The following is a 57,671-nucleotide window of genomic DNA, read 5'->3' on the forward strand; positions in this document are numbered from 1 at the left end:
AGTTTAATACATCAAGATCAAGTATCTAGTGGTGGTATTCATCCCTGTTTCGTGACCATAAATGAAAGAAATGAAATCTTAGTCGCCAATTACTCCAGCGGCACAGTAAGTTTGTTGACACTTGAAGAGAATGGATCGCTTTCTGATCTGAAATTTATCGAGCAACATACGGGTAAAGGCACCACCGACCGGCAACAAGGTCCTCACGCACACTCTGCTTACTTTTTACCAGACTCAAAGCAGCAAGTCGTTACAGTAGATCTAGGAACAGATGAGCTCTGGTTTTCAGAGCTTCAAAACGACAAAATGATCATTACAGACACCCTTGCTATGGGTCCCGGCGCTGGACCACGCCATCTTGCCTTTCACGCAACAAAACCAATTATTTACGTACTCAACGAACTGAACAATACGATTTCATTAGTTAAAAAGAACAAAGATACTTATGAACTAGGTCAAAGTTACTCAACCTTGCCAGAAGGCTTCAACGGGTTCAGCAAAGCCGCTGACATCCACCTCTCGCCAGATGGTAAATTTCTCTACGCTTCAAATCGCGGTCGTAATAGCATCGTGATCTATCGTGTTTTAGACAATGGAAGTTTAAAACAAATCGGTTTTGAATCTACTCGAGGTCAGGATCCACGTAATTTTTCATTATCACCAGATGGTAATTTTGTTTTAGTAGCAAATCAGAACAGCAACAATATCGTATGTTTTCAACGTGATTCATCAACTGGAAAACTCAGTTTTTTGAACGATGTCGAAGCACCAGAGCCAGTTTGTATTTTGTTTGAAAATTAAATTTTATTGGATTTTTCTATCGATAACATCTTAAAATAAATCTCTCAAAATCTCAGCAGCAGACTCTGCAGTTATATCACGCTGGGGACTCGCAAACATTTCATAGCCCACCATAAACTTTTTAACGGTAGCACTGCGCAACAGCGGTGGATAAAAACTCATGTGCCAGTGCCAGTGTGAGTGATCCTTCCCATCAGTTGGGGCTTGATGAATACCACTGGAATAGGGAAAAGAACAGTCAAAGAGCTTGTCGTAAGCTTTAGTTAGCCTAGAAATTGCATCGGCAAATAGCGAAGTTTCAGCAGTGGGGATTTCAAGAATATTGGTTTGATGAGTCTTAGGAACTATCATCGCCTCATATGGCCAAACTGCCCAGAAAGGAATCAATACGATAAACGCCTCATTTTCATAAATAATACGATCATTGTACGCCTGTTCTTGCTCTAGGTATTCGCCTAGCATTGATTTTTTATGTTTTTCAAAATAAGAGCGCTGGCTGCGGTCTTTTTTCACCACCTCGTTAGGTAAGGAGGACTGGCTCCATATCTGACCATGAGGGTGTGGATTGCTACATCCCATTACCTCTCCCTTATTCTCAAATATCTGGACGTAGTTAATGTGATCTTGATTACCGAGATCTCTGTATTCTCTTTGCCACATCTTCACGACTTTATCTATCCCGTCTATAGACATGTCTGCAAGACTTTTAGAGTGGTCTGGACTGAAACAAATTACCTTACAAATCCCTGATTCTGTTTCAGCACGCAGGAGTCCATCTTCAAACTTTTGTTCTTCGACCTGGGATTTTAAAGCCGCAAAATCATTTTCAAAAAAAAAGACATCCTCATAGTCTGGATTAACATCGCCACTGGCACGTTCATTTCCAGGACATAAGTAGCAGGCAGGATCATAACTAGGGCGGTCCATCGCAGGTAATGACTCTTGTTTACCCTGCCACGGCCTTTTGGTTCTATGGGGTGAAACGAGAACCCACTCTCTCGTAAGAATATTGAAACGTTTGTGGGACTGATCTGTTAAAAATTTTTCCATGTCTTTATGCTATGACTCTTGTGCCTTCACTCAAGGCTACTTTATAAATGCTGCAATCTTTGTGGTATTTTGTTTTGAACGCTTTCGCGAAAGCGTACTCAAACTCGTCACATTCTGACTTCCTCACGATGTTGATAGTGCACCCTCCGAAACCTCCACCCATCATCCTAGATCCCAAGACGTAAGGCTTTTGTTTAGCGAGATCTACTAAAAAGTCAAGCTCTTCACAACTAACCTCATACAGGTTGCTCAAACCTTCATGGGACTCATACAATAATTCACCTACCCTATCCAAATCGTTGTTCTCCAAGGCAGACTTAAAATTCAGTACGCGCTCGTTTTCTTGAAGGACAAATAAACCCTTCACATAGTCTTGATAAGCTACTTGAGGTTTAATTTGCTCTAAATCTACCAGGGTAGCCTCTCTTAGAGATTCCTTGCCCAGCTTAACGCATATTTCTTGACAGCTCTGAAATCGATCGTTATAAGCGCTTTCTGCAAGATCATGCTTCACATTTGAGTTGACCAAAACAATCTCATAGTCAACCAGAGGTATGGGCACCTCTAATGATTCTAATGTCTTACAATCTAAAAACAAGGCGTGGTCCTTCTTACCAAACATGCTCGCAAACTGATCCATAATGCCGCATTGCACTCCCACGTAGTTGTGTTCTGCCCGTTGAGAGATGCGTATGAGTTGTTCTTTATTGAGGTCAAGATCATAGAGCTCGTTCAGAGCAAATCCCAAACTGTTTTCCAATGCTGCAGATGAGGATAAGCCCGCACCTACGGGAATATTTCCCTTAAAAACGCAGTTAAAGGCTGGTATCGTGTGACCCATTTTAGTAATCTCGGCGACTACGCCTTTGATGTAACTTTTCCAGGACAAGCTTTCGCCTTGAGCGAAATTATCCATATCCATCAACATCTCATCTTCCATATCAAGAGACAGGATTCTGGAATGGGGTTGCTCACTTTTTTCAATAGCTAGAGCGATTCCTTTATCTATTGCAGCAGGGAACACAAACCCGTTATTATAATCAGTATGTTCACCGATCAAATTGATGCGACCAGGCGAAAAGACCATCAAGCCTTTTTGATCAAATTCTTGCAGAAATTTTTCTTGAACAGTTACAATTAACTCAGAGTTTTTCATGCGAAATAAATATAAATTCCTACTACGACTAAGGTTATGGCGATACTAGCCGAATATAAATACCTGTAAGGAGTGATGTCCACTTGTTTAGTATGGGTGATTTCATAAGGGACAGGCTGCGGCTTGAATTTCCCTATAAGCAACATGATTGCTATATTCAATAAGAAGAGGATCGCCATGATATCCAAGAAATGCGGATATGCCTGAGCTTCAATGAGTGCAAGATCTGCAGCTGCAGTAATATTTTGTGCCTGGGCTTGATCTAGAGCGCTTTCTACAAAATAAGGTTGCAAGACAAACTGACTGAAAATATACATGATACAACCGCTGAGTAAGCCAATCTTTGCAGCTATTGCTGGAACTCTCTTAGTAAAGTATCCTACCACTATAATGGAAAGAATAGGAATACTGTAAATACCATTTACCTCTTGCAGGTAATCATAGAGGCTACCAGCGTCTTCAATAAATGGTGCAATAATCATTGCAAAAATGGCCAGTAAAATCCCGAAAAGCTTTCCATACTTCACCACAGATTGATCATCAGCCTTCTTATTAATGTGTTGTTTATAAATATCCATCCCAAATAGGGTTACAGAACTATTCAAAACACTATTGAAGGAACTGAGAATAGCTCCAAATAAGACCGCTGCAAAAAAACCAACCCAAGCACCAGGAAGTACTTTCTTTACCAGTGCTGGATAAGCGTCATCTGCATTTTCCAGACCACCATCAAATACATGAAAGGCTATAAGTCCAGGCAGTACAACGATGATAGGCCCCAAAATCTTAATGAAAGACGCCAGTAACAAACCTTTTTGGCCCTCTTTCAAATCTTTTGCTCCCAGTGCACGCTGAATGATCTGCTGATTAGTTCCCCAATAAAAAAGCTGCACCAGCATCATTCCCGTAAAAATGGTATAGAATGGTACCGGATCAGTCAACTTACCAGCTGATTTGAATTTCTCTGGATGTTCTGTTGTGAGTATATCCAAGCCTTCTAGAATATTTCCATCACCTATCAAAAGCAGTCCGAAAACGGGTATCAACAATCCACCTAGCAATAAACCTACGGCATTTATGGAATCAGAGACTGCCACAGCCTTTAGCCCGCCGAAGATGGCATAAACCGAACCGATCACACCTATTCCCCATATGCACAATTTAAGTGCCGTTGATTTAGATACACCTAGCAGCTCAGGAATATCAAACATACCACTCAGAGCCAGTGATCCAGAATACAAAATAATAGGTAATAGCACCACGGCATAGCCTGTGAGAAAAAGTCCAGAGGTTATAGTCTTAGTAGTGGTGTCAAATCGATCTTTTAAAAATTGTGGTACTGTCGTAATTCCACCTTTGAGATATCTGGGTAATAAATAAATTGCTGTTACAATCATAGCAATGGCTGCTAGAGTTTCCCAAACCATTACCGAGAGACCACTTTCATAAGCCGAGCCATTGAGTCCCACAATTTGTTCTGTGGATAGGTTAGTGAGGAGAAGAGATCCCGCGATGACTCCTGCTGTGAGAGATCGACCTCCTAAAAAGTAACCTTCAAGTGTAGACTCTTTTGACGATCTGGTTTTCAGGTAAGAAATTAATGCGACCAAGCCTGTAAATGCTAAGAATGCTATGATTTGCATAGGAAATAATTTGATTAAAGATTTGATTCAGGCGTTACATCATAAATTCGTAAATCCCACTGTAATGAATAATTGGAACCGGGTTCAATAAATTGTAGACCTATTTTATTATTGAAGCTATTTGATACTCCTGTCATAGGCTCAATAGCAATATGCTTTGAATTTTTAGGTAGATACACCTGCATATAATTCTCGGTTTCACTGGAACGCATATGCAAACTGTACCGACTTGTTTTGAGTTGAACCATTTTAGCATCAACCTTGAACGCATCATCCAGCTCAGCATCCTTGAGATTGATGGCACTATTATTCTTGAAATCTTTAGAGCCTACTACAATACCTTTATAATCAGTTTTATAGGTATTTAATCCATTAATCGTCAAGCTAGATGAATCTGGAGCGGGCAGAGCGAAATAAGGATGCCAGCCTAAGGTAAACGGCATGCTTTGCTTACCTCTATTACTGATTTGCACATGAAGTTTTACGCCATCAGAATCTAAAGAATATACAAGATTAAGGTCAAATGGAAACGGGTATCCTTCCATCCTACCAGCTGAATGATGTGTTATCGTCACTCGCGCCTGTGATTCATCTCTGTACTGTTCTATTAATTTGAAAGTTTTATCTGCAAGTAAGCCATGTATGGCATTTTCGCCTGTTTTTTCATTGCACGACAACTGGTATAAAGTACCATCGTGAGTGTACCTACCTCGCTGTAAACGATTGACAAAGGGAAATAACACAGCACCAGCAAAACTAATTGGATAGACAGGATTTTTAATATCTGAAATGATCTCAACACCCTGAACAATGAGAGACTTTGTTCTACCTCCGTGATTCAGATCAAGAACCAGATAAGTAGCTCTCTCATCATTGTAAAGAACTACTTCATTTAACCCTTTAGTTATGTTGTACTTGATTTTGAACATCTATAATGATTCTCTTAAAAGTATACGGTTAGTATTCTCAATGCTCCCTTTCTCAGAATTAAGGACCATTTTTGCCATACGGTATCCCATTTCTTTAAAATTTGTGGAGATCGTGGTTATGCCTCCCTCCACAACTTCCTTGAGCATGGAATCATTATAGGCGATAATTCCTACGCTCTTACCTATCTCTAGATCTGTAGCTTTAATTTTTTGGATCAATTCAATCAAACTCCGGTCGTCCAAGACAAAGTAGACCTTACCTTCTTGAACGTCCCACTGATCTTTGAAGTTAATTTGTCGACCTCGTATTCTGGATTGCGTGATAAAATCATGAAACCCTTTAAAAATTCCTTCCGGTTGATATGATTTAGGCTTAATGAGAATAAGTTCATTATAAACCGATACATTTTGCAACAACTGACCTAATCCATCAAGTACATTTTTATAAAAATTTTGAAACACCCCAGAGTAGTTACTCAGATCTTGATGGGATTGATCTAGTAAATAGACCTCATCTTGTGGGAGTTTTTTCAATATCTGGTCTATTTCAGGCAGACCTGCTGGCATGATCACGTAGTGGTGATAATTATCTAAGTTATCATTAATGTGTTTGTGGAATACTGTAGTATTAAAATGGTGGAAGAAAATGTCTACCTGAACTTCTTCACCTAGCGATTCAATAAATGCATTATAAAGATCCTCTTTGAAGATATTTAACTCGTCAAACAATAAGAAAATCTTTTTGGTAACAGTAATATCCTCTTTATTTATGTAATAACCCTTTCCCGCTTTTGAAGCAATCACTCCACGCTTTTTCAGTTCGGCAAAAGCTACTAAAACAGTATCTCTGGAAAGGGAGAACTTACCACTTATACTGTTGATAGACGGCAATTTATCTCCCTTCTTCAACTGACCCTGTAGTAGCGCCTGCTCAACAGATTGGATAATTTGTTTGTACTTAGGAACCCCTATATTAGAATCGACATTTATAATTCCCATGCCACAAACATATAAAAAAACTGGTAGGTACTGGTAGGTTTTTTTAAAGTAAATTTTTAGTTTTGACTCATTAACTAGTAATTATGATAACTTCAACGAACTTTACTCGCAAACGATTAAGTAACTTCATACCAATGGATATTATACAAATCTCGCTTTCGCGAAAGCGTAAATACACTACTATGCTCAAATTCATATTTGCAATGACACTACTCGCAGCAAGTTCTTGCTCAGACGAGAATACAACTGTCTCTGAAAACGATGACGATGGAAATGTGGGAAGCGTTCCAGAACCAGTTTCTTTCTATTATGGTGCAGACCTATCCTATGTAAATGAGATGGAAGATTGTGGCGCCATCTATTCTAACCGCGATGGAATTGTTCAAGATCCCTATTCCATTTTTGCAGAGGAGGGTGCAAACATCGTGCGACTGCGATTGTGGCACAACCCTACATGGACTAACTACTCTAACCTGCAAGACGTAAAAAGATCCATACAGCGCGCAAAGGATGAGGGCATGCAGGTGCTGCTCGATTTTCACTATTCAGACACCTGGACTGATCCTGCAAAACAGCAAATCCCTGCTGCCTGGATCGCCTCAATCGATGATACTCCGGCACTCGGCAATTTACTTTACGACTACACTTATGACACCCTCACAGAGCTTGCGAGTGAAAACCTCCTTCCCAATATCGTTCAAGTAGGTAATGAGATCAATCCCATGATTCTGCAAGATGGGGATCTGGTCTGGCCTATTGACTGGACGCGTAATGCCGCTTTGATTAACAAAGGCATACTAGCCGTGCGCAATGTCGCACAAGAACAAAACAAGGAGATTGAGGTCATGCTGCACATTGCCCAGCCTGAAAATGGTTTGTGGTGGTTTGATCAGGCTACAGATGCTGGAGTGACGGACTATGACTGGATAGGTTTGTCATATTATCCTATATGGTCAGAATATGATTTGAACCAAGTTCAAGCACCGCTTACCTCGCTCATTAATGATTACAATAAAAAATTAATGATCGTTGAAACTGCCTATCCGTTTACCATGAATAATGCAGATGCAGCAAACAATATTTTGGGCCAAGATGCACTGACCGGTGGTTTCCCTGCATCGCCTCAAGGGCAACTTGATTATTTGAATCGTTTGCAGGAAGTGATTGAAAATGCTGGTGGTCAAGGACTCATATACTGGGAGCCTGCATGGGTGTCTACGGGATGTTCCACACTCTGGGCTACAGGCTCGCACTGGGATAACGCCACCCTCTTTGATCAAAACAACCGGGCAACGATAGGTATGACTTTTTACAACGCTACCCTTAATGATTAGAATTTCAAAAGCTTTCATTTGCCTGAGTATCATTTTCAGTATTCAGTTCTCAATCAAGGCACAATCTCGAGAAGTCATAACTCTGAAAAAGGACTGGAAATTTATCAAAGGGGAGCATCCACAAGCTTTTCAAGTTGATTTTGATGATTCCAGCTGGCAAGAGGTTAGTGTACCTCATGATTGGGCGATCTACGGTCCTTTTAACAAAGAAGTCGATAAACAGGTGGTCGCCATCACCCAAAATGGTGAAAAAGTCGCCACAGAAAAAACAGGGCGTACCGGCGCACTGCCTTATATAGGAACTGGGTGGTACCGCACGCAGTTCACGATAGACGATTTTGACGCTTCAAAAAAAGTCTTGTTACAGTTTGAAGGTGCGATGAGTGAGCCTGAAATCTTTCTCAATGGGAAAAAAGTGGGAGAATGGAAATATGGCTACGCCTATTTTTATTTTGACGTGACAGACTACATCAATCCCGATTTAGAAAATACACTTGCCATTAAGTTGACTAACGTAGGAAAGTCCTCGCGCTGGTATCCTGGAGCGGGATTGTACCGTAATGTGAACGTTATCGTTAAAAATAAGTCCAGTTTTGATCATTGGTCCACATTTATTACCACGCCTTCCATTTCTGAACAAGAGGCACAGGTAAAAATTACTACTCAGGTGAGTGGAGAACGTTTGAAACTTGAGGCGCGTATCTTGAGTGAAGATGGTGAGGAGTTACGCTTTCGCGAAAGCGAGAACCTCATCAACAACTCTTTTGAATTGAATCTAAAGGTGGATGATCCTGAACTGTGGAGTCCTGAAAATCCCTATTTATATACCGCAGAATTGAATCTTTATGATGGGGATCAACTAGTCGATCAGCAGCGTAAAAGATTTGGGATCAGAAGCCTGAACTACTGTCCTGAAACAGGATTTAGCTTGAATGGGGAAACTCGCAAGTTCAAGGGAGTTTGTTTGCATCATGATTTAGGTCCTTTAGGCGCGGCAGTGAATAAAAGTGCTCTAAGAAGACAACTCAAAATCTTAAAGGATATGGGCGCTGATGCGATAAGAAGTGCACATAATATGCCCTCATTTGAACAGCTTGAATTATGTGATGAAATGGGCATGATGTTTTTAGCCGAAAGCTTTGACGAGTGGAAAAAGCCGAAGGTTGAGAACGGATACAATCGGTTTTTTGATGAATATGCCGAGCAAGATGTTGTGAACCTAGTTCGCGCTACGAGAAACCACCCGAGTATTGTTATGTGGAGTTCAGGAAATGAGGTGCCAGACCAGTGGGGAAGCGAGGGCGTTAAGCGGGCTAAGTGGCTTCAGGATATCTTTCATCGGGAAGATCCTACCCGACCAGTGACCGTTGGGATGGATCAAGTGAAGGCGGTGATGGAATCGGGTTTTGGCGCGATCATGGATGTTCCTGGATTGAATTATCGGGTTCATTTATATGAAGAAGCTTATGAACGCTTTCCACAGGGCTTTTTGCTGGGATCTGAAACCGCATCCACGGTGAGTTCGAGAGGAATTTATAAGTTTCCAGTAGAGAAAGCCAGCATGAAAACCTATGCTGATTTCCAGTCGTCTTCCTACGATCTGGAATACTGCAGCTGGTCTAATTTACCCGATAATGATTTTGTACTTCAAGACGACAAGCCGTGGGTCATAGGCGAGTTTGTGTGGACAGGTTTTGATTATCTAGGGGAACCCACACCTTATGATGAAGCATGGCCATCACGCAGTTCTTATTTTGGGATTAATGATTTAGCTGGATTGCCCAAAGACCGCTATTACCTCTACCGCAGCCGCTGGAATACAGTAGATGAAACGCTACACATTTTACCCCACTGGAATTGGGAAGGTCGTGAAGGAGAAACCACCCCAGTTTTTGTCTACACAAGCTACGACAGCGCAGAATTATTCCTAAACGGAAAAAGTCTAGGCGTACAGACCAAAAATAATAAAACGCCACAGCATCGCTACCGTCTCATGTGGATGGATGTGAAATATGAACCAGGCACGCTTAAAGTCGTAGCACTCGATGAAAACGGTAATCCCGCCGCCGAAAAAGAGATCAAAACTGCTGGGAAACCGCACAAATTGATTCTAGATCCAGACGTGGAGACTTTAAAAGCCGATGGTGAGGATATTGCTTTTGTCACCGTATCTGTTGTAGATAAAAATGGGGTCCCCTGCCCTACGGCAACAAATCAGCTTGATTTTAAAGTTACGGGCGCTGGAGAATATCGCGCGGCTTGCAATGGTGATGCAACCTCACTGGAGCTGTTTCATTTGCCCACTATGAAATTATTCAGCGGCAAGCTGGTAGTTTTGGTCAAGTCTACAGAAAAACCGGGCAACATTAAACTTAAGGTTACTGGTAAAGACTTGAAGTCTGCCGAGATTAGTTTGAAATCTATTTGAATTCCGCCGTTAAAATCAAGCTCCTTAAGTATAAAATTATGAATCTATTCCGCTTTAAAAACCTGAGCAGCATTTGTGTCAATGTGTTATTTATTATTGGTTTTGCGATACTCCTGCAGTCTTGTAAAGAGAAGTCCAAGGTTAATGATTCTTCAGTCACAGCAATTGAGGAGGAGCCTAACTTGAAAGGTTACACTGAGTATTATCAAGTAGAAACTGGTGAGCCTGTAGCGCTCGTATTTGCCAGTTACAAAACCACCATGCTGGCTGATGGTAAGGATCAATCCCTGTTGCGCATAAGCGCCACCGACAGCAGCGGTATGGAAATTAAAAATATCCACAAACCATTTAAGATTAGCGTTAAAGGAGATGCTCGCGTTAGCGCTGAAGACGGTTCAGAACTAAAACAAGTATCACAAAGTGATACCCTTTCTGTATGGCAGTCAAACATTGAAAACGGAGTACAAAAACTTTACCTAATCGCGGGTAAAACCGTCGATCGCATTCAGGTCGAAGTGAGTAGTGAAGGATTACGCAATGCGTCTCATGAAATCCACACCATACCAGACGATGTAGAGTTATTGCAACCTACAGCAGATCAAATTACCCCAAGTTCTAAAATCACTCCAGAAATGCTGGGAGCCGATATCTCATTTCTTCCTCAGCTGGAAGCCCGAGGTATGAAGTTCTATGACAAAGGTGTGGAGAAAGATGCTATTTCGATTCTGAAAGATCACGGCTTGAACTATGTGCGACTGCGCATTTTTGTCAATCCTGAGAATCCACAGGGATATTCTCCAGAAAAAGGGTTTTGTGATCTTGATCACACCCTTGCCATGGCAAAACGCGTCAAAGATGCCGGCATGAACCTCCTACTCGACTTTCATTACAGTGATACCTGGGCAGATCCACAAAAGCAATTCAAGCCTAAGGCTTGGGAAGGACTGGATTTCAATCAACTCAAAACTCAGCTCAATACGTACACAAAATCAGTGCTTAATAAGCTTAAAGCACAAGGCACGCTACCCGATATGGTGCAAGTTGGAAACGAGATCAATCACGGCATGGTGTGGCCAGAAGGTCATATTTCAAATTTGGACAATCTTGCTGGCTTGCTTAAATCAGGAGTGAGTGCGGTGCGAGAAGTAGATCCTGAAATTACGGTCATGATGCACCTCGCTCTGGGCGGACAGAATGAGGAAACGGTATTCTGGTTTGATAATATGATCGCTCGCGGAGTGGAGTTTGATATCATCGGACTTTCCTATTATCCCATTTGGCATTGCACGCTGGACGATTTGAATAGCAATGCTCACGATCTAATTAACCGTTACCAGAAAGATGTGAACGTGGTAGAATACAGCGCCTTCAAGAAAGCCGTTAATGATCTCGCCTTCTCTCTTCCAGATGATCGTAGAAATGGAACTTGCATTTGGGAACCTTTGAATACTTGGAGTAAGATTTTTGATGAAGAAGGGCGGCCTTTGGAGGAGTTGGAATATTATGATCAGTTTGCTCTGGATTATTTGATGAAGAAGGATTAGTTTTAGGAATTTAAAATTGTCCCTTTTCATTGATAACATTAGAGCTTCCATTCAATCAGGAACTTTATTTACAACAAACTAAGATCACTTTTAGATATGTCTATGAGAAGGATTTTTTGAAGATTCGTAGGTCGGTAATTTTTACTACTGTATTTATTTTGATTGGTATTATCCTACTTTTTTTTGGAAATGAATTGAGTACGTTGTTCTTTGCAATTGCGGTCTATGGCCTTATCATGATTCATGTACATCAAGAGAGTTATCAAAGACTGAAAGACGGTCATTTGAGAGAAATTAGAAAATTGCTGTCTTCTCCTGAGCTTAACTTATCAGCTTCATTAATCCTGACTGAAAAAGCGCTAAGAGTTCATTATGAAAATCATTGCTCTTTTACTTATTGCTCTGATTTTGAAGAACTAAAGAGAAAGTAAGAGCATTTAATCCTTATTCCCTATGGGAATAAGGAAAATACGAAGGTTATCTCAAAATCAGAGGTAACTAACATCTCATTTGATGAGCTGTACTCCTTCTTGCGAGAAAAGATTGAGAATTAAGATTATTAATTAAAGTTTGCAGCTCACTCTTAACGCACTCGTAACCTGTTACATTACACTTCATCTCAGCAAAACCTTACCTTTGCAAAATATGAAGATGATGAAAATTTGGACACTCGCTGTCCTGCTTTTAGGTTCCGCTTTCGCGAAAGCGCAAATCGTTATCAACGAGCTCGACGCCGATACAGAAAGTACGGACACCCTTGAATTTATTGAATTAAAAACAGATAACCCTTTTGAATCCCTTGATGGCTACATCATGGTTTTGTTTAATGGGAGTTCAAGTACCACGACTGGACAGGGACGCGCCTATTTTGTAGAGGATCTTGATGGCCTCACTAGTGATGAAAACGGGCTTGTGGTCATAGGCATGCCTCGCGTATCTCCCGTACCAGAGCGTATTTTTTTCAACGACAATTTTCAAAATGGGGCCGATGCGGTAGGAATCTACTTAGGCGAGCCTGCCGATTTTCCAGAGGGAAATTCATTTGCCACGACTACTAATTTGATTGATGCATTAGTTTACGATACCAGCGATCCTGATAATCAGAATCTTCTGAATCTGTTGGGTGAGAGCGTTCAGTATAATGAAAATGAAAACGGAAATAAAGATTTTGAATCCTTGCAACGTAAAAATGATGGAACTTATGAGGCCAAAGTCCCTACCCCATTTTCGCTGAACGATGCTGTAGGACTATCTTACGTAGGTGTAGGTTACGCTACTTCTACAGATGAGATTACAGAAGGTCAATCCTTTGACATCACTTTTACTCTTACTGAGGTCCAGCCACAAGATCTGGTTTTGAATTTTACGCTCGATAACGGCGGGTATGACAGCAGCGACTATACTGGAGCTACGCAAGTAACTATTTTAGCTAATACGCTTTCTACTACGCTTACTTTCAATACGATTGACGATAGTCTGGATGAAGGCGATGAATTTTTACAGATCAATATTCAAAACAATCTACCACAGGGATTCAAAAGATTGAACGATAACGAGCAAGTGCTGGTCATTGATAATGATTTTGTCGTGGCTAGTTACGGTACACCGCTCAACCCAACTTACGGTATAGTTGCGAGCACAGCACCTTCAAATTATTATGACTCGCTTGATGGTCTTTCTGGCCAGGCCTTGGGAGATGAAATTACAGCGATCATTGCAGACCCAAGCAGAGCACGCATTCATACCTACAGCGATGTGACAGATATTTTAAAAGAGGCAGACAAATCTCCTCTTAACAGCAATCAGGTGTGGTTAATGTACACAGAACAACAGCGACCCATACGCGATTTTCAGGATTCAGGCGGCAGTAGTGTAGGTTTGTGGAATCGCGAGCACATTTATCCACGATCAAGAGGAGACTTTTTTGGTATTGAGTATGATGACATTGCCGATGGTATCAATGTTTTCACCGAATCCAGAGCCGACAGTCTCAGACACGGCTATAGCGATGCACACCACTTACGCGCCACAGACGGTCCAGAAAATAGTAGTCGCGGTAATAGCGATTATCCAGAATATAATGGCCCAGCTGGTTCTCAGGGAAGTTGGCATGGTGATGTCGCCCGAGCGCTGTTTTACATGGATTTGAGGTATAATGGATTGGATCTTGTCAACGGAAATCCTAGTGATTCAACCGTGGGTCAGTTAGGCGATCTAGCGACCTTGATTCAATGGCACCGCGATGATCCCGCCGATGATTTTGAAATGAATCGCAATAATGTGATCTTCAATTGGCAAAACAACCGTAATCCATTCATAGACATACCAGAACTGGCAGAATTTATCTACGGAAATCAGTCGGGACAGACTTTTACGCTTTCTAATGCTACGGAGAGCCTAGTTCGTTTTACGCTTTATCCAAACCCGAGTCATCGCAGTTTTAAAATAGACGGCCTCGAGGATCGTGCGGAGCTGGTGATATTTGATCTAGCAGGTAGAAAAGTGTTGAACAAATCTGTTGGGGACAATCAACTTATTCATCACAATCTTCCTGCAGGTAGCTACTTGATCAACATTATTTCAGTTGACAGCAGAGCAACTTTGAAATTGCAGGTGGCTAGGTAAAGTTTTGTTCTCCATTCGAGAACCTGCCTGCCCTAGGTTGCTGAGCGGAGTCGAAGCGCAAGCAATAGGCGAGGTAGATTTTTTGATCTCGCTTTCGCGAAAGCGTTATGACATAAACCACTGAAAACCTAAAAAGAAAATATTCCTGCCCACCAGCAGGAATTTTTTTTGATACCTTGTAACAACATGGAGACTGACTCGTCATGCTAGTATAACCACGATAATGAACCAAAGAGACTTTATCACAATCTTTAAGGACGTACAACAAAAGATGTTCTTTTTGAGCAGAAGACTGTTGCGATCAGAAGATGAGGCTGCAGATGCGGTACAAGAGGTCATGGTAAAATTGTGGGAGAAACGCGAGCAGCTGGAAACAGTTAAAAACAAAGAAGCCTATGCCATGCAAATGGTGAAGAATTATTCGCTGGACCGGCTTAAAAGCAAACAGGCAAGTCATTTGAAGATTGTACATAGCAATTACGATGATGACAGCCTGAATGCACAAGAGGAGCTGGAACGCCACTCTAGAGTGCAAATGGTGCGGAAAATGATCAATCAACTACCAGAGCAGTATAAAACGGTCATACAGCTCAGAGACATACAGCGCTATGACTACGAGGCCATTGAAAATATCATGGAGATGAAGCCCACAGCGGTACGCGTTTCCCTGAGCCGCGCCAGAAAAATGCTGCGCGAACTGATTGAAGAACAATATAAAACAGAAATCGCATGAACGATTTATTAGATAAATACTGGGAAGGCACGCTGAGCCTAGAAGAAGAAAACAAGCTGCGTGACTATTTCAAAAGTGACCAGGTAAGCGCAGAGCATGAACCCTTTAGAGACCTGTTTGACGCCTTTGATGAAGAAGCTGCTCATGAAGGAACTTATGAATTTGACGCTTTCGCGAAAGTAGATATGGAAAAGTCATTGAGCGAAGTTGAAGTACTCAGTGATTATAAAGCCGAAGCAAAAGGTGAATCACAATCATCTCCTGCCATGTGGAAAGGACTCGCCATTGCCGCTGGATTCTCATTTCTCATTGCTCTGGGCGCCGGCTTTTTCCAGACACAGCAAGAAGATCTGGGAACCTATGATGATCCTGAACAAGCATTTGCCGCTACTATGGATGCACTGGAACTGGTCAGCAAAAAATTTAACGACGGTAAGGAAAATCTTGCTCCCGCTGCCGAATTCAATAAAAAAGTCTCTAAAGTTTTCAAACTAGATAATTAATCAGAACAGCAATAACCTCAACTAGTACTCAAAGACAACTCAAATTTTAAACTCAAAAAAAATGAAAAGAATAATTTTTATAGTAGCCTTTTTAGTTACCTCAGTAGGAACGATGGCTCAAAATCTAGATAGCATAGGCAATCTTAAAAACACCTCAGAAACGGTGGTTACTAGCGAGATGTTCAAGTTAATCGCAAACATAGATCTAGGCGATACTGACGATGAAGTCAAAGAAATGAAAAGTATGGTCGACAACCTTTCTGAACTGCGCGTCTACATGACGGACAATAGTGATAGTGCTAAAAAGATGAAACAAATTGTTAATGGTTACATCTCAAAGAACAACCTTGTAAAACTCATGCATGTAAAGGAAGAAGATCAGATGTTTACCTTCCACATGCGCAAGGGAAGTACAGATAAAAAAGTACGCGACTTGATCATGTTTATGGACGGTAACGGTAACGATGGAGAAGATTCGGTATTTTTAATCATCTCTGGAGATATCGATATGGATCAGATCTCAAAGATCACTAAGTCTCTCAACACACCTGGTCAGAAGCAAATTGAAGAGGCCACAAAGAACAAATAACAGTTAAAACCAAAAACTCATGAATAGATTAATCTTAAAACTCATTGCGGTAAGCGCGGTCATCATGACCACGCTTGCTTCATGTGATAGCGACCCTACCGTGCAGTCGTACTATGTAGATAGTGAAGAAAAACCCGGATTTTACAAACAAACCGTTCCTAAAACGATCTTAGGTATAGATGAAAGGAAGCTAGACGAAGAGTCTCTTCAAGCTTATAATAGCCTTGATAAAGTCAGCGTACTCCTTCTACCTGCAAAACCAGGCGAAGAGAATCGGATAAAGGAGGAGGTTGAAGTCTTTGACAAAATTATATCCAATGGTGACTATAAGACTTTGATTACCTATAATTCAGACGGTATGAAAGTTAATCTTGTTTATGAGGGTTCCTCTGAAAAGATTGACGAAATCATTGCTTATGGCAGGTACGAGGATAAAGTCATGGGAGTTGCACGTATTTTAGGTGATGATATGAATCTGGGTAGTATCGCAAAAATGTTTAATGAATTGGACGGTAGCGATATAAATCCCGCAGGAATAAAAAGCATTCTGGGTGGCATGGGAGTCGATCTCGAGAAAGAAATGCAACGAGACAGCATTTACAGCGAGTAAAGTATTCTTCGATATAGAAATTGAAGCCGCATTTGAAAAGATGCGGCTTTTTGTATTCTAGCGGTGAACTCGTGATCGGGAAATCTTATCTTTGCGCGTTCTAAAAATAAGATAGAGTTTGTGCGGGTGTACGCTTTCGCGTCGAGCCGTCGGCAAGCCTTTGGCGACCGATGGAAAGCGGAATAATTGCAGAGATTATCCCACAAATCAAAATAAATACAAGCTATGAAAGCAGGAATCGTAGGATTGCCAAACGTGGGAAAATCCACTTTATTCAACTGTCTGTCCAATGCCAAGGCGCAAAGTGCCAATTTCCCTTTTTGTACCATCGAGCCTAACGTAGGTGTAGTAAACGTTCCAGATCCACGCCTGGAAAAACTGGAAGAGCTGGTTCAGCCTGAGAAAGTGATCCCTGCAACTGTGGAGATAGTTGACATTGCCGGTCTGGTAAAGGGTGCCAGTAAAGGTGAAGGGTTGGGAAATCAGTTTTTGGGTAACATACGTGAAACTGATGCAATCATACATGTTTTAAGGTGCTTCAATAACGACAACATCGTTCACGTAGATGGTAGCGTGGATCCTCTACGTGATAAAGAAACGATCGATATCGAGTTGCAGCTCAAAGACCTTGAAACGGTTGATAAAAAACTGGAAAAGGTAAAACGTGCAGCACGTACTGGAAACAAGGAAGCGATTAAAGAAGAAGAAGCACTACTTAAGGTGAAAAATGCTTTGGAAGGTGGTAGTTCTGTAAGGGCGGTAGAAATGGATCAAGATTCACGCGATGCCTTCATCAAACCTCTTCAGTTCATAACCGACAAACCTGTGCTTTATCTATGCAACGTAGACGACGACGCGGCAGCAAGCGGAAACGAGTATGTGGAGAAAGTGCGCGAGGCCGTAAAAGATGAAAATGCAGAAGTACTTGTTCTAGCGGTAGGCACCGAGGCCGATATTACAGAACTGGACGATTATGAGGAGCGCCAGATGTTTCTGGCAGATATGGGACTGGACGAGCCTGGGAGTGCTAAGTTGATCCGTTCAGCTTATTCTCTACTCAATCAGCAAACCTATTTTACAGCGGGTAAGAAAGAGGTACGTGCCTGGACGGTGAAGATAGGTGCTACCGCTCCTCAAGCTGCTGGTGTGATCCATACAGACTTTGAGAAAGGTTTTATACGAGCTGAGGTGATCAAATACGATACTTACGTAGAGTATGGATCTGAAGCTAAAGTTAAGGAAGCAGGAAAACTGAAGATTGAAGGAAAGGACTACATTGTTCAGGATGGAGATGTGATGCACTTCCTTTTTAACGTGTAATAATTGATTATGAAAAGGATTACAATATCTATTTTACTTTTCGTTGGGCTATTTTCATGTCAAACAGACGAGGACGTGAGTATGAACACTTTTACCTCTTTAGAGGATTTGTCTGTTGAGATTGTTAATCCAGCAGAAACCAGCGAGCAAAATTTTTCTGACAACTCAATTCTTTTTAGAGGTCAAATTATAGGTGATTCAGATACAGACTACTCAGATTTAACAGCACGATGGAGTTCTCAATATGATAATGTAATTCATCAATCAAAACTCAATTCCCAAGGTGAATCTTCATTTACTCATGATGCGCTCAGTTTGAATCTCCATAACATCAAACTTGAAATAATTAATGAGGTGGACTCAGTTATCACAGACTCAATAAATGTTTTCAATGCAATAAGATTAAATCCTATTGAAAAAAACAATAGTAGCCTAAATTTGAGTTGGGAGACGTTTGATGATGAACAATTCATTTCATATGACATATACAGATCTTTCTCAGATAGTAACATGATGCTTGGTGATCCTATTCATACCATTCTCGATATACGTCAAACAACATTCAATGATACGACGGCGATTATTGGAGAAAAATATTACTATCAAATCCGCATGAATAGGAATTCTAATGAAAATCCCTTCTTTGATAGCAATATTCGGGATGTAGTTGCAGGAAAAACGATCAAAACAAATTATCCGATCTTAAAGCTAATTAAGGATGAACAAAGAAATTTTGCTTATGGCATCGTCAATACGGAGAGTATCTGGTCGGATAATAGGACGGGTTATGGCTTCATTTTTATAGATCTAGAAGAGTTCGAAATTGAGAAGAGAATACTCACGAGTGTAAGATTTAGTGACTTAGATATAGATCCCAGCGGTAATTATCTTTATCTCGCCTCAAGAAGCACCACCATCCACAGAATAGATTTAAACACCAAGCAGCTTGAAACTACGTTAACCCTAAACCGAAGTGCCCATAAACTCGAGGTGGGAAGCGGTGGACGTCTATATTATCATAGAACGCCACCCACTAGTGGTGGTACACAGTTTGGGATGTATGATTTGGAAACAAATAGCAATCTACCCTATGTGACCACCATGAATTATGATTTTTTCAGACATGGTGATTTTGAAATAGATGAAAATGATATAATCTACCATGGCGGTAGCAACTCTTCAAATTCAAGACTTTCAAAAATTGGAACCTCAAATGATGCTTTCTCACTTTTGAATCAATGGGACAGTAGAAATTATCAATCGGCAAGAATAGTTATTAACAATAATAAGATTTACTGGAACCATTTTATTCTCGACACAAACCTTAATATCATGGGCACTTTTCAAAATGAAAATGGTGATGTTAATATCAAAGATGTGTCTCCTAATGGAGATTATGCCTTGGGGTGGAGATCAGTATGGGAAACGTCAAATCAAACTAAAGTTAAAGAAATACCAGCCGACTTTGATTTAGGTATTTTCAGTACTGACTCTCAAGTCATCCTAAGTAAAACTGATAGTCCATTGTCTGAAGAATACGAGAGCTTGATCATTCAATATGATTTCAGATAGCGGTATTTTTGATCGATTTCATTCCATTTTGACTTGCAAGCTAAATCTCTTAATTCACTCGATTTCCTACTTTGAGGCGTTCCCAAAGCCATTTGCGATATTCCTTATTGCGTATTGCTTTGGGAATGATTCCTAGTCGGGTTTTGAAGTAAAGCTCTTTCTGGGCAGCTTTAGACTGTTTTTCTCTAAACTTTTCGTCAGTAAGTATTTTGCGCATCTCCTCTAGGTACAGCTGAGTGTCGGCGTTCCTATGATATTCTAGTTTAATCTTGCTTATCTCAGAAACAAAACTGATATAGTTATTCAGGACCTTGCCCAGCGAATGGTTTTCCATCTCTAACTGTGCACCTCGGGATTTCAAAATTAGAACATCATTCATTGTTTTTAAGCTGATCGTTCTACGGTCATGACCGAAGTCGTTAATCTGGCTGGATGCTATCGCTAGAGCTAGTTGGTCATCGAGGTGGGGTAAGTTGATATCGCTTTTGCGAAAGCGTCTATCAATAACCGTAGCTCCACTCAAGTACCGATCGTTAGGAGTTCTTAGAACTTCGTCATGAATCTCAACCGATGCGATGTAATTCTCGTGCACCAGTCGCGGTCGGTGTCTCTCTGTGGGAATATCAGTGATCTTTTTATTGGTGTAATAGCCATTCTTTTGCAGCAATTGATAGGCTTGAGCATTTTGATCTTTGGGTAGTAAGATATCGATATCAGCGAGCATTCTGTAATGCTTTAGCTCTTCTTTGCCTAGCAGCAATCCGGTTCCTTTTAAAAATACAGGATCCAAATCGTGTTTTTGAAACAAGTCCTTGATATCAAGACACTGTTTGATGATTTCATCATTTCGCTCCATGTTCAGCTTAGAAATATACTGCATGTAGGCGACTAGATCTTCAGGGAGGAGAGAAACTAAATCGGCTTTTTTGAGATTAGCGTAGAGCGCCGGTAAAACGTAATGCTGGGTACTGACTTTAACCACCGCCTCCCAATCAACCTTTTCATGATCAATCCAATTTTTAACACATTCTAGGTTATGATCTGAATAGTACAAACTCAGGGATTGCGCGATAAATGAAACGGTTTCAGCGAAATTCATAATTCTAAAAGTTCGTTGACCGCTGAGATCATCTTATTGTGATTACTGTAAACCAGAGAATAACACGGTATTTCAGAAAGCCAATCCATAAAATACGGCACGAATGCTGGATCGTCAGAGATCCATGATTCAGGAATCAGTTCTTCAAACAGTTTCTGTCTTGAAAGAGGCTCCATGTCAAATTCCACGGATTCATTGAATTTAATAAATACTAGAGATTTGCATTTCGTAGTTTTTCTCAAGTCCTCATTAAAGATAGGAATGTAGCGGATTTGTTTTTTGTGTGCGCTGAGATCAATTGGGTTTTGATCTAATAAGTTGGGATAAAGCTTACTCAAAGCTTGAACAGATCCCGGTTTGATCGATATCCCAGCTGGGAATGGATAGATCTTGCCATTTTTATCCATGGGAACAAAATCATCTGCCAGACAATGTATGCCATTTGCATTTAGCAAAGCCACAGAAGTACTCTTCCCACTACCCGACTCGCCCATCATCAAAACGCAAGAATCATCGTTACCCACGGCAGAGGCGTGGAACACCGCTCCCCAATCCTTTTCTCTGTTTTCATGAACACGCTCTAAAATTCTCATATACAAGCGACCTATAAGAAAATGTAGGTTCTCATAATCCCATCGCCCTTCATAGCGATCATCTATTTCTAGATGGTAGAATCGATCTTGATAGGCACACTTTATTTGGTGAAGCTGTTGAATCTCACTCTCTCTTGATACTTCAAGATGAGCAAACTTGGGGTGGATCAAAAGAAAATCCCTTTCGCTTGAAAAATGAATTTCAAAGGAAAGGGATCCTATTTGATATAATTTTTTGGTCTTGTAGACCTGAGCTTCAAAATCAAACTCTTCCGAAACTATATCTTCTTCAATAAATCCATCTTTTAATACTTCAAAAATGTTGGTTTGAACCTGAGTAGCGTGTTCTTGGAATCGCTTTCGCGAAAGCGGAACATCACCAATACAATCAAACAATTCTGAAATCCCGACACCTTTTTCCAGACCTCTCAAGATCTCAGCTGTGAGACGGTCTAAAATCAGATACTGATTGGCTTTAGAAAACCAGACGATCGTTTGATCCCCTAAAGCCTTGAACAGTATCAAATGAAGAGTGTTTGAATTAACTTCCTGGAGGTGAAGGGATGCTGAAACCAGTACCTGGATCCTCTGGACTTTGTGCTTGAGCTAGTTTGGGATTGAGCAATATGTATGTTCCTACTGATGTAAGAGCTGCATATTTACCGAAATTACCCATTTTCTTCATCGCTTCCTTTCGGGTAATTCCGTTTTCTGAAGTCGACTTGTTTTCTTTGTTAGACATATTCTTAGGGGTAATTTATTTATTAATTATTAATTTGATGCTCGTCGCTTCATCACCCGAGGTGATCTGTGCGATGTATACACCTGTTTTGATGTTTGAAACATCTACCGTAGCTACAGCTCCATCTTGACTCAATTCCTGAGCAATCACTTGCTTACCTAGAAGATCAAATAATCTTATTTGGGATGCAACATCATTGAGACCTGATATGCTAAGCGTGTTTGAATCGCTTTGGTAAACGGATACATCAAGATCTTGAGAGATGATCTCATTACTTAAGGTTTGAGTCGTCGCGTGTAAATAGAATCTACCGAAACCTGTCATATCACCTGCAGCGGTAAAATCAAAACTATTTCCATTTCCTAGCAAGTTGAAGGTTCCATTAGCTCTGTCTTCCAGATAAACATTTGTATTAATAGGCAAACCATTAACATCTGCCACGATACTTACCATTTGACCTGCTGCTGCCGTTACACCTACTGGAATAATCATCGCATCAAGATTAGTATCAGGTAATGCTTGAATTGCAAAATTGGTATCTTGATAAGAACCATCTACAAGGGCGGTGTAAATCTCAAGACTTGCGACTTGACCACCAAATGTAGCTACGTCAAATCTTGGATCAAGACCTAAAGTCTTACCATTAATAAAGTTAACTTTGGTACTGCGAGCTTCGTTGCCAACAGACATTACCAATTGGATAGATGAGTTATTAGACGGTGTACTGTAAAAAGTTAGACCAGTCTGGTGACTCAACATATTTTCATTAAAGTCAACCGACTCTGACGCACCCGCTGAGCTCAAGAAAAATCCTTGACCAGGGTGGATGAATCCAATAGTCAGCGGTAGATATGAACTACCGTTCCATACGTAAACCGCTTCTCTTACATCTTCTAAAGCTGCTGCATTAGTGCTCAACGTTAAGAAATCATCTATTGAAAGATAAGCAGCAAATGGATTACCTACTAGGTTAAAGCTGTTGTCCTCTTCTGGGAAATTAGCACTTTCCGTAATTGGAACAGCTAGATCTGTCGTTAACAAACTTCCGGTAAGAGCGATGTCTCCCGCCGCGTTAGTAAGGACACTGTAACCGATAGTGTTAGCAAAAGTTTCAGGAACACCATCTTGAGCATAAACCCAGTCGCCATCTCCATCTGTAGTATTGATGTAGGTACTAACACCTCTATTAGAACCGGTTCCAGATGCTATATTGTTTGCAGTTATCCATGCTGAGTCATAATCCTCTCCAGACACCGGTGTACCGATCAAGTGCCAGTTAGTATCTGGAATAGCGATGTTATAAGTCACTTCTCCTGTTGAAGCCCCATTTAAGATTAAGCTACCACCACCATTTATAATAAGTGATGCAGCTCCTTCAACAGTTAAATCGTTACCTACACCTCCAGTTGTTGATGAGATAATTGGGTAGTTACCTAAGCCGTTAGGAATTATAATATCATCAATAGACCTCGGAGCTATTCCGTTTACCCAGTTACTACCCGTCGCCCAGTCAGTATCTGTAGCACCCGTCCATGTATTAGGATCTGTAAGGCTTGAACCATCTGTGTTATCAGAACCAGGAGAAAAATCTATAGGATTAGTGGTAATAGTGCTGTGATCTACAAATGCACCCGTAAAGTCTGGATCTCTGGCAATAGATTGATTATTACCTGCGCTTCCATATGTCTCTACTACTAATGCAGTACCACTTCCATCAGCAATGGTTATGGTATCACCACTATTATTAAGTCCTAAGGTACCAGCTACCTGAACCAATCCAGGTACACCCGTAAAATCCTCAACATTTCCACCACCGAAAACCACAATGGCTTGTTGAGCAAGCAAGACAGTACCTGATGGAAATGTATGTCTTACTCCGAAACCATCTGACAAGGTATAATTAGACATATCAATAGCTGAAGAAGAGTTATTGAAAATCTCAATAAACTCATCATCTGAAGTATCAGCAACTCCATCTCCATTTGCATCACCCGTTGTTCCATCGGGATCTGCTAGGATTTCGTTGATTACTAGTGGTGCCGTTTCATCATCGAATATAGTCAGAGTATGGGTGTCTGGGGATACAGTAGCTCCGGTAGATGTTGTTTCGGTCAAGGTAATTTCAATCGTTTCATCTTCAAAACCAGCATCTGGATTGATATCAAATGTTATATTTTGAGTACCATTCCCTGTAAAACTCAAACTTGTAGTGTTAAGAGTGTAATCAGCCATCTCAGCAGTTCCGCCTGTGACGGAAACGCTTAAATCAACTTGACTCCCTCCATAATTAGACAATGTAACAGGTATAATTGAAGAGGTAAAGGTTAAGTTAGTTTCATTTTCTGAACTCGCAGTATTGTCAAAACCTACTGACGGCGGCAATGCACCGGCCCCTTGAGTAATTACTATATTATCAATATAAATCCCCTCGTCACTAGAAGTCAAATTTTCAAATGAAAGAACAATATCTAATGTTGAATTCCCTGACAATGGAATGGCTGAAGTTGTAAAGGTTGCAAAGTTTGAATCTGTAACTGAACAGCCATGCTGTGTACCAGTAGTTAAGGCTGGTAAAACTAACCCTGCACCACATTCTCCATCACCATCAAAATCTGTATCAAGAGCAGCAGGACCATTATTTGCATCCCCAGACCCCTGATGCATTTGAACTGACATCAAATTCTGAGCGGAACCGCTATCTAGAGAATATGTAATATTTAATTCATCGGTACTGTCCCAATCTTGGAAGTGGTGCGCTAACATGTCTATCGAAAACGTGAAAGACGTGGAGCCAGTTACATCAATTTGATCTAAAGTAATTGATCCAGGAGTAACGTTAGTATCCTCCACAGCCCAAATAAAGGTACTGTTTCCTCCTAGGTTACCACCAGATTCAGCTGATGCATCGATTCTATTAAACACATCAATAAAACTTGAACCTTCTGTTGCGGTAGAAGAATATCCTTCTCCATCCGTCTCGAAATCGATGGTCGTCGTTTGCCCACTCACCAGCCCTGCACATAAAAATGCGCTCAGTAAGAAAGCTAAATTGTAAATTTTTTTCATCATAAAATATTTATCGCAACAAAGATAAAATTCCTATTCACTTATTCAGGGCATTTCAGAATTGTTTACGATTAGTTAAACTAGACTGAGGTTTTACTTGCTTTAATCAATGATTTATTGTCCTTGTGAAACCAGAATTACGATAGTTTCCCTTTAGCTGAAACAAATCCTTGCTGTATCTTCACGCTCTATGAAAAAAAATCTTGATTTTCTCGGACGATCGGGAATTACTTTGAGACGACGGATGCGATCCACCACTACGTGGGGACGCTTGGCGAGCGTCCTTGTTATTATATGCAGCGTAAATATCGCAATCGCACAGGAAAACCGCTTGGCTCCGCAGCAACCTAACACTTCAGAAATCTACCAAAAAATCAAAAAATTGGGATTCCTGGGTTCTGCGTTGTATCTCGCGGCACATCCAGACGATGAAAATACGCGACTGATCTCCTGGCTGGCAAATGATAAACAAGCGCGTACGGCATATCTTTCACTCACTCGTGGCGACGGTGGTCAGAACTTGATCGGGCCTGAATTGCGCGAGCAGCTGGGAATGATACGTTCCCAAGAATTACTAGAAGCACGTAACCTAGACGGTGGAAACCAGTTTTTCACTCGGGCTAATGATTTTGGGTATTCCAAGCATCCCGATGAAACGCTGGAGATTTGGAACGAAGAAGAGGTATTGAAAGATGTTGTGCGCATCATCAGGAAATTCAAGCCCGATGTGATTATTAATCGCTTCAACCACCGTACGGCAGGAACCACCCACGGTCATCACACCAGCAGCGCGATGCTTGGGATGGAAGCTTACGACCTTGCTGATGATTCCGCTTTTTTACCAGAAGTTGAGTCCTACAAACCCGAGCGCATCTTTTTTAATACCAGCTGGTGGTTTTATGGGAGTCGTGACGCTTTCGCGAAAGCGGACAAAACAAATCTCCTAGAAATCGAAGCAGGCAGTTACTACCTGGCAAAAGGCTTGTCCAATAACGAGATCGCTGCCTTGAGCCGCAGCCAGCATAAGTCACAGGGATTTGGTAGCAGCGGAAGTCGTGACAGACAAACCGAATACCTAGAATATTTAAAAGGCTCCTTTCCTGAGGATAAAAGTGATATTTTTTCTGGAATCAACACCACTTGGACTCGGGTTAAAGGTGGCAGTCCTATCCAAACGCAACTCAACCAGATCATCGCCGATTACGACTTTAAGAAACCAACGAAAAGTTTAAATCAACTGGCGAAGCTGCACAACGCAATCTCAAAATTGGATGATGGACATTGGAAAGATATCAAGATTAAGGAACTGGAAGAACTGATGTTAGATATAACAGGTTTTTACGCTCAGGCAAGCGTACGGGAAACCTACACGACTGGCGGTGAGCACTTACAAGTCAATCTTGAAACTACCAACCGATCGGATGAAAAACTACAGATTGAAATTACCAAATCTGACAACTTACAACTTACAACTAATAGCTTCAAAATCCCGGCATATCAGGGCGTGAACACTCAAGCGACCCTTACCATTCCAGAAGATGCGCCCTACTCTACTCCTTATTATTTGGAAAAGGAAGGATCAATGGGTATGTATAAGGTGGACGATCCAGAGCTGATCGGTTTGCCAGAGGACAAAGCGGCCTTCCAAGTTCCTATTACTGTAACCGTCGCTGGAATCGAAATCAAAAAAATGCTGCCCATCATTCACAAAAGCACTGATCCGGTGCGTGGCGAGGTGCTGGAACCGCTTCACATCGTTCCGGCGCTGAGTGTCAAAGTTGAGGAACCGGTCTATATTTTTCAGAGTGGCGAGAGCAAAAAAGTCAATCTGGTTGTTAAAGCATTTGCTGATGTACAAAACATCAGCCCATCCATCAAGCTGCCAGCCAGTTGGGATCCTGGGATGCGCACCATGCAAGTTTTTGATATGAAAAAGGGAGAACAGCGCAGTTTTACCTTTACCGTCACCGCTCCGAGTAATCAGTCTGAGGGAACGCTGGAGGCGTCGATCAATGCAAATGGTAAAACCTATAATAAGGAGGTTATCCAGATCAGCTACGATCACATTCCCGATCAACAACTAGTGCGCGATGCAACTGCCAAAATCGTAAATCCAAACCTGACCAATAATGCTACCACCATTGCCTACATCAACGGTGCGGGCGATGCGATACCAGCAGCGCTTGAAGCTATGGGAAGTACGGTGTTCACCTACGATCCTGCAAACGTACCTGCTGACCTCAGTAAATATGACGTGATCGTTACAGGCATACGCGCCTACAACGTAGCTGAACAGGACATGACCAATCTGCAATCCCGACTAGCGGACTTTGTTAGAAACGGCGGTACCCTCGTGCAGCAATACAATACCAGTAGAGGATTGAACGATGTGGCGATGGGGCCTTTGGAGATCTCGCTTTCGCGAAAGCGTACTACCGATGAAAACGCAACAATCACTTTTCTCAATCCAGAGCATCCCGTATTAAATTATCCGAACAAAATCACACAAGCCGATTTTGAGGGCTGGGTGCAGGAACGCGGGCTGTATTTTCCAGAAGCCTGGGATGAAGGCTTTACTCCTATTCTGGGAATGGCAGATGCGGGTGAGGAAATGACGCGTGGGAGTTTGCTGGTGGCACCTTATGGCAAGGGGCATGTGGTATATACTGGACTGAGCTTTTTCAGGGAATTGCCAGCGGGAGTTGCTGGTGCGTATCGTCTTTTTGCCAACATCATCAATCTGGACACCCAGAAAGAACTTAAAACCGAAAGCGATGCCCGAGACTAAAAAATGGCGGCCGTTTTACATTGCTGTATTGGTCGCAAATGTGGTTTATGCCATTTTGTTTTACATCATAAGTCGTGTTTATGGACAGTAAGATGGTGTTTACCGGGTCTGACATAAGAACGCTTCGCTGAAGGACGTAAGACAAAAGAAAAAGAGGCAAGAATCAAGAGGCAAGAGCAATTTGGAGCTTGGAGCTTGGTCCCGATAGCTATCGGGATTGAAATTTGAAATTTGGGATTTAAGATTTGAAAATTATTTTTTACATATTAAATAGCATTGCGGACGCCCTTTGTCCTGCCCTTCGGCTCGCTTCGACTCCGCTCAGCGACCACCGCTCAGGAACTACGGACATTTGTGCCATCCTCTGTTGTACTCGTCGGTGGCAAAAAGGGAAAAATACTTTTTAAACGATTTCGATGGATTCAACTAATTGGTTTTTAGAAAGTGTGGGAGCGCTCACTCGTGTGGACTGGTTCATCCTCTTCTCTACCCTCGCGGGAATCGTCTTATACGGCGTTTACAAAACCCGTGGTAAGCAAAGCAGCGAAGAATACATCAAGGGCGGCGACAGTAAGTGGCTCACGGTGGGACTGAGTGTGATGGCGACGCAAGCGAGCGCGATCACGTTTTTGAGCACGCCGGGACAAGCCTATACCGATGGGATGGAATTTGTGCAGCTGTACTTTGGGCTGCCCATCGCGGTGATCATCATTTGCGTGACCTTTATCCCGATCTACCACAAGCTCAAAGTGTACACGGCCTATGAGTTTTTGGAAAAGCGGTTTGATTTAAAAACGCGGTCGCTGGCCTCTGGACTGTTTTTGGTTCAACGTGGCTTGGCAGCAGGGATCACGATCTACGCACCGGCAATCATTTTGAGTGCAGTGCTGGACTGGGAACTGCGCTACCTGAACATATTGATCGGTATCCTCGTGATCATATACACCGTGAGCGGCGGCACCAAAGCCGTGAGCGTGACCCAAAAACAACAAATGGTCGTGATCATGGCGGGAATGGTGACCGCTTTTGTGCTGATCGTGAATGCGCTGCCCGATAATGTGACCTTTGGCAATGCACTGACCATGGCGGGCGATGCCGATAAGATGCAAGTGCTGGATTTTGACTTTGCGCTGGACGATCGCTACAATGTGTGGAGCGCGCTATTTGGCGCGACCTTTTTGATGCTAAGCTATTTTGGCACCGATCAGTCGCAGGTACAGCGCTACCTCTCGGGCAGCAGCGTGCGGGAGATGCGCATGGGGCTGCTTTTCAACGGGCTGTTCAAGGTGCCCATGCAGTTCTTCATTCTGCTCGTGGGCGTGATGGTCTTTGTGTTCTACCAGTTCAACAGCACTCCGCTCAATTTCAATCCGGCGGGAGAGACGGCGGTTTTGGAAAGTGAGTACGCAGACGATTATCAAGAATTGCAGGACAGCCACGAGACTATTTTGCAGGAAAAACAACTGGTTCAAAAACAATATGCAGGTGCATTGGCAAGTGGTGGAGCAACGGCAAACTATTCGCAAGAATTATCCCGCTTGCGCGAAAGCGAGGAAAACAACCGGCAACGTGCCCGAGACCTCATCGAGAAAGCCGATGAAGCCGTGGAGACCAATGACAAGGATTATGTCTTTATCCACTACATCCTGAACCATTTACCGAAAGGACTGGTAGGCTTGTTGCTCGCCGTGATCCTGTGTGCTGCGATGAGCAGCACCGCCAGCGAACTCAACGCCCTCTCCTCTACCACGACCATAGATATTTACAAACGTTACCAGTCCCGTGAACGGGACGACGATCACTACGTGAACGCCAGCAAGTGGTTCACGCTAGCCTGGGGAGTGCTCGCGATCCTGTTTGCCAGTTTTGTTTCGCTCTTTGACAACCTGATCCAGCTGGTCAATTTCATTGGCTCCATTTTTTACGGGACAATTTTGGGGATTTTCCTGGTCGCCTTTTACTTTAAAAAAGTGCAAGGCAAAGCCATTTTTACCGCTGCCATCATCTCCCAAACCATCGTCATCATTTGCGCCGTGCTGCACGAGTTTGTGGACGGCGTGACGGTGCTGCCATTTTTATGGTTGAATCCGCTGGGGGCTGTTTTGACGGTGGTTTTGGGATATTTACTTAATAATGGTAATCGAATTCAATTGAATAATGATAATTAAACTTGATCATTTAGATTAAAATCTATCCTTCCTAAATAAAACATAGTAATTACTTCCTTCGTTGTATTTATAAAATTCTCGTGCGGCTGCGTCTTGTTCTTCGAAGGATTTAAGATCCATACCTACACAAAACCCTCTAGAATAATGATAAGTAAGTATCTCTTTGTCAATAGCGGTTAAATCTTCAACGAGTTCATAGCAATTTGAGAAAACAGAATCACACCCTAATTCAGACGATTTATTTAAAAATCCCAAATTGATAACAAAGCCTCTAATAAGGTCGGCAAGAATCGCATTTTTATCAGTATAAAATTCTGGAATCAATTTTAGATTCACTTTATCTATATCACTGCCTGTCCAATAAGTACGATAGTTTATTCTTCGCTTGTAATTATTTTTAAGGCGCCCTTCATATTCAAAATCACCATCAAAGTAGATTACAAAATTAGATTTTTCTAGATTATTAGTTGTTTTAATATTTAAGTTAGGGATTTCATTCAGATTAAGCCTGATAAACTTTTTTAATTTTCGCTTATAGTAATTTGAAACCGACTCACCGAAATAAATAATGATATCATCACTCCAGAATCTATGTCGAGGTTCATTTTTATCAACTGACCTATAAGCAATAGATTTGTAGATATCTAAAAAAGTGGTGTCTTTTAGGATATACCTAACTTTATTTAATTTCAACGAATCTTTACCAAAGTTCCGCTTGTAAGGAACTACGGTATCACCTTTTACAATTTTATACCTTAAGTGGTCAAGTGAAATGGTATCACTAACCTTTTCTCTGAAAGTCTTTAAAGACATAAAATAATCCTCTCCGTATTGGTTTGGATTCTGAGCACGGATATCATTTGACAACCACGTCAAAAAAGCTATAATAAAAAGCCCTCTCATTTTAATATTTCTTCCAAAATAATTCATACAAATCATAAGTATTTACTCTATAATCAGTTAAATGATCATAATGGACTTGAAGCAATAGCCTATCGTAATCATTCAGATCAGCATCTCGCTCAGATTTTCGGTAAAGTAAGCTTTCCCTTGAGATTTCATCTCTCCCAATAAAATAACCTAAGCTTGCGTAAAGAGTTCTTCTTAAACTACGTTTTATCTCTTGAGAATTATTTGTTCTATCTAAATCTATTTTAATAAAGCCATGATCAATTTCAGAATCTACTCTGTATAATGAATAAGTGGTATAGTAGAATAAAATTTTTTGTTTTGGAAAATCGTTTAAATTCTTTAGCAAATCTGAGCTGAAAGTCACTTTATGGTTTAAAATCATTAAATTACTTCCTTCTTTCGTATCGCTAAAATTAATCTGAACAGTTTCTGTGGCATTTATGCTATCAACAAATGACTTCAAATCTTCAATAATTTCTTCGTCAAAATCATCAGACAAATGGATTACAATGGGCTTCTTCCACCAAGCTAACCTAGATTTTTTACTAATGGTAGTCATATAGAAATAATCTGCCATAATTTCTTTATTTGTTATCTTAGGAGAGAGTTCCACTGGAGTATCTATCTCTGGTGTTTGATCAACAAGAGTATCATTATCTAAAATAACAATTCTCCTTCCTATAAAACTTTCACCCTGAAAATTATCGATCGTTACAAGGTCCATTCGATTGTAGGGAGTCTGACCTTTTACAAAAGCCCCACTCAATAAAAATAACATTAGAATCTTCGTAAGCATAATTTAGAAATAAGTGAATTAATAGTCATCATGAGATTTTTTGAAATTCTGAAATAATTCAAGGACTCGTTGATTTTTAAAATTGATTTTGATTGATATTGCGAACTCTGAAAATACTAATATTCCAAAAGATTTGGTAGTTAACGGTAAATATAAATGAATTTTAGTTCGTATTTTATTTAATGACTATTGAGATTCAACGGCTGTGGTGATTAACAGTCACCCTTTGACAGCCTACGTTTAAACTAAGGGTTCGTCTCAGGGCTCGGTTTTGTATCTGACCTGAGGTTTTAGGGACTGGAAGCCTATGTTTTAGATCGTGCAAGAGGGCGCTTCGACTCACCCTTTGATTCCGCTCAGGGACCGTCTCAGCAACCTTATAGACATCGCGATAGAGGGCATTTCGGCTCCGCTCAATGACCTTACTGGAATCCAGATTGAAAAGATAGTGATTTTGAAGCTCTGTGAATTAGAATTTATCGAATTGAAAGGTGACTGAGCGGAGCCGAAGTCCCGGTTTAACTATCTTCACACTATGACATGTCACGTTTACATCCTAGAATGCGGTAATGGTACCTACTACACAGGAAGTACAAAAGAGCTGGAAGTTAGGTTGCAGCAACACATAAATGGACTCGGTTCAAATCACACTAAAAAGCATGGAGTGCGCGAATTGGTTTATCTGGAAGAATTCACCAGAATTGATCATGCTTTTGAGCGAGAAAAACAGATTCAAGGCTGGAGACGCGAAAAGAAAGAAGCCTTGATTGAAGGGAATGCGCATAAACTACATGAGCTGGCGAAATGTTTGAATGAAACCATGCATAGGAATTTTATTAAAAAAGAATTGTCATAGAAGGCACTTCGGCTCCGCTCAGCGACCTCAATAATTCCTCGATAAAAAAGTGACTGAGCGGAGCCGAAGTCACCGCGAATAAATTAGGATGCAAGGTGACTGAGCGGAGCCGAAGTCCCGGATTGAATCGAGACAGAGGGCATTTCAATTCCGTCACGTAGACCTTTAGACTATTAAAACATGAATAAAAACCACTTTAAAACAATCCGCTTTTACGTTCTCGGTATTTCATGCATCCTTGCCTATTTCTATCTAGAAAATGCTTCCTTGATTCCAGACCTGATTGAAACAACCAGCAAAGGTAGATACTCAGGCTTTCCAACATTTTTTATCACTGGTATGATTAAATATGGGTTGCTGGTTTATGGGGTTCTGAGTATTGTGGTGTTGACGCTTTTGTTGGTGAGGCGCAGGAATTAAACACATCATGCAAACAACCCCTTGATCCCCCTCAAGGGGGAAGTTTGAAACCTAAAATTGTCTGATGCATTTTGAAATCGTGATCAATAGCCCCTTCCCAGGGGGTTGGGGGTGTTCTATAATGCATTTAAAGATCGAGACATTTTAATGAGGCTCTGAATCCCTCCTAAAGTCGGGTTCAGAGTGACACTAAGATTTTAGATACAGACGAGAAAGCCCCCTCGAGGGGGTTTGGGGGGGGGTCGCAGTCTCACTTCAAAATTGAGTCACAAAAACGAAGACTCTGAATAGCTAGTTACTCACTTTCAGAGTGACAGACATAGATCTAAAGGCTGAAATTCTCGATGTCATACTGGGTCAATTTTTATTCTTGTCATTCTGAACGGAGCCGGACGACGATTCAGAATCTTTGAGATACGCGCGCAGACGCTTTTGAAATCATGATAGATTTATAGAGACTCTGAATCCCTCCTAAAGTCGGTTTCAGAGTGACAATAAGATTTTAGATTCAGATCAAAAGCCCCCTCCGAGGGGGTTGTGGGTGTTACTGAACCATTTATAAAACCCCTACCTTTACCCCATGACAACATCCCCACTCTCCCCAAAATCAGCAATTTAGATTCAGAAACCAGCAAGCGAAGTCTTTGAGGCAATCGTCGATCCTGAAAAAATGAAGAATTACTTTATCGCTCATGGAACGGGCAGACTGGAAATGGGAAGAGAGCTAAAATGGAAATTCCCAGAGTCGCCAGATTACTATCCTATCAGTAAGGTCAAGATTGAGCATCACAAATTCATCTTCATTGTTTGGATCCAGGCACGATTGTGGATATCACGCTAGAATCACAACTGGACGAGAGCACGGTCGTGGGAGTCATCGATAAGAGTTACAAAGAGAGGAATGATGATACCATCGCCTGAACCATAGAAAATGCGAGTGGCTGGGTAAATTATCGCTGCATTTGAAGAGGCAGAACTTACTGTGATCAGCGAGCAGAAATGGTAATGTCAACGCGCGAGAATATGTGACCACCGTGGTTGAACAAATAGAAAGTCTTGTCTCAAACGGAGTTCCTGCAAATCATATAACTGTGGCCGGAACTTCAAAAGGTGGATACATCGCTCAGTATGTGAGCACTTTGGCAAATCGGCCTGACCTCAATTTTGTCTTGATCGCTAGTTATCATGAATCAGATTTACAGAATATTCCTGAGATGAACTTTTGTGGCAACAGTCTCAATATTTATGAAAGCTCTGATCCTGATGGCGCTTTCGCGAAAGCGAGATTACAAAACACCACCTGCGAGATCAAATATTTCAAAGAAATTAAAATTCATACAGGGCTAGGCCACGGTTTCTTGTTCCGAGCTATGGATGAATGGATCACGCCAACCGTCGCTTGGGCAAAAGGGGATTATAATAATCCCTAATTAGCTGACCCCAGATTCATAGGATCATGAAAATGATCTTGATTGATTATTTAGCACATCTTTAGGTAAGTTCAACATAATCGTAACAGTGAATCTTTCTAAATCATTACATCTTTGAGGAAAAGAAAATTATGAAGAATCAAGAACTAATTGACGCACTTACTCAATGTATTACGCATTGCAATAACTGTGCTCAGGCATGCTTAGGGGAGGAAAATGTTAAAATGATGGCAAATTGCATAAAGACAGATATCGCATGTGCAGAAGTTTGTAGTACAGCATTAAAATTAGTGACTTTTGACTCTCAGTTCACAAAGTCTTATCTAAAAGTTTGTGCAGAAACATGCAACGCTTGTGCTGATGAATGCTCCAAACACGATCACCAACACTGCCAAGACTGCGCAGAAGCTTGTAGAAAATGTGCTGCACTTTGCGAAGAATTCGCTAAATAATACAGTGAGTTTTATTCAGTGATTTAGTTAATTAAAACCGCTAACCATCTGTGGCTTTCTAAAACTATTGCGAATTTTTTGGTAAATATGAACTAAACGTGGTTTTCGATTAAAAACAGAATTTAATATTGAAAATAACAAAATGAGTAGTAAGAAAGAGACTTTCGCCAAATTTGGGATATTCACAAAGGGAGCTGTCTATTTACTAGTGGGCGGTTTGACCGCTTACTCAGCTTTTCAAAGCGATGGAGGTGCTACAGGTAGCAACGACGCACTCCAATACATTTCTAGTCAGCCTTTTGGTCAGATAATTCTAGGACTCATGACCTTAGGAATATTTGCCTTTGCCGCTTGGCGGGTTTATTTAGCTATCAAAAATCCTGAGGGGCGCGGTGAGAGTGATAAAAAGAGTACCGTACGCAGAATAGCTTATGCAGTGAGCGCTCTTGGTTATTCTACACTAGGAATTTATGGAGTAAATCTACTCCTGAATGTTGGTGGGAGTAGCGGTGGGGGCAGCTGGCTAGGTTCTCTCATGCAAAATGACTGGGGTAAATACGTAGTTGTTTTTATAGCCTTATGTTTAGCAGGTAAAGCCATCTACGAATTTTACAGAGCTTTCTCAGGCAAATTCAAGGATAAAGTTCAGAATGCTGAATTAGACCGTAAAGCTCAGGAATTTCTAGTCAAAGCTGGAAAATGGGGTTTCACCGCGAGAGGAGTTGTCATAGGTGTATTGGCATTTTTGTTTGCCAAAGCCGCCATGTCCTCAAACGCAAGCAAAGCTGCGGGTGGTACAAAGAACGCCCTGCAATTCATCAGTCAAGAAGGTGGTACTATTGTTATGGGAATTGTTGCAGCTGGACTTACACTTTACGGTGTTTACTTGCTAGCAAGTTCCAGATATAGAAATATGCCTATACAGTAGAAAAATTAAAGATCTAAATAAAAAAGCGATCTCAGGGTCGCTTTTTCTATGCGATATCATATTCTGGGTATTCCTGACGCAGGTATGTCTCAGCGTGTTTAGGAATTTCAACCGTTATCACATATAGAACTAAGCACATTAGAACGAACACAAAACAAATTGCTGCTAGAAAATAAGGGTTCCAGTCAGATAGGTTGCCATCATCGATATGGATGAATATCTGGATGAAATGAAACGGTAGCCATATCGCTCCCACCGTATTCCCTTGATTGCGTATCATTTCTTCAAGCATCCAGGTCTTCTCCTTATCTGATTCTCGTTTTTTACGTGCACGACAGGCGCTTCTCGCAGACCAAATAAAATACACCACTAAAAGAATCGCCATAACGGTAAGCACCGGCAGTGATCTTAGATTTAAAATTTGGATGAGATAAAATAAGGCAGCGGTGACTGATAATGCGAAAACACACTTAGGCAACGTGAGATACTCCTTCAAATGTTGCCAAATGAATTTCATGTATTTCTTACTTAGCGCTTTCTGCCGCTGTTCTACGATTTCAGTAAAACCAAAAACACCAAACTTCTTAAACTCCTTTTGCAACGCCTTATCAAAACTGCGATTAGGATGCTCCTGCCACTGTTGCTCAATTCCTAGCGCAAGGTGGTCCACAAGCTCCGTTTGCAGATCATAATGTTCTACGTAATGCTTGCGCGTGAACACATATAATTTTTCTATTTGCTCGTCGCTTATTTCCATCAATAGCTCAATTTAGGGTTGATGACCAGTTGCATGTCTTGAATATACTGTTTCAAGTCTTCCAGCATATTAACAGTTTCCTTCTCACCGCTTTCAGTCAGTTTATAATACTTACGTATACGATTATTCACTTTCTCTGCTTCAACCGTGAGGTAACCCTGAGCTTGCAGCTTGTGCAGCGCAGGGTACAAAGCTCCTTCTTTAATCTGGAGACTGTCCTTAGTAACCTCCCTTACCTTCTGGGTAATCTCATAACCATACATCCTTCCCTCCCGCTCCAGCAACTGCATAATGATGGTGGCAAGACTGCCTCGATATAAATTTGCTGTAGACATACCTAAGTTTCTTAGGTGTAAATATACTTAAGAACTTTAGGTATGCAAAGTTTCTATTCTTAGAATCATGGTTAGATGTTGCACGCTTTCGCGAAAGCGTAACTTTCAACCCAGCTCTCATATTCAAATTAGCAATTGAAACATTTAAAGGTTTAGATTTGAAGCTGTTATACTAACTATCAGTTAAACCAGCTAATATATATATCGAGTAAGGATCACCTAAAGAGAATCAACCTACTGATCACAAGCACATAGTTCCAAATTTTCGAAAAAATGCGCATGCCGTAAAAGCTATTTAGAGTAATACTCACAGGGCTAAAATTCTGATAGTGGTTTTCTGGATCATCATCATTGCATCTATGGTGGGGATCGCGCTGGACTTTTTTGAACTGGATTTACTAGAACGCATAGACCAAGGAACCTGTTTTACCATGGAAGAAGCTGAGGACATTGATTCTAGACAGTTCCTCGCTGGCAAAATAAGTTTTGTAATAAGAATTATTTTAATTATTGTATATATAAATTGGTTCAGAAGCGCTTATAATAACATCATCAGGCTAGGTCATAATGCCGATTATCCTGAATCTATCGCAGCGTGGAGCTGGTTTGTTCCCATCATGAATCTATTTGCCTGTAAAAATCATGACCGAAATTAATAGCGGGCTGCAAAATCAACTACAAAAAATGAATGTCGTTTTAAATAATAATGGCATTAGTTTGATTATAGGCTTATGGTGGGCCATTCATATTATCAATAATATATACGCCACAATAGTCAATAGGATAAGCCTCAGTGCAGAAACAGCTTCTGAAATGATGGTCGGTACTCAAAACAGTATCTATTCTGAAATTCTGACTGTTGTTGAGGCATTGCTCGTTATATTTATGGTATATAAAATATCGAGCATGCAAACCAGACTAGAGAGGGAGCACGGAAAAGCGGGTGGATCCGTATTTAATCCATAGCTGATTATGCTCCAAAATACCTCCCATTAATCAATTCGATCAGCTCATCAGCACAGGTAGTTTCGTAAGCTTTTTTTCTATATTTATGGATGCTCTGAACTCCTCTGATCATATTTGTGGTGAAAAGCTCATCGGCGCGTTGTAATTCAAAAGGTGTGATTGTTGTTTCTTCCACCTTATAATTAAGCATCATTTTGAGTTGTGACAATACCTGCTCACGCATGATACCATTGAGACAACCGTCTGACAAAGGAGGGGTTTTAATCGTATCACCAGATCGTAAAAACAAATTCCCTGAAATGGATTCTACCACCATTTTCTTTTCATTGATCAGCAACATGTCCTGATAGTCATTTTCTTGAGCGTATATACCTGCAAGGATATTAACCATTTTCTGAGCGGTTTTCAAATTGCCTAACATCCCAGAAACGACATGATGATCTTTGAATAACTCTACTTCCCTGGAGGAAGGATTCTGATATTTACCATCTATCTCAGAAGACTCTATAGCGAATTCTACATTTCGATCTTGAGGTGTGTAAAATCCGCCAGGTTTGCGCCATACAGTGAATCGTACTCGTGCGTGACCTTGAGTAAAATTGTTTTTAGCTAATAAATTTGTTATCTCTTCCTCAATAAACTCTGGTGTAAATGACTGCGGAATCTCCATACGCAAGATACGCATGCTTGCCATAAGCCTGAAGTAATGCGCTTCAAACAACAATGGCTTACCCTCATAACAACGTAGGGTTTCAAAAACACCATCGCCATAATACGTTCCACGATTATTAAATGGTATCTGTGCTTGTTGCTGGTCTACTATGGAACCATTGAGATTGATCATAAAAAAAGCCCTAATTCAATTAGGGCTCAAAATTAATGGTTAGAGAGAGGATTACCTTGAACCTAACACCTTTTTAAGGCTTGAGATCTGATTTTCCCAAAACAATTTTTGCTCTTCCACCTCATCTTCATCATCACCAAAATCTTCAATCATGAGCGACACATCTTTAGTAATCTCATCTACTTGTATGCGTAACTCAAAATATTTCTTAGTCCCCTCATCATAATCCCATTGAAAACGGGCGCGCTCTTCACTGACTCTTTTTACAATTTTTGCTTTCTCTTCTTGTCCATCCCAGATGAATCTAAAGTACTCTCCTCTACTGTTCACATTATCTGCAAACCACTCAGACATGCCTGAAGGAGTTGCCAGGTATTGATATAATAATTTAGGAGACACTTGTATGGGAAACTCCAGGGTAAACTTCATAGGATCTTGCATGGCAGATTAGTTTGCTGGCAATATAGGGCATTTAGTCACTATGTCAAAAAATAAAAATGCTGTAGATTTAATATAGAAAGTTTTGGTAGCTAAAACAGAATAATTGTATCTTTGCAGCCGCTTTAAGCAATGGCGTGGTAGCTCAGCTGGTTAGAGCGCAGCACTCATAATGCTGAGGTCGGCGGATCGTGCCCGCCCCACGCTACAAAAGACTCATCTTCTACAAGATGGGTCTTTTTATTTTATTCCAATTCTCGACACAAATCGTCTTCGATAGACTCAGACTGACGCCACAACAGATTTATTCTGTCATTCTGAACGGAACAGTGCGATGTCCCGTACAGATGTCAGGATAGAATCTCATGGTCAGTATTCGAGGAGCTTTTTGAATCGAGACATTCTTAATGAGACTCTGAATCCCTCCTAAAGTCGGTTTCAGAGTGAAACTAAGATTTTAGATACAGACCAAAAAGCCCCCTCGAGGGGGTTTGGGGGTGTTACAACAAGTTAATTGAAATTCAAACATCCTCAATAAGAACTCATTGCAAGACGACTCTTTTCTTCTCGATACAATCCCGATTACTCAACCTGACAGCTGATTGAATCATGACAGCCTACCTCCTACCACGACGGCGTTTCTTTTTACGCCAAGGCGCATTTTTCTGCCAGTCGCCTGCCATGATACAACCATAAGGCATGACTTCATCCAGCACTTCACCTAGATTGTAATCTTTCATTTGTTTACGTACGGCCGCAGCATTTTTGTAGGCACTCGGCAACTCAGAAATGTCGATTTCGTTACTGTAAAAACGCACATCCAAACCAGCCGTTTCCTCAGCAAAAATGGCGTCATTGCTTCGTTCTGCCAAGTTGCGTTTATGCTGGGAGCGGCTCATATTTCTTCCCGCACCATGAGGCGCAAAACCTAGGTTGCTATCTGTGGTAGCTCCTGAAACAATCAGCACCGGCTCTGCCATGTTTAAAGGAATTAACCGTGGTCCTGTGATGTCTGGCATAAATTTAGGATCTAATGGCGTGGCTCCTTTTGCATGGTAAAATATGTCTTCATCCTTGAACACAAAATTATGCTCATTCCAAAACCGGTTCTCTAAGGTTACACCAGCCTTTTCAGCTACTGATTCATGGATTTTCTCATGGTTGAGCCTGGTCCAAGCTCTTATGGTTTGCAAAGCGTCCCAGTACTCTTTTCCCTCATCGGTATCAAAAGGAATCCATGCATTTTGCTTTAAAGTCTCAGGAGACAACAATTTTCTAAAACGTTCTGCGGCATCCATTCCTTTTTTGAATAATCTCGCTCCAGGTCCTCGCGAACCGTGGTGTGTGATCATCATGGTATTACCGGTAGCGGCAGATTTACCCACAAACAAGAAATGGTTACCGTCACCTTGCGTACCCAGATGCTCTTGAGCAATGGAAAGCGATTTATCGTCGTTCAAAAACCAATTGGCTTTAAAACGCTCCACTAAATCCACGGGAGGTTTGAATTGTTTCCCTCTGGGTCGCCCACCAGGACCAAAATGAGTACTCGCTTGGGCAGCATCCAAAATAGTTTTAGGATCTGCATCGCCAAAATCGCTCAACATCACCGAGCAACAGATATCGGCACTGTGCATACCGGGATGAATGGCGTTTTTTGCGGCAACGACCCCACCCACGGGAATCGTTCCCACTGGACCCGCTGGGCAGGCGTCTGGCATCACGGCGCCACTCACCACAGTAGGTGTACGCATCACAGCTGCCATGGTGCGGCTTACCGACTCCACATTTTCAGCTTCGAGTTCGTTTTCTGCAGCGATATTCAGACTGAATGAAACAGGTTCCTTATGCAAGGGCTTAGGAGGTGGTAATCTAAATTGCTCTAGATAGTCCATCATCGCCGCCTCGTCGAGACGGTTTATATTGATATGATCTATGGCCTCTCTGTACCATTTTCCTGGCGGGAATCCCAGTTCCCTGATGTCTTTTCCTGTAACTTTACGATTCATAATAAAAAATTTAAAAACTGCGCCGCCTCTCGATTGTGTTTTGACAAACCGCGGCGCAGTTACCACATCAGGAGCCTAACCTCAATGCTCCGTCGTTTTGTTTGCCGACGGTACAAATATGCCCATATTACTGCGCAATCTTTTTGCGTAGTTGTATTTTTGATGATTTAGACTGTTAGTTTCTCGCTTTCGCGATCCCGATAGCTATCGGGACGAAATACGTAAAACATTCACAGAAAATATAAGCCAATGGCTCTTAATAAGAACGCCCTCATACGATATAAAACGATTGACAAATGCCTACAGAATCAGGCAAGGCACTGGTCGCTTGAAGATTTGATTGAGGCTTGTAGTGATGCGTTATATGAATTTGAGGGAAAGGATGTGAATATAAGCAAGCGCACGGTTCAGCTGGATTTGCAAATGATGCGTGGGGATAAATTAGGCTACAATGCGCTTATAGAAGTTTACGACCGTAAGTTCTACCGCTATGCCGATCCCGATTATTCCATCACGCAAATACCACTTACAGAAAACGACATGAATGTACTTTCTGAAACGATGGATATGTTGCGGCAGTTTCAGGATTTCAGTTTGTTTTCTGAGTTTAGAGGAATCTTTAATAAGCTGGAAGACCAGATTTATACAGAGCGGCATCACAAACCCTCTGTCATACATCTGGATCGCAATGCAGATTTGAAAGGAATTGACTTGCTGGATGAGCTGTATCAGGCAATTTTAAAAGAAGTTGTGCTAGAAGTGATGTATCAATCTTTTAACGCGATGGTACCTAGTGAGACAACTTTTCATCCCTATTTCTTGAAAGAGTATAACAATAGGTGGTTCCTAGTGGGCAGGCGATCTGATCATGAGCGCATTCTCACCTTTGCCTTAGATCGCATCATGGGCATTGATTATAATTTTACAGAGACCTACATCCCCTGCCCCATCAATGCCGACGATTATTATAAAAACACCATAGGCGTCACGGTGCTGGATAATCGTTTTCTAAAAAATATCAAATTCAAAGTAGATCGTAAAAACGCCCCTTACGTTCTCACTAAACCCTTTCATGCTTCTCAAAAACTCATTGAAAAACATGAGGACGGCTCCATGACTTTTGGCATGAAAGTGCATACCAATTATGAGCTGGAGCGTCTGCTATTGGGATTTGGCAAATCGCTGGAAGTGTTATCACCACGACAGTTGCGTCGTAAGTTTTCTAGACTATTTGAAGAGGCCTACACTTTATATAAGTAACAACTTATTTTGTGAGAATTGTCTTAGGCAATATTGAAAAATTACCCACCATTAGGTATTTTCTCTAGTGCCAGCCACTTCTAGATTTGTAACAATTAGAACAGCGAAACTAAAACGGCTTCCAATTAACCCTGATTGGTAAAATAATCAACTTAACTACCTAATCTTTCTGGCGATCAGCGCTTATTTTTGACTTTAAAAACATGAAGTTATTTATTCAAGCGCTGATCGCTTTTACCATCAGTTATAGCTGCGTTGCTGAAGATTGGGGGAAAACGGGTCACAGGACCACAGCAGCTATCGCAACCCAGCACCTCACTAAAAAGGTAAAACGTAACATTTCAAAACTTCTGGACGGAGCTTCCCTAGCCACAGTATCCACCTTTGCAGACGAGATCAAGAGCGATTCAAAATACAGAAGTCTGGGTCCCACGCATTATGTGAACATTCCTTTTGAAAAGACTTATGACTCCCATCCCAAAAGTGAAAAAGGTGACATTATTGTAGCGATAGATAAAGCAATCGCCATTTTAAAATCAAAAACCACTAGTAATGAGGAAAAAGCATTTCAGCTGAAGATGCTGGTTCACTATATAGGTGACCTGCACCAGCCTTTGCATGTGGGTTTAAAAGTAGATAAAGGCGGTAATGATTTTCAGGTGCGTTGGTTCAATAAAGGTACTAACCTACATTCTGTCTGGGACACAAAAATGATCGAGAGTTACGGTATGAGTTACTCAGAACTGGCAGTGAATATGGTTCCGCTTTCGCGAAAGCGGTACAAGCAAATAGCTGCGGGCACCCACCGTGACTGGTTAAAAGACAGCCGAGAGCAAGTATAAGATGATCTATGCAAATGTGGAGAAAGGCGACAATTTAGGTTATCGCTACATGTACGATTACACCGATCTTATGAAAGAGCAATTGCAAAAAGGTGGCGTGCGGCTCGCTGCGTTGCTTAATGATATTTTTGGGTGATATTGGATTTGACCAAAAATAAATTTAATAATAGAAGTTTACCCAATCTGTACCATTGAAATAAACGTATCCCACTTTAAGTGAATCTGAGGGGTTAGTATTGAAAACCAGTAAGGATAAAGCAGGATCTAAAATTGTCACCCGATCTGAGCATCCCAGCAATGCCACTCTTGGAATAAGTACGCCTCTATCACTTGAATTGATATGTAAAACCGCACTATCATCTGGAGTGTCGGTGTTGATTCCAACTCCAGTATGCGAAGCTATGCTGTTTATGAAAGAAATAGAAATTGTTTTATCCATACTTGTTTCTGCTTTTCCATCGCCATCGATGTCTATAACTGCTGTAACTTTTACTACGGTCATCACCTTGCTGAACAATGATGAAGTAAATGAACCGTTTTTATCGGTTTTTCCAGAAATGTTAGTTAAAGTGGCTTTATTTCCATTCGCAACAAGCTTCACGGTAATACCAGACAGTGGTACGCCTCGGTAATTAAATAAGGATACTCCTACTTTACCTTCATGACCTAAGATATCCCCCACTGAACTAATAGCAATGAATTGTGACAAATCCAAATCAGGTGTCGAATCAAAATTTTTCGAATTGGCAACAAGGTTTGTTGTAAATAAAATACAGATACATGCTGCAATCAGGGATTTATAATATATAGTTGTTTTCATGTGTTAGTGCGTTTTAACGAGTTTTATTTATACAGTCTTCTAGCTTTCTTTGAGAGATGTTTTAGGTTTAACTAAGCATTACAGTGCACAGACATTTTCCCAAGATGATCCATTCCAAAAAACAAAACCTGGACTAAGTCCGCCAGAAGTAGAAGTATTATAAACGAGTAATGATATTGCTGGTGTAGCAATTGTAGTCGTATCTGTGGTTCCGGTAAGTGCTACTCTAGGTATAAGAACACCTTTATCTGTACCTGCGACTTCAAATATGGAAGAAGGATCAGGAGTTTCAGTACCAATCCCCACCATGCCTTCAACTGCAAAATTGTTCACATTATCAGTTACTCTAACTGCAGTAGGAGAGCCTAAGGGCACCATGGCATCTGGAGTACCATCGTTGTCACTATCATACATAGCTGTGAACTGTGATATCCCTATGCTGTTACCAATAACAACACTCTCGTATATCCCAGAAGCGTTTGTTGTACCAGAGGGAGAGATGATAGTCGTAAATGAAGCTCCAGAAGTGGTTACAAAAATGACGTCTGTAGCTGAAAGAGGAGTCTCATCAGCATCAATCAGACTAATTCTTAGTGTAGCTGTATCCCCATTGATATCTGCTAATGAATCTGGTGCAGATAGTTTAAACATGTCTTCATTTTCAGTCTCGTCACAAAGATTGAATACAACGACATCAAGAAATTGTTCTGCAGTATTTGAATTTGAATCTGTTCCTGTTACTATTACGCTATAAAGGTTATTTCCATCAGCATCTTGAGGATTATCAAAATCTCTAGGCACCATACTGACCACACCATCATTTGAATTTATTGAAAATAAAGCAGCATCGGGACCTGAAAGACTGTATGTAACTGCTCCTGCGGGACTTCCAGTAAGGGTTGCAGCAGGGCTCGTATAAGTGTCGTATTCATTAACCCCTTGGTTTCCGTAGCTATCTACACTAAAAGGTGATATAAAGGCATTGTTAGCTAAGCAAACTGATTGAGAAATAGCTAAGAAAAATATTAACGCATAAATTGAGTGATTAGATTTCATATTCATAGAGTATCGTGTAATATTATTTTTCTTTGTTTAAGGGTTCAACTGAGTTATATGTTATTGCCTTGGTTATTGCCCTTGAGCATCTCTTATTAAACATATACTCTTCCATTCTGTACCGTCGAAGAATACAAATCCTTCTGAAAGTGAATTTGTCCCATTTGTATTATATACTAGTAATGAATTTACGGGTCTAGGAATCGTGGCTGTGTCTGAACTGCTTAACAATGCTACTTTAGGCACCAGTAGACCTTTATCTTCACTGTACACTTCTAGGACACTGGAGGGATGAGGAAAATTAGTGGCAATACCTACCTCACCCACTGTTTCGCGGTCATCTATGTTTGTTAAAAATCTCACCATGGTTGGATTCCCTAGTTCAACATCAGTATCAGGTGCACCTGTTGTACTCGCATAACGAGCCGAATATGTGGCAACACCCGCTAGAGTACTTGTTACTGTTGTTGAGAAATGACCGAATGCATCAGTTACTCCCGTTGAATTAGATATTATCCCAGGACCACTTTCTTTAAATAATATTACTTGTACACCAGATCTAGGCGTATTAGTTTCATCCACAATTTCAACTTGAAGAGTTCCCGTATCACCATTAATATCTCCGATAGGATCTGTTGCACGAAGTTTATTCATCAAAGCGAGTTCTTCCTCTTCACAATCATTATTTACAATTACTGTGAACTCATCACTTACATCTCCGCCTAAACTGGTCGTGCCAGTTAAAATCAAATCGTAAAAATTATCTGTATCCGAATCGACAGGATTTTCAAAATCCCTAGGAACCATACTTACTACGCCGGTACTAGAGTTGATGGTAAAAAGGGCGGCATCATCACCAGAAAGGCTGTAAGTTATCGTTCCGCCCGGTGAATTGGTTAACGTAGGTTGAACGGAAGTAAAAGAGTTATTTTCCATTACGGTTTGAGTAGGCATGAATATGGTGGGAACAGATCCATTTATATTTCTACAGACATCACCTGTAATTTCTTGTGGTGCAGTACAATTTCCAAAAGCTTCACAAGCTTTAGATACATTTCCTACCTCCGTTCCATTGAAGTTTTGATATACATTAGCCTTTGCAGCAGGTGTGGCGCCGGGACGATATTCTATATCTAAATTTGGTCCGATTACGCCACTGTTTATACTAGGTCTTCTATCCCATTTAATATAACCCAATTTATTAGAATCAGAAGGACCCTCTATCTGACCGAAAGTACCTTGGACTGAATTAGTTAAAATTGCTAGTCCTTCGTTATAAAATACGTTCTGATTATTACCGAAATTGAGTGTTCCCCCAATTTCCATTGTGGCATAATTTTCAAAACGTGCACCCCCATTACCAAAATCAACGTTTCCATTTAAAGTTCTAAAAATTCCAGTATTATAAATTGCACCACCGTTTAAGTTAAAGCCTACTTGAGTATTGATTATATTACAGTTGGAGAAAGTACCCTGAGAGCTGTTATTAAAACTTTGTCCGATATTGATTATTCCAAAATTTCTAAAACTCGTTATCCCTGAGATATTTATATTACCATTAATATCAAATTCGTCATAGTTGAATATTGTATTAGTTGAATTGCCATTTTGAAAACCAAGTACAGTAACTTGAATTAAACCGTTATTAATAAAAGTATTGGTTGTCCCATTAAAAGTGATGTTGTTATTCCCATTAGAACCTGCTCTTACAATCCCATTATTCCCTATTATCATTTCAACTCCAGCATTGAACTGAGGCGATTGGCCAAAAATCAGAGTTCCTTCTACATTAAAATTTATATCACCTGATGAATTGATATTGTTTTGAATAGTCAGAGTAACATTAGGTGCGACGCAAACGCTGGTGTTGTTTTGAAAGGTAACATCACTCACAGTAGAATTTGAAGTAATACAATATGTTTGATTTGATTGAAAGGTGAAATTCCCAGAAATTGAACCTGAAAAATCACAACTAGAGCATGGAGCAATTATAGATTCATAACGATCTTTACTTTTGATTTGAATTAAAGAGTCTGAAATTTCAGAATAGTTAACTTCATAAACAGAAATCGCTCTATTTTCAGAAAAAGAGTTAAATTTTTCATCTTTAATTATTCGATTCATTAATGTCTTATCTGATTTTATCAAGGAACTAGAGTCTTCAGACCAGGAAAAATGACTATAATCTAAGGTTATGTTGAAAGCATTTATCACTATGAATATCATCCATAAGATTTCATAAAAGATAATATTTAAAAATGTTAAATTTAGCTTCATAAGCAACTTGATTTACACGATTAACTACAGTTTCAAACGATTAAACACAATTGAAATTTTTTCTTTAATAAACTTATTTTCTAATAGTTAAACCTGTCTCATTTTGCTTTAAATCTAGAAACATGACCTAAAAAAATGTAATTTCTTGAATTAAAACTTTTGTTAAATAAAGCTAAAAATCATATTTATAGATGATTATCGGTTTTTAATTACATTATAATCATTTAAATGCTTAATTCATTGAGAAAATGATATTAACATTTTTTTTTCAGTGTTGTTAATCGATTTTTGCCGATGAAATGAAAACTCTTAATCTTCATTAAATGAGGATAAAAATTATAAAACCTATCATTAAGTAGGTTAATTCTCACATTTAAAGGTGGTATTTCTTACAGTAGTAGAATTAAATGCATTGATTTCTAGCAAATCGAAGTGCTAAACATTCGGAAGATTACACTTAAATCTTACGTCCTACATATGATGTTTAGATAAACCCTAACGTTTGAAAAAATTAAAAAAGTTTGGAATTGGTTTTCTGATCTGCATCATCACAGCAGAACTATTCCTTCACTTTTTATGCCCAGGGACATTGTAGAAATCAACAATCCGGTGATCCTTTTAATGACCAAAGGTCGCTGGTCACCAGAACCGACACCGGCCCGCAATGAAGATTTTGAATATTATGAATTAATGGCTCATGAAGAGGTTTCTATCCAATTGATGCAAAAGCCACTAAAAATAACTAGGGTACAGTACTCTTTCTGCAGGGTCTACGAGCCGGAAAGGAACATATTACCGAGAAAATGAAATGGGTTCATGACTTAGGATTTAACACTGTAGCCATGAATTTGAGAGCGCATAGATCCAGCAACGGTGATTTCTGCACGTTTGGTGCAAAAGAGAAATTTGATGTGCAAAAAGTCACACAAAAACTGCTTCAATCAGGTCATCAAAATATCGGCGTTTGGGGACAATCGGTGGTGCGATTGGTCTGCAAATCACGGTCATAGATAATAACATCCAATATAGAATAATTGACAGTACCTTCACCAATTTCAGAACTATTACTCACGACTACGCCGTTTACTATATATGACTACAAGTCCCTAATTCTATGGACTACCTGATTGAACATCTGGTGAAATTGCAGATTTTGATCCTCAGATTGCAGCTCCTATAAATTTTGCACAGGAGTTACATCAAGATGTTCTCATCGTACATGGAGATCAGGATCGACCTATTAGTATAGATTACCGTCGGACAAATTCTGAAGCGATTTCAAGTGAATCCAAATCGTTCATTAAAATTGATGGCGCTAATCACCTCAACGTTTGACAAGTGGGCGGTGCTACCTATTCAGATAAAGACAATTCCTTCTTGAATCGCAAGTCTCTCGAGAACCTTGTAATAATTAATTACTTCTTCTCAAAATCCAGACTAAGGCTGTTTACGCAATGTCTGATTCCAGTATTTGTAGGTCCGTCGTTAAAGACATGGCCTAGATGGCTGCCACAATTGGCGCACAAGATCTCTGTGCGGATCATGCCGTGCGTCGTGTCTCTTTTACGTTCTATAGCGCCCTCGATTTCATCGTCAAAAGAAGGCCAGCCGCAGCCCGAATCAAATTTAGCTTCTGATTTGTATAATGGATTCCCACAGGCGGCACAACTGTATACGCCGTCTTCATAATGGGTGTTGTATTCACCGGTGAAAGGACGTTCCGTACCTTTTTCACGTAAAATATGGTATTGCTCTGGTGTGAGCTTCTTTTTGTATTCTTCTTCTGTCATTGCAAACCTGATAATGAATTAGCTTCTTGATAACTACGCTTTCGCGAAAGCGTAACACCATAAATATAGTTGCAAGATCAGTTGCCACCTTACCCGATAACAAAAGATTATCACGAGTTTAAAAGTCCTCTAATACCTAAAATGAAAACGGCTCAAGAATCTTAAAACTTGATCCTTGAGCCGCTTCTTACGAAAGGGAACGTTTTATTTCACGTTCATCAATTCTACGTCAAAAACGAGTGTCGCGTTAGGTGGTATAACCCCACCTGCTCCAGCTGATCCATAAGCCAAATGCGGTGGGATTACGAGACGTGCTTTATCCCCTACCTTCAGCAAAGCAATACCTTCATCCCAGCCTGAGATAACCTGACCCATTCCTAACGGAAAATCGATAGGCTGGTTGCGACTGTAGGAAGAGTCAAATACTTTCCCATCAGCCAGCATTCCTTTATAGTGTACGGAAACCGTTTTGCCTTTTTCTGCAAGAGTTCCATCGCCTTTATTGATGATTTTGTATCTCAAACCACTATCAGTTTTATCAAAGCCTTTTGCGATCTCGTCCAGTTGTTGTTCTTGTTGTTTACGGGCCTGTTCTTCTCTTTGTTTAGCTGCTCCTTCAAAAGCTCTGAACGACTCCACGGCATTGAACAACTCAGCTTCAGAACCCTTACGGATGATCTCAACATGTTTGATCTCATCACCTTGAGTGATACTATCCACGACATCCTGACCTTCTTCAACTTTTCCAAAAACAGTATGTTTCCCATCCAACCAGTCTGTTGCGATGTGTGTGATGAAAAATTGGGAACCATTTGTTCCAGGCCCTGCATTTGCCATGCTTAAGACTCCAGGTCCATCATGCTTGAGATCCTCATGAAACTCATCGTCAAATTTGTAACCTGGTCCACCAGAACCAGTTCCTTGTGGATCACCTCCCTGAATCATAAAGTCTGGAATGACTCGGTGGAATTTAAGGCCATCATAGTAAGGCGTTCCTTGAGGTTTTGCATCGTTCTCGAGGTTTCCTTCTGCGAGGGCGACAAAATTCCCTACCGTTCCTGGAGTTTTATCGTAGTGAAGTTGTAAAAGAATATCCCCTTTTGAGGTTTCTAGCTTAGCGTATAATCCGTCTTGCATGGTTACATTTTTAAGGTTGCAAAGATAAGATATTGATTGAGGCCAAGTGTCTCAAAGAAATGATAAGAGCCCCAGACGAAAAAAATAAGGATGGTGATCTGTTTCAGCTTGGATCATAAAAAAAGGGCAGAATCTCTTCTACCCTTTTACTCATACTGTATAAAATCTTACACATGCAACGCCCGATCTTCTGTCGCAGCGAGAGCGGCTTCTTTTACCGCCTCAGCATAAGTAGGGTGTGCGTGTGACATGCGTGCGATATCCTCTGCACTGGCACGGTATTCCATAGCTGTTACCGCTTCAGCAATCAAGTCGGCTACGCGAGCTCCTATCATGTGGACACCTAGAACTTCATCGGTTTCTTTATCGGCGAGGATTTTAACCAAACCATCGATATCTCCTGATGCTCTGGATCGACCTAAAGCCCGCATAGGGAACTGACCACTTTTATAATTTACACCAGCTTCTTTTAATTCCTCCTCGGTTTTACCTACGCTGGCAACTTCTGGCCAAGTGTAAATCACATTAGGAATCAGATTATAATTGATGTGTGGTTTTTGACCTGCAATAGTTTCAGCGACAAAAACGCCTTCTTCCTCTGCTTTGTGAGCCAACATGATTCCTCTTACCACATCTCCTATGGCGTAGATGTTTGGAATATTTGTTTGCTGGTGTTCATTTACGTCAATCTGACCTTTCTCATTGACTTTTACTCCGGCGGCAGCTGCATTTAATTTATCAGTATATGGTCTACGACCCACACTTACTAATACGTAATCTCCTTCAAAAGTGACTTCTTCGTCTTTTTTGTTTTTGGCAGTTACCGTAACCGTATCGCCATCACGTTCTACTTTGTTGACCGCATGTGATAAATGGAACTTCACACCTTGTTTTTTCAGGACTTTCATTAATTCCTTAGAAAGGACCTTGTCCATTCCCGGAGTAATGCGGTCCATATACTCGATCACGGTTACCTCGGCTCCTAGTCTTCGGTACACCTGACCCAATTCAAGACCTATCACGCCTCCACCTATAACGATCATGTGCTTGGGAATCTCTTTGAGTTTAAGAGCTTCTGTACTGGTAATGATACGTTCTTTGTCTAATTTTATAAAAGGCAGCGTTGCCGGTTTAGAACCTGTGGCAATAATGGTCTTCTTTGCCTCGATTGTTTCCTCTTTATCTCCCACAATTTTGATGTGTGTCGCATCTACAAAAGAACCCATCCCTGTGTAGACATCGATGTTGTTCTTTTTCATCAAAAAAGCTACACCATCGCAAGTTTGATCCACCACCTTTTTCTTGCGCGCAATCATTTGCTCAAAATTGATCTTTATATCACTAGGAATTTCTATACCGTGTTCTTCAAAATGTTTAACGGCATCATGATAATGATGCGATGAATCCAGTAGTGCTTTTGACGGAATACAACCTACGTTGAGACAAGTACCGCCCAGCGTATCGTACTTTTCAATTATTGCAGTTTTCATACCTAGTTGTGCACAGCGTATCGCTGCCACGTAGCCTCCTGGACCAGAACCTATAACGGCCACATCATATGTACTCATAAGAGTGTTTTTATCGTTTGTTTATTGATTTTCAAAGGTAATAAATAGCGTTAACCTACGGAACTTGTATTACAAGATTGAATAGTGAAATTGAAAGTTCAACATACAGAAATAATATTTTTTTGAACAAGACTTCAGAGTTATGAGTTATGACTCATGTACGTTGTACGTCCCTGATATAGGTCGAAATTAGAAAACAGGTTTTTGTTGATCAGTCCAACCAATTAGATCACATATCTTAACGATTAATTTTTTAAGTCTAATCATCTTAAGACACTAAATAAACTTGACCTTAGACTTAGACTTAGACTTAGACTTAGACTTAATTTTATCTAAGTGGCATTAGTACTATTCTTCAACTTTTTAGACATATCATTTTTTTGAAATGGCCTAATGATCAGACGTGCGGCGCGGTCAAAATTGAAGTAATTGTAGATCCAATTCAGAAAAACCACCAGCCTGTTGCGCACTCCTACCAAGAAATACAAGTGAACCACTAGCCAAGTAAACCAAGCCAGGAAACCGCCGAGTGTTATTCCCTTTACATCGGCTACCGCTTTGTTACGGCCTATAGTGGCCATGCTGCCCTTATCAAAATAGGAAAAGGGCTTTATATCCTTGCCATTTTCCAGTCGCTCGAGATTCTTGACCAGTAATTTCCCTTGCTGGATTGCCGGTTGAGCGACCATGGGATGGCCTTTAGGGTAATCATCTGTTTTCATCAGGGCGATGTCCCCCACCGCAAAAATGTTATCGTAATCTTTTACTCTATTGAAGTGATCAACATAAAAACGCTGCGAACGCTCGTCTATACTTCCCTCCTTCAAACCTGAAAGTGGGTTACCCGTTACTCCAGCACTCCAGATAAAGGTATGGGCGGTGAGTTCTAAATCTTTGTTTGTCGATATGGTCAGATCTTCATAATTCTTGACCAAGGTGTTTAGATGCAGCGTTACACCGAGCTTTTTCAAGTATTTTTCAGCTTTTTGAGAAGCTTTTTTACTCATGCTGGAAAGCACACGATCCTCACCATCTAATAGATGAATCTCCATAAAATCAGGATTCAGATCTGGGTAATCGCTGGGCAGTACTCCTTTTTTGAATTCGGCGAAAGCACCAGAAAGTTCAACGCCTGTAGGTCCAGCTCCCGAGATCACGATGCGCATGAGCTCTTTTTGCTCTTCAGGATCGTTTGTAAGCGTTGCCTTTTCTAGATTTTGCAACATAAAACTACGTATGTTGAGCGCTTGGGGAACTGTTTTCATTTGGAGCGATGCTTCCTTAATCTGCTCGTTCCCAAAGTAATTAGTCCGGCTACCCGTAGCAATTACTAGATAATCAAACTTGACTTCTCCTTTATCTGTTTGCAAGGTGTTCATCACTGGCTCAACAGACTCCACCTCTGCCATACGGAAAAAGAAATTGTTCTTCTTTTCATTCAGTCCTCGCAGCGGGAATGCGATACTGTCAGGTTCTAATCCACTGGTGGCAACCTGATACATTAAGGGTTGAAAATTGTGATAATTGTGACGGTCTATAAGTACGACCTGAAACTTTTTTTTGGTCAGCTTTCGCGAAAGCGTAACTCCTCCAAAACCACCTCCTACGATAACGACTCTAGGCAATGGTGAGTCAGGAATGTTCATAACTGCGGCATTTGTACAAAGATAAATCCTGAAATAGACTGAACGTAGGTGCTTAACATAGTCTTAGGCTTGAAAACAAGAGTCGGTTTTTAGAAATTAAAATAGGTTTGTAACAAAGTCCATTATTGAGCTACTAATCGTTCATAACCAAAAAACGTGAGCAAGAACCAAGAGCAGGAATTTGTGAGATTACTGGAAGAAAACCAGAACATCGTGCACAAGATCTGCCGTTTGTACACTAACGATCAAGATGCGCACAACGATCTCTTTCAAGAGGTTACGGTGCAGCTGTGGAAGGCTTACCCCAAGTTCAGAGGTGATTCAAAGTTCTCCACCTGGATGTACAGGGTTGCGCTCAACACGGCGATCACACTGTACAGAAAGGGAAAGCGAAGGGTTCAAACCCAAGCTTATGATAGTGTAGAGTTTAAAATTGAACTGAAGGAAGAAGATGACGAGATGATGGAGCAGCTTACCCTACTCTACGGCGCTATCAAACAACTCAATGATATTGAAAAGGCTCTGGTCTTTCTTTATCTAGAGGATAAAAATTACAAAGAAATAAGTGCGACACTAGGAATAAGCGAGGTAAATGCACGGGTGAAGATGAATCGCATCAAAACCAAATTAACGAATATTATAAATCCATAGAAGATGGATCAATTAGATATTTTAAAATCAAAATGGCAGGCGCAAGATGCAAGCTTGCCGCGATACAGTAGTGAGAAGATTAAGGGTCTACTGCACCATAAGTCGAGTAGCATTGTAAAGTGGTTATTGTTTATAGCCATAGGTGAGTTTGCATTCTTTTGTTTTTTAGGAATTATGAGCACAAGTCTGTATGATGATATAGATTTTGTTGAAATTTTTGGAAGTTGGTATATATATGGTACAAGTGCATTTCACTATATCATCATACTTTTTTTATATATCAATTTTTTAAAAATTATAAAAATATAAGGGTCGACCAACCTAGTCGTAAACTAATGAAAAATATTCTTAAGACTAGGCGTACCATGAAATACTATATATGGTACAATTTGGCTTATATAATGGTTGTGGGAATGTGGGGAGGCTGGATTGCTTTAGACAATGATCCACAAACCATCGCGTTAAAGGAAATGCTTGCTCATGACCGTGGTGAGCTGCTCGTAAATATGATGGTCATGGGATTCTTTTTCGTAATTTTTGCAATCATGAGTCTCATTTTATATCTATTTTACCTATTGATTTACGGTATTCTTTTAAAGAAATTAAAACGCAATTATTACGAGTTGAAGAAGATTGAGATATAATTTCTTGTGAAATTCTAAAAACAAAAAATCCAGCTCTACCGAGCTGGATTTAAATCATCGATTTTATCTTTCTACTTAAAGGAGGTCACACCATACTTGGCGGCTTCTTTTCTAGCATCAGCAGCGAGAGCTTGTAAATTTTGAATACGTGTATCTGGGTGTGGGTGCGTGCTGAAAAATTCAGGTGGCGCTTGACCACCGCTGTTTGCTTTCATGCGCTCCCAGAGCTGGGCTGCCTCGTCCGGATTATATCCCGCGATTGCCATAAGATATATACCTATAGTATCCGCTTCATTTTCATGACTTCTAGAGAAAGGCAACATACCACCCAGCTGTGAACCTAATCCATAAGCTTGATTGATAATCTGCTGGGTATCCTGTCCTGCTCCAGCAAGTTGACCTCCTACCGCGGTGGCCGCTGCTCCTACAGCTTGCAGCTGACCAGCACTCATGCGTTGCGCACCGTGATCTGCAAGCGCGTGCGCTACCTCGTGCCCCATTACTACCGCTACACCTGTTTCATCTTGACAAATGGGTAAAATCCCAGTATAAAAAACGATTTTACCTCCTGGCATACACCATGCGTTTACCGTTTCATCTTGAACGAGATTATATTCCCATTTATATCCATTAAGATAACCTTCCTCGCCTAGCGCATTTAACCAGCGCTCGGCAGCAGTTTTTATTTTTTGCCCTACTCTTTTGATCATTTCAGATTCTGCGGTTCCTGTGATCACCTTGTTTTCAGTAAGGAATTGATCGTATTGCGCATAAGCTGTTGGGAATATCTGACTGTTTGATACAAAGTTCAACGTTTTTTTACCCGTAAAAACATTGGTTTTACAAGAGGCGGCAAAAACGATTAATGCCAGTATGAGTACGCGGTTTACGTTTTTCATTGAGTTACTTTTTGATAAGTTCTTGAATTTTTTTGATGTCGATCCCATGGTGCGATTCTGTGTGAATCACCTGTTCATTATCAATCACGATAACTTGGGGCGACTGGTGCTGGACGCTAAGCTTCTCAGCTACAGCGTTGCTCACGTCTCGATTTGCGATAAGGTCTAAAAGGTAATACACTGCCTGATCCATACCTGAGGTATAGTTATTCTCAAATTGATTGAGCGCCATGCGGCTTATTCCGCAACGTGTGCTGTGCTTAAAGATCACCTTAGGCTTAAGTTTGCTGTTCTTGATCAAATTATCTAACTGATCTATGGAGTCTAAGTGCTCCCATTCAATCCCTTTGATTTCCTCTTTAGCGATATCTCGTTGGGACTTGAAAATTTTATTTATAATACCCATAATCTTATTTTTAGTGACCAAAATAACTTTAGCCTGGCGCTATGAAGATTGATCTCGACTACTTAATGTTGTTCCGCTTTCGCGAAAGCGAGACCGCATCAATCTTAACGCAATATCAAAAATATATTTATTGCAGCAATAACTGTGATAACAAAATGATAAACCGTCAAGGTGTCATAAAAATTTCTCAATTATACTGACTTAATGTCAAAAATTGACACGGCACATCATTTGACTTAACGGAAGAAAAAAAGAAATATGAATCCCAATAAACTCACTATAAAATCACAGGAAGCTCTGCAGTTTGCGCAGCAACTTACCCAGGAAAATGGTCAGCAACAAATTGAAAATGCACATCTTTTCAAGGGTATCGCTCAGGCAGATCAGAACGTGCTTCCGTTTGTGTTTAAAAAATTGAACGTTAACCTCGATTTAGTAAATCAATTGATCGATAGTCAGATCAACTCATTTCCTAAAGTCGATGGTGGTGACCTCACTCTTTCCAGAGAAACCGGTCGGGTGCTCAACGCAGCAACCTCGCTAGCCAATAAAATGGGTGATGAATATGTAAGTATTGAACATTTGCTCATTTCAATTTTTGATGGAAAGTCTAAAACCGCCCAGATTTTAAAAGATCAAGGCATCACTAAGAAAAACCTGGAAGCGGCGATTGAAGAACTGCGCCAAGGCAATAATGTGACTTCTCAAAGTGCAGAGGATACTTATAATGCTTTGGGCAAATACGCAAAAAACCTCAACCAGCTTGCTGATCAGGGAAAACTAGATCCCGTTATAGGTCGTGATGAAGAGATACGCAGAATATTGCAGATCCTCTCGCGTAGAACCAAAAATAATCCCATGCTCGTGGGAGAACCTGGTGTAGGTAAAACCGCTATCGCAGAAGGTCTCGCCCACCGTATTGTAGGCGGAGACGTACCAGAAAATCTTAAAAACAAGCAGATTTTTTCCCTAGACATGGGAGCGTTGATTGCTGGTGCTAAGTATAAAGGTGAATTTGAAGAGCGATTGAAATCAGTGGTAAAAGAAGTGACTACCAGTGCTGGTGATATCGTTCTCTTTATCGATGAGATCCACACGCTTGTAGGTGCTGGAGGTGGCGAGGGCGCCATGGATGCGGCAAATATTTTAAAGCCTGCGCTGGCCCGTGGTGAATTACGTGCGATAGGCGCTACGACACTCGATGAATATCAAAAATACTTTGAGAAGGATAAAGCGCTAG

General features: G+C 40.8%; 52 protein-coding genes, 1 tRNA gene and 1 pseudogene (2 of these 54 cut by a window edge). 29 read left to right on the forward strand and 25 right to left on the reverse strand.

What is annotated here, in order from left to right; genetic code table 11:
- Window positions 1-801, forward strand: partial view of a lactonase family protein gene (locus BST97_RS04210; protein WP_245833659.1) — the 3' portion only. 240 nt of this gene lie to the left of the window's left edge; the window shows 801 of its 1,041 coding nt (coding positions 241-1,041); the start codon falls outside the window, past its left edge; it ends in the stop codon at window positions 799-801.
- A gap of 30 nt (window positions 802-831) precedes the next feature.
- Here BST97_RS04210 and BST97_RS04215 read toward each other — a convergent pair whose 3' ends face one another.
- Genes BST97_RS04215 through BST97_RS04235 form a run of 5 tightly spaced genes read right to left on the reverse strand, consistent with a single transcriptional unit; the run spans window position 832 to window position 6,578 of the window.
- On the reverse strand, window positions 832-1,851 hold the full coding sequence (locus BST97_RS04215) for a UDP-glucose--hexose-1-phosphate uridylyltransferase (protein ID WP_085766057.1): 1,020 nt from the start codon (window positions 1,849-1,851) through the stop codon (window positions 832-834).
- Window positions 1,852-1,855: 4 nt separating this feature from the next.
- Complete coding sequence (gene galK, locus BST97_RS04220) at window positions 1,856-3,007, reverse strand: galactokinase (RefSeq protein ID WP_085766058.1); 1,152 nt, start codon at window positions 3,005-3,007, stop codon at window positions 1,856-1,858.
- The gene (locus BST97_RS04225) at window positions 3,004-4,650 is read right to left on the reverse strand and encodes a solute:sodium symporter family transporter (RefSeq protein ID WP_085766059.1); all 1,647 of its coding nucleotides are present in this window, start codon (window positions 4,648-4,650) and stop codon (window positions 3,004-3,006) included. The genes galK and BST97_RS04225 overlap by 4 nt, the downstream gene beginning before the upstream one ends.
- A gap of 14 nt (window positions 4,651-4,664) precedes the next feature.
- On the reverse strand, window positions 4,665-5,579 hold the full coding sequence (locus BST97_RS04230) for an aldose 1-epimerase (RefSeq protein ID WP_085766060.1): 915 nt from the start codon (window positions 5,577-5,579) through the stop codon (window positions 4,665-4,667).
- Window positions 5,580-6,578, reverse strand: coding sequence for a GntR family transcriptional regulator (locus tag BST97_RS04235; RefSeq protein WP_085766061.1), 999 nt, complete (start codon window positions 6,576-6,578; stop codon window positions 5,580-5,582).
- Window positions 6,579-6,712: 134 nt separating this feature from the next.
- On the opposite strand from BST97_RS04235, the gene BST97_RS04240 reads away from it, so the two are divergent.
- The 11 genes from BST97_RS04240 (at window position 6,713) to BST97_RS04290 (ending at window position 19,836) form a co-directional block, all read left to right on the forward strand.
- Complete coding sequence (locus BST97_RS04240) at window positions 6,713-7,912, forward strand: glycoside hydrolase family 53 protein (RefSeq protein ID WP_245833660.1); 1,200 nt, start codon at window positions 6,713-6,715, stop codon at window positions 7,910-7,912.
- Window positions 7,905-10,340 (forward strand): DUF4982 domain-containing protein, encoded by a 2,436-nt coding sequence (locus BST97_RS04245; protein ID WP_085766063.1) that lies wholly within the window; start codon window positions 7,905-7,907, stop codon window positions 10,338-10,340. Before BST97_RS04240 ends, BST97_RS04245 begins: the two co-directional genes overlap by 8 nt.
- A gap of 38 nt (window positions 10,341-10,378) precedes the next feature.
- A complete protein-coding gene (locus BST97_RS04250; RefSeq protein WP_157111429.1) occupies window positions 10,379-11,884 on the forward strand; it encodes a glycosyl hydrolase 53 family protein in 1,506 nt (501 codons plus the stop codon).
- 29 nt (window positions 11,885-11,913) lie between these two features.
- Window positions 11,914-12,315 (forward strand): hypothetical protein, encoded by a 402-nt coding sequence (locus tag BST97_RS04255; RefSeq protein ID WP_085766065.1) that lies wholly within the window; start codon window positions 11,914-11,916, stop codon window positions 12,313-12,315.
- Between the two features lie 220 nt (window positions 12,316-12,535).
- Complete coding sequence (locus BST97_RS04260; RefSeq protein WP_085768158.1) at window positions 12,536-14,509, forward strand: endonuclease; 1,974 nt, start codon at window positions 12,536-12,538, stop codon at window positions 14,507-14,509.
- Window positions 14,510-14,732: 223 nt separating this feature from the next.
- Window positions 14,733-15,242: an RNA polymerase sigma factor gene (locus BST97_RS04265; RefSeq protein WP_085766066.1), complete on the forward strand. Its 510-nt coding sequence runs from the start codon at window positions 14,733-14,735 to the stop codon at window positions 15,240-15,242.
- Window positions 15,239-15,745: a hypothetical protein gene (locus tag BST97_RS04270; RefSeq protein ID WP_085766067.1), complete on the forward strand. Its 507-nt coding sequence runs from the start codon at window positions 15,239-15,241 to the stop codon at window positions 15,743-15,745. Before BST97_RS04265 ends, BST97_RS04270 begins: the two co-directional genes overlap by 4 nt.
- Window positions 15,746-15,806: 61 nt before the next feature.
- Window positions 15,807-16,334, forward strand: a complete 528-nt coding sequence (locus tag BST97_RS04275; RefSeq protein WP_085766068.1) for a DUF4252 domain-containing protein — start codon at window positions 15,807-15,809, stop codon at window positions 16,332-16,334.
- A gap of 19 nt (window positions 16,335-16,353) precedes the next feature.
- Window positions 16,354-16,944 (forward strand): DUF4252 domain-containing protein, encoded by a 591-nt coding sequence (locus BST97_RS04280; protein ID WP_085766069.1) that lies wholly within the window; start codon window positions 16,354-16,356, stop codon window positions 16,942-16,944.
- A 225-nt stretch (window positions 16,945-17,169) separates the two neighbouring features.
- On the forward strand, window positions 17,170-18,264 hold the full coding sequence (gene ychF / locus BST97_RS04285; protein ID WP_085766070.1) for a redox-regulated ATPase YchF: 1,095 nt from the start codon (window positions 17,170-17,172) through the stop codon (window positions 18,262-18,264).
- A gap of 9 nt (window positions 18,265-18,273) precedes the next feature.
- On the forward strand, window positions 18,274-19,836 hold the full coding sequence (locus BST97_RS04290) for a hypothetical protein (protein WP_157111431.1): 1,563 nt from the start codon (window positions 18,274-18,276) through the stop codon (window positions 19,834-19,836).
- A gap of 49 nt (window positions 19,837-19,885) precedes the next feature.
- On the opposite strand, the gene BST97_RS04295 is transcribed toward BST97_RS04290, so the two are convergent.
- From BST97_RS04295 to BST97_RS04310, 4 genes are read right to left on the reverse strand one after another with little or no spacing between them, the layout of a single operon-like run.
- On the reverse strand, window positions 19,886-20,935 hold the full coding sequence (locus tag BST97_RS04295; protein ID WP_085766072.1) for a nucleotidyltransferase family protein: 1,050 nt from the start codon (window positions 20,933-20,935) through the stop codon (window positions 19,886-19,888).
- On the reverse strand, window positions 20,932-22,053 hold the full coding sequence (locus BST97_RS04300; RefSeq protein ID WP_085766073.1) for a hypothetical protein: 1,122 nt from the start codon (window positions 22,051-22,053) through the stop codon (window positions 20,932-20,934). Before BST97_RS04300 ends, BST97_RS04295 begins: the two co-directional genes overlap by 4 nt.
- A gap of 16 nt (window positions 22,054-22,069) precedes the next feature.
- Window positions 22,070-22,270, reverse strand: a complete 201-nt coding sequence (locus BST97_RS04305; RefSeq protein WP_085766074.1) for a hypothetical protein — start codon at window positions 22,268-22,270, stop codon at window positions 22,070-22,072.
- Between the two features lie 15 nt (window positions 22,271-22,285).
- Window positions 22,286-25,339, reverse strand: a complete 3,054-nt coding sequence (locus BST97_RS04310; RefSeq protein WP_085766075.1) for a lamin tail domain-containing protein — start codon at window positions 25,337-25,339, stop codon at window positions 22,286-22,288.
- Between the two features lie 187 nt (window positions 25,340-25,526).
- On the opposite strand from BST97_RS04310, the gene BST97_RS04315 reads away from it, so the two are divergent.
- Both BST97_RS04315 and BST97_RS04320 read left to right on the forward strand, forming a co-directional pair.
- Window positions 25,527-28,124 (forward strand): PIG-L family deacetylase, encoded by a 2,598-nt coding sequence (locus tag BST97_RS04315; protein ID WP_157111433.1) that lies wholly within the window; start codon window positions 25,527-25,529, stop codon window positions 28,122-28,124.
- Between the two features lie 416 nt (window positions 28,125-28,540).
- Window positions 28,541-30,292, forward strand: coding sequence for a sodium:solute symporter (locus tag BST97_RS04320; RefSeq protein WP_085766077.1), 1,752 nt, complete (start codon window positions 28,541-28,543; stop codon window positions 30,290-30,292).
- A 15-nt stretch (window positions 30,293-30,307) separates the two neighbouring features.
- Here BST97_RS04320 and BST97_RS04325 read toward each other — a convergent pair whose 3' ends face one another.
- Both BST97_RS04325 and BST97_RS04330 read right to left on the reverse strand, forming a co-directional pair.
- Complete coding sequence (locus tag BST97_RS04325) at window positions 30,308-31,222, reverse strand: hypothetical protein (protein WP_085766078.1); 915 nt, start codon at window positions 31,220-31,222, stop codon at window positions 30,308-30,310.
- Window positions 31,197-32,000, reverse strand: coding sequence for a hypothetical protein (locus tag BST97_RS04330; protein ID WP_157111436.1), 804 nt, complete (start codon window positions 31,998-32,000; stop codon window positions 31,197-31,199). The genes BST97_RS04325 and BST97_RS04330 overlap by 26 nt, the downstream gene beginning before the upstream one ends.
- A 535-nt stretch (window positions 32,001-32,535) precedes the next feature.
- Between BST97_RS04330 and BST97_RS04340 the strand changes: the two genes are divergently transcribed.
- From BST97_RS04340 to BST97_RS04360, 6 genes are all read left to right on the forward strand, one after another.
- Window positions 32,536-32,856, forward strand: coding sequence for a GIY-YIG nuclease family protein (locus tag BST97_RS04340; protein WP_085766081.1), 321 nt, complete (start codon window positions 32,536-32,538; stop codon window positions 32,854-32,856).
- Between the two features lie 180 nt (window positions 32,857-33,036).
- The gene (locus BST97_RS04345; protein WP_085766082.1) at window positions 33,037-33,276 is read left to right on the forward strand and encodes a hypothetical protein; all 240 of its coding nucleotides are present in this window, start codon (window positions 33,037-33,039) and stop codon (window positions 33,274-33,276) included.
- Window positions 33,277-33,946: 670 nt separating this feature from the next.
- The gene (locus BST97_RS15740) at window positions 33,947-34,117 is read left to right on the forward strand and encodes an SRPBCC family protein (protein ID WP_157111438.1); all 171 of its coding nucleotides are present in this window, start codon (window positions 33,947-33,949) and stop codon (window positions 34,115-34,117) included.
- A gap of 193 nt (window positions 34,118-34,310) precedes the next feature.
- Entirely contained in the window at window positions 34,311-34,706 is a 396-nt protein-coding gene (locus tag BST97_RS04350) for a hypothetical protein (protein WP_157111440.1), read from the forward strand.
- A gap of 227 nt (window positions 34,707-34,933) precedes the next feature.
- The gene (locus tag BST97_RS04355) at window positions 34,934-35,158 is read left to right on the forward strand and encodes a four-helix bundle copper-binding protein (protein WP_407668583.1); all 225 of its coding nucleotides are present in this window, start codon (window positions 34,934-34,936) and stop codon (window positions 35,156-35,158) included.
- 142 nt (window positions 35,159-35,300) lie between these two features.
- On the forward strand, window positions 35,301-36,086 hold the full coding sequence (locus tag BST97_RS04360) for a DUF1206 domain-containing protein (RefSeq protein WP_085766085.1): 786 nt from the start codon (window positions 35,301-35,303) through the stop codon (window positions 36,084-36,086).
- A gap of 46 nt (window positions 36,087-36,132) precedes the next feature.
- Here BST97_RS04360 and BST97_RS04365 read toward each other — a convergent pair whose 3' ends face one another.
- A complete protein-coding gene (locus BST97_RS04365; RefSeq protein WP_085766086.1) occupies window positions 36,133-36,843 on the reverse strand; it encodes a G protein-coupled receptor family protein in 711 nt (236 codons plus the stop codon).
- A complete protein-coding gene (locus BST97_RS04370) occupies window positions 36,843-37,178 on the reverse strand; it encodes a PadR family transcriptional regulator (protein ID WP_085766087.1) in 336 nt (111 codons plus the stop codon). The genes BST97_RS04365 and BST97_RS04370 overlap by 1 nt, the downstream gene beginning before the upstream one ends.
- A 431-nt stretch (window positions 37,179-37,609) precedes the next feature.
- Between BST97_RS04370 and BST97_RS16065 the strand changes: the two are divergent.
- Window positions 37,610-38,144 (forward strand): annotated as a pseudogene (locus tag BST97_RS16065) (DUF4328 domain-containing protein).
- A gap of 4 nt (window positions 38,145-38,148) precedes the next feature.
- Here BST97_RS16065 and BST97_RS04385 read toward each other — a convergent pair.
- Window positions 38,149-38,988, reverse strand: coding sequence for an aminotransferase class IV (locus tag BST97_RS04385; protein ID WP_085766090.1), 840 nt, complete (start codon window positions 38,986-38,988; stop codon window positions 38,149-38,151).
- A 51-nt stretch (window positions 38,989-39,039) separates the two neighbouring features.
- Window positions 39,040-39,429, reverse strand: a complete 390-nt coding sequence (locus BST97_RS04390; RefSeq protein ID WP_085766091.1) for an START-like domain-containing protein — start codon at window positions 39,427-39,429, stop codon at window positions 39,040-39,042.
- A 131-nt stretch (window positions 39,430-39,560) separates the two neighbouring features.
- Between BST97_RS04390 and BST97_RS04395 the strand changes: the two genes are divergently transcribed.
- Window positions 39,561-39,634, forward strand: a tRNA-Met gene (locus tag BST97_RS04395).
- Between the two features lie 409 nt (window positions 39,635-40,043).
- On the opposite strand, the gene BST97_RS04400 is transcribed toward BST97_RS04395, so the two are convergent.
- Window positions 40,044-41,435, reverse strand: coding sequence for an RtcB family protein (locus BST97_RS04400; protein WP_085766092.1), 1,392 nt, complete (start codon window positions 41,433-41,435; stop codon window positions 40,044-40,046).
- Between the two features lie 249 nt (window positions 41,436-41,684).
- On the opposite strand from BST97_RS04400, the gene BST97_RS04405 reads away from it, so the two are divergent.
- The 3 genes from BST97_RS04405 to BST97_RS16305 all read left to right on the forward strand — a co-directional run bounded on the left by BST97_RS04405 (window position 41,685) and on the right by BST97_RS16305 (window position 43,673).
- Window positions 41,685-42,695 (forward strand): helix-turn-helix transcriptional regulator, encoded by a 1,011-nt coding sequence (locus tag BST97_RS04405; protein WP_085766093.1) that lies wholly within the window; start codon window positions 41,685-41,687, stop codon window positions 42,693-42,695.
- A 203-nt stretch (window positions 42,696-42,898) separates the two neighbouring features.
- On the forward strand, window positions 42,899-43,537 hold the full coding sequence (locus tag BST97_RS04410) for a S1/P1 nuclease (protein WP_317043459.1): 639 nt from the start codon (window positions 42,899-42,901) through the stop codon (window positions 43,535-43,537).
- Window position 43,538: 1 nt separating this feature from the next.
- Window positions 43,539-43,673, forward strand: a complete 135-nt coding sequence (locus BST97_RS16305) for a S1/P1 nuclease (protein ID WP_317043460.1) — start codon at window positions 43,539-43,541, stop codon at window positions 43,671-43,673.
- Window positions 43,674-43,697: 24 nt separating this feature from the next.
- Here the strand turns inward: BST97_RS16305 and BST97_RS04415 are convergent, their stop codons facing one another.
- The 7 genes from BST97_RS04415 to BST97_RS04455 form a co-directional block, all read right to left on the reverse strand.
- Window positions 43,698-44,357, reverse strand: coding sequence for an Ig-like domain-containing protein (locus BST97_RS04415; protein ID WP_085766094.1), 660 nt, complete (start codon window positions 44,355-44,357; stop codon window positions 43,698-43,700).
- A gap of 78 nt (window positions 44,358-44,435) precedes the next feature.
- Entirely contained in the window at window positions 44,436-45,413 is a 978-nt protein-coding gene (locus BST97_RS04420; RefSeq protein WP_085766095.1) for a hypothetical protein, read from the reverse strand.
- A gap of 72 nt (window positions 45,414-45,485) precedes the next feature.
- The gene (locus BST97_RS04425) at window positions 45,486-47,690 is read right to left on the reverse strand and encodes an Ig-like domain-containing protein (RefSeq protein WP_085766096.1); all 2,205 of its coding nucleotides are present in this window, start codon (window positions 47,688-47,690) and stop codon (window positions 45,486-45,488) included.
- Between the two features lie 1,415 nt (window positions 47,691-49,105).
- Complete coding sequence (gene msrB, locus BST97_RS04440; protein WP_085766099.1) at window positions 49,106-49,480, reverse strand: peptide-methionine (R)-S-oxide reductase MsrB; 375 nt, start codon at window positions 49,478-49,480, stop codon at window positions 49,106-49,108.
- Window positions 49,481-49,684: 204 nt separating this feature from the next.
- Window positions 49,685-50,617, reverse strand: coding sequence for a peptidylprolyl isomerase (locus tag BST97_RS04445; RefSeq protein WP_085766100.1), 933 nt, complete (start codon window positions 50,615-50,617; stop codon window positions 49,685-49,687).
- Between the two features lie 167 nt (window positions 50,618-50,784).
- Window positions 50,785-52,185, reverse strand: coding sequence for a dihydrolipoyl dehydrogenase (lpdA, locus tag BST97_RS04450; protein ID WP_085766101.1), 1,401 nt, complete (start codon window positions 52,183-52,185; stop codon window positions 50,785-50,787).
- 332 nt (window positions 52,186-52,517) lie between these two features.
- Entirely contained in the window at window positions 52,518-53,831 is a 1,314-nt protein-coding gene (locus BST97_RS04455; protein WP_085766102.1) for an NAD(P)/FAD-dependent oxidoreductase, read from the reverse strand.
- Window positions 53,832-53,987: 156 nt separating this feature from the next.
- Here BST97_RS04455 and BST97_RS04460 point away from each other — a divergent pair, with 156 nt between their 5' ends.
- From BST97_RS04460 to BST97_RS04470, 3 genes are read left to right on the forward strand one after another with little or no spacing between them, the layout of a single operon-like run.
- The gene (locus BST97_RS04460; protein WP_085766103.1) at window positions 53,988-54,482 is read left to right on the forward strand and encodes an RNA polymerase sigma factor; all 495 of its coding nucleotides are present in this window, start codon (window positions 53,988-53,990) and stop codon (window positions 54,480-54,482) included.
- A 3-nt stretch (window positions 54,483-54,485) separates the two neighbouring features.
- Window positions 54,486-54,791, forward strand: coding sequence for a hypothetical protein (locus BST97_RS04465; protein ID WP_085766104.1), 306 nt, complete (start codon window positions 54,486-54,488; stop codon window positions 54,789-54,791).
- A 26-nt stretch (window positions 54,792-54,817) separates the two neighbouring features.
- Window positions 54,818-55,126 (forward strand): hypothetical protein, encoded by a 309-nt coding sequence (locus BST97_RS04470; protein ID WP_157111444.1) that lies wholly within the window; start codon window positions 54,818-54,820, stop codon window positions 55,124-55,126.
- Window positions 55,127-55,197: 71 nt separating this feature from the next.
- Here BST97_RS04470 and BST97_RS04475 read toward each other — a convergent pair whose 3' ends face one another.
- Entirely contained in the window at window positions 55,198-56,025 is an 828-nt protein-coding gene (locus BST97_RS04475) for a M48 family metallopeptidase (RefSeq protein WP_085766106.1), read from the reverse strand.
- Window positions 56,026-56,029: 4 nt separating this feature from the next.
- Complete coding sequence (gene ytxJ, locus BST97_RS04480) at window positions 56,030-56,431, reverse strand: bacillithiol system redox-active protein YtxJ (RefSeq protein WP_085766107.1); 402 nt, start codon at window positions 56,429-56,431, stop codon at window positions 56,030-56,032.
- Window positions 56,432-56,689: 258 nt separating this feature from the next.
- On the opposite strand from ytxJ, the gene clpB reads away from it, so the two are divergent.
- Window positions 56,690-57,671, forward strand: partial view of an ATP-dependent chaperone ClpB gene (gene clpB / locus BST97_RS04485; RefSeq protein WP_085766108.1) — the beginning only. It continues 1,637 nt past the right edge of the window; 982 of the gene's 2,619 nt are visible here — the first part of the coding sequence; its start codon is at window positions 56,690-56,692; the stop codon falls past the right edge of the window.

The sequence above is a fragment of the Nonlabens spongiae genome (genome assembly GCF_002117125.1).
Taxonomy (GTDB): Bacteria; Bacteroidota; Bacteroidia; order Flavobacteriales; family Flavobacteriaceae; genus Nonlabens; species Nonlabens spongiae.

Bases quoted from the DNA above. Each gene is read 5' to 3' on its own strand.
- BST97_RS04215 (WP_085766057.1), bottom strand. From the start codon at position 1,851: ATGGAAAAATTTTTAACAGATCAGTCCCACAAACGTTTCAATATTCTT.
- galK (WP_085766058.1), bottom strand. From the start codon at position 3,007: ATGAAAAACTCTGAGTTAATTGTAACTGTTCAAGAAAAATTTCTGCAA.
- BST97_RS04225 (WP_085766059.1), bottom strand. From the start codon at position 4,650: ATGCAAATCATAGCATTCTTAGCATTTACAGGCTTGGTCGCATTAATT.
- BST97_RS04230 (WP_085766060.1), bottom strand. From the start codon at position 5,579: ATGTTCAAAATCAAGTACAACATAACTAAAGGGTTAAATGAAGTAGTT.
- BST97_RS04235 (WP_085766061.1), bottom strand. From the start codon at position 6,578: ATGGGAATTATAAATGTCGATTCTAATATAGGGGTTCCTAAGTACAAA.
- BST97_RS04240 (WP_245833660.1), top strand. From the start codon at position 6,713: ATGGATATTATACAAATCTCGCTTTCGCGAAAGCGTAAATACACTACT.
- BST97_RS04245 (WP_085766063.1), top strand. From the start codon at position 7,905: ATGATTAGAATTTCAAAAGCTTTCATTTGCCTGAGTATCATTTTCAGT.
- BST97_RS04250 (WP_157111429.1), top strand. From the start codon at position 10,379: ATGAATCTATTCCGCTTTAAAAACCTGAGCAGCATTTGTGTCAATGTG.
- BST97_RS04260 (WP_085768158.1), top strand. From the start codon at position 12,536: ATGATGAAAATTTGGACACTCGCTGTCCTGCTTTTAGGTTCCGCTTTC.
- BST97_RS04265 (WP_085766066.1), top strand. From the start codon at position 14,733: ATGAACCAAAGAGACTTTATCACAATCTTTAAGGACGTACAACAAAAG.
- BST97_RS04270 (WP_085766067.1), top strand. From the start codon at position 15,239: ATGAACGATTTATTAGATAAATACTGGGAAGGCACGCTGAGCCTAGAA.
- BST97_RS04275 (WP_085766068.1), top strand. From the start codon at position 15,807: ATGAAAAGAATAATTTTTATAGTAGCCTTTTTAGTTACCTCAGTAGGA.
- BST97_RS04280 (WP_085766069.1), top strand. From the start codon at position 16,354: ATGAATAGATTAATCTTAAAACTCATTGCGGTAAGCGCGGTCATCATG.
- ychF (WP_085766070.1), top strand. From the start codon at position 17,170: ATGAAAGCAGGAATCGTAGGATTGCCAAACGTGGGAAAATCCACTTTA.
- BST97_RS04290 (WP_157111431.1), top strand. From the start codon at position 18,274: ATGAAAAGGATTACAATATCTATTTTACTTTTCGTTGGGCTATTTTCA.
- BST97_RS04295 (WP_085766072.1), bottom strand. From the start codon at position 20,935: ATGAATTTCGCTGAAACCGTTTCATTTATCGCGCAATCCCTGAGTTTG.
- BST97_RS04305 (WP_085766074.1), bottom strand. From the start codon at position 22,270: ATGTCTAACAAAGAAAACAAGTCGACTTCAGAAAACGGAATTACCCGA.
- BST97_RS04310 (WP_085766075.1), bottom strand. From the start codon at position 25,339: ATGATGAAAAAAATTTACAATTTAGCTTTCTTACTGAGCGCATTTTTA.
- BST97_RS04315 (WP_157111433.1), top strand. From the start codon at position 25,527: ATGAAAAAAAATCTTGATTTTCTCGGACGATCGGGAATTACTTTGAGA.
- BST97_RS04320 (WP_085766077.1), top strand. From the start codon at position 28,541: ATGGATTCAACTAATTGGTTTTTAGAAAGTGTGGGAGCGCTCACTCGT.
- BST97_RS04325 (WP_085766078.1), bottom strand. From the start codon at position 31,222: ATGAATTATTTTGGAAGAAATATTAAAATGAGAGGGCTTTTTATTATA.
- BST97_RS04330 (WP_157111436.1), bottom strand. From the start codon at position 32,000: ATGCTTACGAAGATTCTAATGTTATTTTTATTGAGTGGGGCTTTTGTA.
- BST97_RS04340 (WP_085766081.1), top strand. From the start codon at position 32,536: ATGACATGTCACGTTTACATCCTAGAATGCGGTAATGGTACCTACTAC.
- BST97_RS04345 (WP_085766082.1), top strand. From the start codon at position 33,037: ATGAATAAAAACCACTTTAAAACAATCCGCTTTTACGTTCTCGGTATT.
- BST97_RS15740 (WP_157111438.1), top strand. From the start codon at position 33,947: ATGAAGAATTACTTTATCGCTCATGGAACGGGCAGACTGGAAATGGGA.
- BST97_RS04355 (WP_407668583.1), top strand. From the start codon at position 34,934: ATGGCAAATTGCATAAAGACAGATATCGCATGTGCAGAAGTTTGTAGT.
- BST97_RS04360 (WP_085766085.1), top strand. From the start codon at position 35,301: ATGAGTAGTAAGAAAGAGACTTTCGCCAAATTTGGGATATTCACAAAG.
- BST97_RS04365 (WP_085766086.1), bottom strand. From the start codon at position 36,843: ATGGAAATAAGCGACGAGCAAATAGAAAAATTATATGTGTTCACGCGC.
- BST97_RS04370 (WP_085766087.1), bottom strand. From the start codon at position 37,178: ATGTCTACAGCAAATTTATATCGAGGCAGTCTTGCCACCATCATTATG.
- BST97_RS04385 (WP_085766090.1), bottom strand. From the start codon at position 38,988: ATGATCAATCTCAATGGTTCCATAGTAGACCAGCAACAAGCACAGATA.
- BST97_RS04390 (WP_085766091.1), bottom strand. From the start codon at position 39,429: ATGCAAGATCCTATGAAGTTTACCCTGGAGTTTCCCATACAAGTGTCT.
- BST97_RS04400 (WP_085766092.1), bottom strand. From the start codon at position 41,435: ATGAATCGTAAAGTTACAGGAAAAGACATCAGGGAACTGGGATTCCCG.
- BST97_RS04405 (WP_085766093.1), top strand. From the start codon at position 41,685: ATGGCTCTTAATAAGAACGCCCTCATACGATATAAAACGATTGACAAA.
- BST97_RS04410 (WP_317043459.1), top strand. From the start codon at position 42,899: ATGAAGTTATTTATTCAAGCGCTGATCGCTTTTACCATCAGTTATAGC.
- BST97_RS16305 (WP_317043460.1), top strand. From the start codon at position 43,539: ATGATCTATGCAAATGTGGAGAAAGGCGACAATTTAGGTTATCGCTAC.
- BST97_RS04415 (WP_085766094.1), bottom strand. From the start codon at position 44,357: ATGAAAACAACTATATATTATAAATCCCTGATTGCAGCATGTATCTGT.
- BST97_RS04420 (WP_085766095.1), bottom strand. From the start codon at position 45,413: ATGAAATCTAATCACTCAATTTATGCGTTAATATTTTTCTTAGCTATT.
- BST97_RS04425 (WP_085766096.1), bottom strand. From the start codon at position 47,690: ATGAAGCTAAATTTAACATTTTTAAATATTATCTTTTATGAAATCTTA.
- msrB (WP_085766099.1), bottom strand. From the start codon at position 49,480: ATGACAGAAGAAGAATACAAAAAGAAGCTCACACCAGAGCAATACCAT.
- BST97_RS04445 (WP_085766100.1), bottom strand. From the start codon at position 50,617: ATGCAAGACGGATTATACGCTAAGCTAGAAACCTCAAAAGGGGATATT.
- lpdA (WP_085766101.1), bottom strand. From the start codon at position 52,185: ATGAGTACATATGATGTGGCCGTTATAGGTTCTGGTCCAGGAGGCTAC.
- BST97_RS04455 (WP_085766102.1), bottom strand. From the start codon at position 53,831: ATGAACATTCCTGACTCACCATTGCCTAGAGTCGTTATCGTAGGAGGT.
- BST97_RS04465 (WP_085766104.1), top strand. From the start codon at position 54,486: ATGGATCAATTAGATATTTTAAAATCAAAATGGCAGGCGCAAGATGCA.
- BST97_RS04470 (WP_157111444.1), top strand. From the start codon at position 54,818: ATGAAAAATATTCTTAAGACTAGGCGTACCATGAAATACTATATATGG.
- BST97_RS04475 (WP_085766106.1), bottom strand. From the start codon at position 56,025: ATGAAAAACGTAAACCGCGTACTCATACTGGCATTAATCGTTTTTGCC.
- ytxJ (WP_085766107.1), bottom strand. From the start codon at position 56,431: ATGGGTATTATAAATAAAATTTTCAAGTCCCAACGAGATATCGCTAAA.